This is a genomic window from Pseudomonas sp. LAMO17WK12:I10 (assembly GCF_900215185.1).
GTDB classification, from domain to species: Bacteria; Pseudomonadota; Gammaproteobacteria; order Pseudomonadales; family Pseudomonadaceae; genus Aquipseudomonas; species Aquipseudomonas chlororaphis.
Genome location: NZ_OBDX01000004.1, coordinates 57,267 through 114,329 on the forward strand (window position 1 = coordinate 57,267; position 57,063 = coordinate 114,329).

Here is a 57,063-nt window from a genome sequence, read left to right on the forward strand (position 1 = left end):
GCCACCGCGCTCTGCTGTTCGGCGGCGCTGGCGATCTGCAGGTTCATGTCGCTGATCACCGTGACCGCGTCGCTGATCTTGCCCAGGGCCTGCACCGCTTGCTGGATCTGCCCGGCGTTGCTCTGGGCCTGGGCCTGGCTCGAATGCATGGTCGCCACCACGCCCCGGGTGCCGCTCTGGATGCGCTCGATCACCAGGCGGATCTCTTCCACCGAGTCCTGGGTGCGCTTGGCCAGGTTGCGCACCTCGTCGGCGACCACGGCAAAGCCGCGGCCGCTTTCCCCGGCGCGCGCCGCTTCGATGGCGGCGTTGAGGGCCAGCAGGTTGGTCTGTTCGGCAATGCTGCGGATCACCTCCAGCACCGAACCGATCTGTTCGCTGTTGACCGCCAGGGCCTCGACCTCGACCACCGCCTTGCTCACCTCCTCGGCCAGGGTGCTGATGTCGCGGGTGCTGCGTTCGATGATGGTCATGCCGTCCCTGGCCGACTGGTCGGCGCCACGGGCGGCGTTGGCGGCGTTCGAGGCACTGTTGGCGACGTCGTGGGCGGTGGCGCTCATTTCGTTGGAGGCGGTGGCCACCTGGTCGATTTCGCGGAACTGCACCTGCATGCCTTCGCTGGTCTGGCGGGCGATCTCCGAGGACTGGTCGGCGGTGCCGCGGGCGTCGGTGATGCTCTGCTTGATCTGCGCGATGGTCGGTTGCAGCTTGTCGAGGAAGCGGTTGAACCAGCCCACGAGCTCGCCCAGTTCGTCTTGCTTGCCGTACTTCAGGCGCTGGGTCAGGTCGCCGTCGCCGCTGGCGATTTCCTTGAGCATCTGCGCCACGCTGTTGATCGGCCGGGTCACGCCGGAGGCCGTCAGCCAGATCAGCAACAGGCCGATCACGCCGGCGACCGCCGCCACCAGCAGCGACACCAGGGTGCCCTGGGCCTGGGCGTCGTCGAGCACGCCCTGGAGTTTCACGGTGTCGGCCAGCAGCACTTGCTCCGGCAGGTCGATCACCACGCCCCAGGGCCGGGCGTCGGCGATCGGGCTGACCGGGTACACGGCGCGGATCAGGTCGCCCTGCTTGAGGATTTTCGGGGTAGTGCCGGCCAGCAGTTGCAGCACATCCCTGCCTTCGGCGCCGAGGGTGTCGGCGATGCCTTTGCCGACCTTGGCCGCATCGTTGCTGTAGGCGGCGAGGATGCCGCTGCCGGCGACGATCAGCATGTGCCCGGCACCGTCGAACAGCCCGCGCTGGGAGTCGGCGGCCGCGGCCTGCAGGGCATCCAGGGCGATGTCCACGCCGACCACGCCTATGACTTTGCCGTCGACGATCAGCGGCAGGGAAATGGTGGTCATCAGCATCAGCTTGCCGCCCACGGTATCGGCGTACGGGTCGAGCAGGCAGGTGCGCTTGCTGTCGCGCGGGCAGGTGTACCAGCTGTTATAGGGGGTGCCGCTGACGCTCAGGGTGGTCTTGTTCATGTCCTCTTCGACCATCACCGTGTTCAGCCCGGTGCCGCCGGCACGGCTCCAGTAACTGGCGAAGCGCCCGGCTTCGTTGGAGGCGTGGCCGGCGTCGTTGGCGAACTCGCTGTCCTTGCCGTCGAGGGCGTTGGGCTCGTAGGCGAGCCAGATGCCCAGCACCTTGGTGTTGCGTTCGAAGGCGGTTTTCAGGCTGTGGTTGAGCTCTTCACGCAGCGCCGCGGCGTCCAGCGAACGCTTGCCGGCCATGGCCCGCAGGTCGTTGATCTGGTCGGCCAGGGTGGTGATCACCAGCAGGCTCTCGCCAAAGGTTTTCTGTACCCGCACCGCCTGCTCGGCGGCCCGGGCCTGCAGCAGGTTCTGCACGCTGTCGGTGAGCATTCGCGAGCTGGAGCTGCTGACCAACTGATCGTTCTGGTTGGTCTGGTAGATGTTCATCCCGACGATCAGGCCCACCACGCCGAGCAGGCAGAGTCCGGACAACAGCACGATTTTCAGGCGAATGGACAGAGAGTCGAACATGGGGCGATCTCGTGAATGGGTAGGGGGGAGCGGTGAGTCGGATGACTCCGGTCGCCAAGTCCATTCAGCGCCATGCCCGGAACATCGGCTTGGGCGGCATTTGTCTGAGAAAAAGCCGACGAGCGGTCATGTGTTTGACATAAACGAGGAGGAGGGAGATTTCGCTGGGGGGCATGTCGCGAGCAGCCGAACGTCGACCGGCTGCTCTTGCAGAGGAATCAAGAGGCCTGGGCCAGAGCCTCCGGGCGCGACCAGATCCACAGGTTGCCCAGGCCCATGCCGGCCAGCGCCAGGTACATAGTCCAGTGATGAGTGAGCAGGCTCAGCATCAGGCCGGCGCACAGCAACATGCTGACGGTGGCGCTGACCTTGGCCCGGCGGCTGACGATCCGGCCGTTGCGCCAGTTGCTCAGGATGGGGCCGAACAGGCGATGGTTTTCCATCCAGGCGCTCAGGCGTGGCGAGCTCTTGGTCGCGGCCCAGGCGGCGAGGAGCACGAACTCGGTGGTCGGCAGGCCGGGGATGACGATGGCGATCAGGCCGATGGCCAGGCTGATGTAAGCCAGGCAGCCGAAGAACAGGCGGGAGGCCTTGGACGGAGGTCGGGTTGGGCCGGTCATGGGTTCGATGATGAGGTGACGAGCATGGGGCTCAATCCACAAGGGGTGGGAATAACGGCTGGCGCCAGCGGGTTCGTTCCTGCAGCGGGCGTGAGTCTACGCCTTCAATACAGGAACGAGGGGGCCGGCGAAAAAATCAGGCCAGTTCAGGCGCCGTGTCGTAGGCCTTTTCCAGCAGCACGGTAAAGCGGTTGAAGGCATCCAGCGCGCCTTTTTCCGCCGCAGCTTCTTCTTCTGCACTGAACGCCAGGCCGTCGAGGGTGCGGGTGAAGGTTTTCCAGCCTTCGGCGCGACCGCCGGCCGGCTCGCCCAGGTGCCGGGCACCGAAGGTTTCGCCGAGGCCCAGGCCGACTGCGCGCTTGATCAGGAACGCCGCGCCGAGCTTGGAGCCCTCGGAGACGAACAGCCAGCCCAGGGCTTCGGCCTTGCTCGGGTTCTGCACCGCGCCCGCCACCGGGGCCGGGACTTCGGTCTCCAGGTCCGCCAGGTCGGCCTTGGCCGCTTCGGCGCGGCAACGTTCTGCCAGGTCCGGGACGATGGCGATCAGCGCCGGGTCGTTGTACAGGGCGACCAGTTCCGACTGGAACAGGTACTGGGCGACGACGAAACGGGCGAAGCTGCTGGCGCTTTCGAACGGCGCGTGGGCCTTGACCAGGGCGTCGAGCCTGGCATGGGGTTCGTGGGTGATCTGGTTCAGGCGCTGGGAGCGCAGGCTCGGGCGCTGTGGGGAATCCTGGGTGGTCATGACAATGTCCTTGGTCAATGGAAATGAGAGCTACTGAAAACGAGAGCGGCTTGAAATGAGAAGCACTTGCTAACTAGACGAACAAGAAGACGCGGCACAGTAAAAAATCCTCACTGCGCCCCCTCGAAAAGCGCAGTGAGGCAGACCGGATCAGATGTCCCAGATCAGGTTGACCGCGAAGTTGCGACCCGGCTGGGTCAGGCGGTCGAGGTTGGCCGGGCTGAGCACGGCGGCTTCGCCGACGCTGTCGTAGCCGCGCACGTCATCCCACAGCCAGTACTTCTTGTCGGCCAGGTTGTAGACGCCGGCACTGACGGTGACGTCGTCGCTGACCTTGTAGAAGCCGGTCAGGTCGAGCACGCCGTAGCCCGGGGTCTTGAACTGGCTGCTGGTGCCGTCCGGGGTCTTGAAGCTGCTGCTGTCGACGCGGTCTTTCTTCTTCACCAGGGTCCAGCTGAGCAGGGCGCCGTAGTTATCCTGGTCGTAGCCCAGGCCGAACACGCCGGTCAGCGGGTTGACCGCGTTCAAGGGTTCGCCGGTGTCGTTGTTGCGACCGTAGGCATAGGCCACCGAACCCTGGGTGTACAGGCCCTGCGGCGCGCCCAGGGCGTCGAGGTTGAGCCGGCCCTTGACTTCCACGCCCTTGATGGTGGCGTGCTTGATGTTGTTGCTCTGGAACGTCAGTTCGTCGTAGCCCGGGGTCACCGCGTCTTCGTTGATGAAGTCGCGGTACTTGTTATAGAACACCGCCACGTCGAAGTTGCCGGACTCGAAGTTGCCGCGCAGGCCGGTTTCGTAGCTCTGGCTTTTCTCCGGCTTGAGGTTCGAGTTCGGTGCCACGCTGTAGCCCGTGGTGGTGTTCTCGAAGCGGCCGTACAGCGCCTTGGCGCTCGGAGTGCGGAACCCTTCGGCGTACTGGCCATACCAGGTGTACTGGTCGCTCAGGGCGTAGGTCAGGCCGAACTTGGGCGATACCCGGTGCCAGGTCTTGTTCTGGTCGCTCACCTCACCATTGCCATCGGCGGCCACTGTGTTGAGGAACTCCTGGGTGATGTGCGGCTTGAGCTGGGTGTAGTCGTAGCGCAGGCCCGGCAGGAAGGTCCACTGGTTCCAGCTGATCTGGTCCTGGGCGAACAGGCTGTAGGTGTTGATGGTCGGGTCCGGGAAGTCGCTGGACTTCTTCAGCACGTCGGACGGGCTGATGGCGCCGACCGCCGTGCAACCGCGGCCGACCGCCAGGCAGGTGCCGCTGCCGCTGCGCGAGCCGGTGACCTTTTCCTGCTTGATCGTGGTGCCGTAGGTCAGCAGGTGCTCGGTTTCACCGATGGCGAAGGCCTTGTCGGCCTGGGCGTCGAAGACCCACTGCTTTTCCTGGTAGAGGGTTTCGCGGCTGCGCATGACGTTGCGGCTGAACGGGAAGTAGTTTTCCAGGGTGCTCTGGTCGGTCTTGGCGATCTGGTAGTTCAGGCTCCACTTCACGTGGTCGGCCAGCAGGCTGTCGAGGGCGAAGTTGTTGTCCAGGCCGAAGCGTTCACGGGTGATGGTGTCGTTACCGGTACGCGAGCGGTACATGCCCAGCGGCTGGCCGGCGTTGAACGGGCCGCCCACGGCGCTTTTCTGGTTGGTGTCGCGGTCGTCCTTGTACTTCTCGTAAGTCAGGCCCAGGCGCGCGTCGTCGGCATAGTTCCAGCCGGCCTTGGCCAGCACATTGCTGGTGCGCACGTCTTCCGGGTTGGCGGCGGTACGCGCCAGGCCGGTGCCGTTGTGGCTGCCATAGGAGTCGGTTTCGTGGCCGTCGCGCTGGCTGAAGTGCAGCAGGCCGTCGAACGGGCCGCTGCGCCCGGCCACGGTGGCCGACTTCAACCAGCTGTCGTCGGCCGAGCTGTAGCCGGTCTTCAGGCGAGCGCCGACGTCCTGGCCTGGCTTGATGATGTCGTCCGGGTCGAGGGTGAAGTAGCTGACCGCGCCGCCGATGGCGTTGCTGCCGTACAGCACCGAGGCCGGGCCACGGAGGATCTCCACGCGCTTGATGATTTCCGGGTCGACGTAATTGCGCTGGGTCTTGGCATAGGGGCCGTTGAAGAAGCCGTTGGGAATCTCCACGCCGTCGACCTGGGTCAGGATGCGGTCGCCGTCGATGCCGCGGATGTTGTAGCCGCTGATGCCGCCGCCGCGCTGGCCGGCGCCTCCGACCGAAACGCCCGGCTCGTAGCGCACCAGGTCCTTGATGGTGTTGACGTTGTTGCGGTCCAGGTCCTGGCGGTCATGCACGGTCACGGTGCTGGGCACGCTGCTGACGTCCTGTTCCTGGCGCGTGGCGCTGATGGTCACCTGTTGCAGGTTCAGGGCACCGCTGCTGGCGCGTTTTTCCAGGACGATGTTGTTGGCGCCCAGCTTGCGGTAGCTCAGGTTGGTGCCCATCAGCAGGCGGTCCAGGGCTTTTTCCGGTGGCAGCGAACCGCGCACGCCCGGGGAAGCGATGCCTTCGCCCAGTTCCGCCGGCAGGCCGACCTGCCAGCCGGTGACGGCGGTAAAGGCGTTCAGCGCCGACACCAGCGGCTGCTGGTCGATGGCGAAGCTGTAGTCGCCCATGTTGCGTGCTGGCGGGGCCTTGGCCCCGGCGGTGGCGGCCATGACTGGTGCGGCCCCGGCCAGCAGGATGGCGGCGGTCAGCAGGGACAGCGTGCAGTTCTGCAGGCGGGCCTGGCGGGAGGATGAAGAGGACCGGCTGTTGAGGCGAGAGGACATCGATAGCGCTCCGTGTCGCACGAATCTTTATAGGTGCTGACTCGCATGATTAATGCGAATCAATTGCATTGGCTATAACGAGACGAACGACCGACAGCGATCGCGTAAAAATAAATGCTGCTAGTTGAGAATCACCAGCGCAGGGAACTCCTGCAGCCGCGCCGAGGTGATGTGAGCCAGGGAACGCACCACGTCCAGCGGTTGGTCGAGGCGGTAATTGCCGGTGACCGCAACATCGGCCAGGCGCTCGTTGTTGTTGACGATCCAGCCCGGGTAATACCGACGCAATTCGGCCAGCACCTGGTTCAGCGGGCAGTTCTCCAACACCAGCCGGCCCTGGACCCAGGCCAGGTCCTTGTCGAGGTCGAGCTTGGCCGGGCGGTCGAAACCGTTGGGGCCGATGCGGATGCTTTCGCCGGCCGACAGGCGCACCCGGGCATCGTCGTGAGTGGCGCGCAGGTCGACATCGCCGCGCTGCACCCGCACCTGGGCCACGCCGTCCAGGTAACGCACGGCGAAGGCGGTGTCGCGCACGCTGGCGCGTACCGGGCCGGCGTCGAGTTCCAGCGGCTGGCCGCGGCTGGCGGGGATTTCGAAGAAGGCTTCGCCCTGGTACAGGCGGGCCACGCGCTGGCGCTCGTCGATGCTGCTGGAGAAGGCCGAGTTGGTGTTGAGCAGGACTTTCGAGCCGTCCTCCAGTTGCAGGCGCTGGCGCTCGCCGACCACGGTCAGGTGATCGGCCTGCAGGCGCAGGGGCAGGTTGCTGAAACTGAACAAACCGAGGATCAGCACCGCCGCGGTCGCCAGGGGCCGCCAGTGCGGACGCAGGCGCGACAGCACACTGAGCTTGGGTTTTTGCGTGTCCAGGTTTTGCGCGCAGCGCACCACCTGCGGGCCGTTCCAGATCGCCTGGGCCTTGTCGAAGGCTGCGCTGTGCAGGGGCGAGGCGTTCAGCCAGTCATGGAATTGCCGGGTCTGCTCGGGGCTCGGGTTCTCCAGCAGGATCAGCCAGTCCAGGGCCTGGTCCATGGCTTGATCCGCGGCGCAGGGGGTGGATGTTTCCTCGTCCTGGGCGGTCGGCTGGGTGCGGTGGATGTCCGTCACGGGTGTTCCTCGGCTGTGTCTGTGCACGGCTGTTTTTTAGATGGAGAGCGCAGGGCGGTCAAGGGTAGCAAAGGGCTGCGGTTGACGCCCGTCCGGCTGGGCCTCAATGACCGTTCAAGCGCTCGGCGACGCCGATGCAGATGGCCATGATCAGCTTCAGTTCCTTTTGCACGGTGCTCTGGGAGACCTCGAGCTTCTCGGCGATCTCCAGGTAGCTGTGGCCGTGCAGGCGGCTGAGGATGAAGATCCGCTGTTGGCGCGGGCTGAGTTGGGCAAGGCTCATGTTCAGGCGTTCCAGCAACTGTTCGGCATGGGCGGCATCCTCGGCGCTGCTCAGGGGCGCGGCCACGCTTTCGACCACGTCCACCGGCACGTCTTCGAGCAGGGTGCGGGCCTGGATGCGGCGCGCGCGCAGGTGGTCGAGCGCCAGGTTGCGGGCGGTCTGGAAGACGAAGGGTTCAAGGTGCTCGATGGCCCGTTCGCTCAGGGCCCGGGTCACCCGCAGGTAGGTTTCCTGCAGCAGGTCCTCGGCGGTGCTGTGGTTGTTGACCATCCGCTCCAGCGTGCGCAGCAGCGAAACGCGCTGGGTGAGAAAGACGTGATTGAAGCGGGATTGGCTCACAACAGGACCTGGCTGATTTTTTCAGCAGATGATAATGCTTATCATCTACGTCCAAGGTCAAGCCCTGAGTGAATCATCGACGCCCGGAGAGGTAGGTCGGGTAGTCCGGAATCCGGTAGTTGTGCGCCTGCTCCATCAGCGGGCTGCTGAGCAGGTAGTCGGCGCTGCATTCGTTGCAGGCCACGGGAATGTTCCAGACCGCCGCGACCCGTAGCAGGGCCTTGATGTCCGGATCGTGGGGCTGGGGTTCGAAGGGGTCCCAGAAGAACACCAGCATGTCCACCCGCTGCTCGGCGATCCGCGCGCCGAGTTGCTGGTCGCCGCCCAGGGGGCCGCTGATCATGCTTCCACCGGCAGGCCCAGGCGCTGGCGCAGCAACTGGCCGGTGGTGCCGGTGGCCAGCAGGTCGTGCTCGGCGAGCCGGTCTTTCTGCCGCTCGGCCCAGTCGAGGAGGAAACTCTTGCAATGGTCGTGGGCCACCAGGGCGATGCGCTTGCGCGCCGCCATGCCGGCCTGGGTGAAGCTGATACCGATCATCGGTGGTGGCTCCGGGAGGGAGAGAGTCTGCAGGAGCTGCCGAGGCTGCGATCTTTGCGCGCTTGAACCTCGAATGTGAAGATCAAAAGATCGCAGCCTGCGGCAGCTCCCGCGCCGCAGGCCGTGGGTTTACTCGGCGCTGCACAGGGCCAGGCAGTTATCCAGCATGCGGTTGGAGAAGCCCCACTCGTTGTCGTACCAGGCCAGGACCTTGAGCAGCTTGCCGCCGCTGACCTTGGTGTGATTGGCGTCGAAGATCGACGACAGCGGGTTGTGGTTGAAGTCGCTGGAGACCAGCGGCAGGCTGTTGTAGCCAAGGATCTTCGAGTGCTGGCTGGCGCTCTTGAGCAGGGCGTTGACCTCCTCGGCGGTGGTGTTGCGCTTGAGCTGCACGGTCAGGTCCACCAGCGATACGTTGATCACCGGGACGCGCACCGCCATGCCGGTCAGCTTGCCCGCCAGTTCCGGCAGCACCAGGCCCACGGCTTCGGCCGCGCCGGTCTTGCTCGGGATCATGTTCTGGGTGGCCGAACGGGCGCGGTACGGATCGCTGTGGTAGACGTCGGTCAGGTTCTGGTCGTTGGTGTAGGCGTGGATGGTGGTCATCAGCCCGCTTTCGATGCCCAGCTCGCGGTTCAGCACCTGGGCCACCGGCGCCAGGCAGTTGGTGGTGCACGAAGCGTTGGAAATGATCTGGTGCGACTGGCGCAGAATGTCGTGGTTCACGCCATACACCACGGTGGCGTCGGCGCCTTTGGCCGGGGCGGAAATAATCACTTTGCGGGCGCCGGCGCTGATATGGGCGGCGGCCTTGGCACGGTCGGTGAACAGACCGGTGCATTCGAATACCACGTCTATCTTCTCGGCGGCCCAGGGCAGTTCGGCCGGATTGCGGATGGCGCTGACGGCGATCCGGTCGCCGTTGACGGTCAGGCTTTCCTGATCGTGCTGCACCTCGGCATCGAAGGTGCCGTGAACGGTGTCGTATTTGAGCAGGTGGGCATTGATCGAACTATCACCCAGATCGTTGATGGCGACGATCTGCAGATCCTGACGATAGCCTTGGGTATAAAGTGCGCGCAGGACGTTGCGGCCGATACGGCCAAAACCATTGATTGCGATTCGTAGAGTCATTAGAAAAGCGCCTGCCGTAGTTTTGTTGTTGGAATTACAAGATTATTCGCAAAAAAATAGAAAACAAGCCTTTTTGGTGGCAATATTTTGTTTTATCTACAACGAGTGACCTGAATCAACTGGTCCAAATGGTCAAGAAACCCTCTGCCATCCCCTGTGCCGCGGGCGTTTTGACCAGCATAGACAAACAGGTCGCCACATCCGTTAGCCTGGAGTTCTACACATGCATCCCCGCGTTCTTGAGGTCACCGAACGGCTTGTCGCCCGCAGTCGCGCCACTCGCGAGGCTTACCTCGCCCTGATCCGCGGCGCCGCCAGCGATGGCCCGCAACGGGGCAAGCTGCAGTGTGCGAACTTCGCCCACGGCGTTGCCGGCTGCGGCTCGGAAGACAAGCACAGCCTGCGCATGATGAATGCCGCCAACGTGGCGATTGTTTCGTCATATAACGACATGCTCTCGGCGCACCAGCCGTACGAGCACTTTCCCGAACAGATCAAGAAGGCCCTGCGCGAGATGGGTTCGGTCGGCCAGTTCGCTGGCGGCACCCCTGCCATGTGCGATGGCGTGACCCAGGGCGAGGCCGGCATGGAACTGAGCCTGCCGAGCCGCGAGGTGATCGCGCTGTCCACCGCGGTGGCCTTGTCCCACAACATGTTCGACGCCGCGCTGATGCTCGGCATCTGCGACAAGATCGTCCCGGGCCTGATGATGGGCGCGTTGCGCTTCGGCCACCTGCCGACCATCTTCGTCCCGGGCGGGCCGATGCCGTCGGGCATTTCCAACAAGGAAAAGGCCGACGTGCGCCAGCGTTACGCCGAAGGCAAGGCGACCCGCGAAGAGCTGCTGGAATCGGAGATGAAGTCCTACCACAGCCCGGGCACCTGCACCTTCTACGGCACCGCCAACACCAACCAGCTGCTGATGGAAGTCATGGGCCTGCACTTGCCGGGCGCGTCCTTCGTCAACCCCTACACGCCACTGCGCGACGCCCTGACCCATGAGGCGGCGCAGCAGGTCACCCGCCTGACCAAGCAGAGCGGCAACTTCACGCCGATCGGCGAGATCGTCGACGAGCGTTCGCTGGTCAACTCCATCGTTGCCTTGCACGCCACCGGCGGTTCGACCAACCACACCCTGCACATGCCGGCGATTGCCCAGGCCGCGGGCATCCAGCTGACCTGGCAGGACATGGCCGACCTCTCCGAGGTGGTGCCGACCCTGTCCCACGTCTATCCGAACGGCAAGGCCGACATCAACCACTTCCAGGCCGCGGGCGGCATGGCGTTCCTGATCCGCGAACTGCTGGAAGCCGGCCTGCTCCACGAAGACGTCAACACCGTGGCCGGCCGTGGCCTGAGCCGCTACACCCAGGAACCCTTCCTGGACAACGGTAAGCTGGTGTGGCGCGACGGCCCGATCGAAAGCCTCGACGAAAACATCCTGCGCCCGGTGGCCCGCGCGTTCTCGCCGGAAGGCGGCCTGCGGGTGATGGAAGGCAACCTCGGTCGCGGGGTGATGAAAGTCTCCGCCGTGGCGCTGCAGCACCAGATCGTCGAAGCGCCGGCGGTGGTGTTCCAGGACCAGCAGGACCTGGCCGATGCGTTCAAGGCCGGCGAGCTGGAAAAAGACTTCGTGGCGGTGATGCGCTTCCAGGGCCCGCGTTCCAACGGCATGCCGGAACTGCACAAGATGACGCCGTTCCTCGGTGTGTTGCAGGACCGCGGCTTCAAGGTCGCGCTGGTCACCGACGGGCGCATGTCCGGGGCCTCGGGCAAGATCCCGGCGGCGATCCACGTCAGCCCGGAAGCCCAGGTCGGCGGCGCGCTGGCGCGAGTACGCGACGGAGACATCATTCGCGTGGATGGCGTAAAGGGCACGCTGGAGCTTAAGGTAGACGCCGATGAATTCGCCGCCCGCGAGCCGGCCAAGGGCCTGCTGGGCAACAACGTCGGCAGCGGCCGCGAATTGTTCGGTTTCATGCGCATGGCCTTCAGCTCGGCGGAGCAGGGCGCCAGCGCCTTTACCTCTGCCCTGGAGAACCTTAAGTGAAGTTAGCGCTGGTCGGTGACATTGGTGGAACCAATGCGCGTTTTGCGTTGTGGAAAGACCAGCGCCTGGAGTCGATCCAGGTGCTGGCGACGGCGGACCACGCCAGCCCGGAAGAAGCCATCGGCGTCTACCTGGGCGGCCTCGGCCTGGCGCCGGGTGCGATCGGCGCGGTGTGCCTGTCGGTGGCCGGCCCGGTCGGCGGCGACGAATTTCGTTTTACCAACAACCATTGGCGCCTGAGCCGCAAGGCCTTCTGCCAGACCTTGCAGGTCGACGAACTGCTGCTGGTCAATGACTTCTCGGCCATGGCCCTGGGCATGACCCGCCTGCAGCCCGGCGAGTTCCGGGTGGTTTGCGAAGGCACCGCCGAGCCGTTGCGCCCGGCGGTGGTGATCGGGCCGGGCACCGGCCTGGGCGTCGGCACCCTGCTGGATCTGGGCGAAGGCCGCTGGGCCGCCTTGCCGGGCGAGGGCGGGCATGTCGACCTGCCGTTGAGCAGCCCGCGGGAAACCCAGTTGTGGCAGCACATCTACAGCGAGATCGGCCACGTCAGCGCCGAGACCGCGCTCAGCGGCGGCGGCTTGCCCCGGGTGTACCGGGCGATCTGCGCGGTGGACGGGCACGAGCCGCTGCTTGACACCCCGGAAGCCATCACCGCCGCGGGTCTGGCCGGCGACCCCATCGCCCTGGAAGTGCTCGAGCAGTTCTGCTGCTGGCTGGGCCGGGTGGCGGGCAACAACGTGCTGACCACGGGTGGGCGCGGTGGCGTGTACATCGTCGGTGGGGTGATCCCGCGGTTCGCCGACTTTTTCGTCGAAAGCGGTTTTGCCCGTTGTTTTGCCGACAAGGGCTGCATGAGCGATTACTTCAAGGGCATCCCGGTGTGGCTGGTGACGGCGCCGTATTCGGGCCTGACCGGTGCCGGGGTGGCGCTGGAGCAGGCGTTCGCCTGATCCAGTTCTACCTCTGTAGCCGCTGCCGAGCCTGCGAGGCTGCGATAAGGCCGAAGGCCTTCAGCGATCTTTAAATCCCCGCGCCCGATTCGTCGGAATGCCGCCCAGGTCGATCGCAGCCTCGCGGGCTCGGCAGCGGCTACAGAGCCTTGGTATCTACGTTTCGTTGATCGGTAAGGCATAATCCGGCCCCATTCATAACAACAAAGGACGGCCCGCGTGAGTTCAGTCAGTAAGTCGATCTTGTTGGTTGATGACGATCAGGAAATACGCGAGCTGCTGGAGACCTACCTCAGTCGCGCCGGCTTCCAGGTCCGCAGCACGCCCGACGGCGCCGGTTTTCGCCAGGCGCTGAACGAGGCACCGAGCGACCTGGTGATTCTCGACGTGATGCTGCCGGACGAAGACGGCTTCAGCCTGTGCCGCTGGATTCGCCAGCATCCGCGGGTCGGCCAGGTGCCGATCATCATGCTCACGGCCAGCTCCGACGAAGCCGACCGGGTAATCGGCCTGGAGCTGGGTGCCGACGATTACCTGGGCAAGCCCTTCAGCCCCCGGGAATTGCAGGCGCGGATCAAGGCCCTGTTGCGCCGTGCGCAGTTCGGCCAGGAGCGCGCCGGCGGCGAGGTGCTGTGCTTCGACGAGTGGCGCCTGGACATGGTCAGCCACCGGCTGTTCCACAACGACGGCGAGGAAGTGATCCTCTCCGGCGCCGACTTCGCCCTGCTCAAGCTGTTCCTCGACCACCCCCAGGAAATCCTCGACCGCGACACCATCGGCAATGCCACCCGCGGCCGTGAGCTGATGCCCCTGGACCGCATCGTCGACATGGCGGTCAGCCGCCTGCGCCAACGCCTGCGCGACACCGAGAAGCCACCGCGGCTGATCCGCACCGTGCGCGGCAGCGGTTACCAGTTGGCAGCCAATGTGGTTGCCGGCAATGCTCACTGAGTGGCCGCGCAAGCTGCTGGCGCGGGTGCCGGTGCCGCGTTCGCTGCTGGGCCGGATGTTGCTGCTGACGCTGCTGGCGGTGTTGTTCGCGCAAACCTTGTCCAGCGTGATCTGGGTATCGCAATTGCGCGCCACCCAGCTCGAAGGCCTGGTGACCAGCGCCCGCAGCCTGGCCCACTCGATGACCGCCAGCGTCAGCTACTTTCGCTCGCTGCCGGTGGCGTACCGGCCGCTGGTGCTCGACCAGTTGCGCAGTATGGGCGGCACCCGTTTTGTCGTGACCCTCAACGACAAGCCGCTGGGCATGGAGGTGCTACCGATCACGCCACGCAAGCAGGCGGTGCTCAAGGCGGTGGACGAAGTGCTGCGCCAGTCCCTGGGCAACGATGCCTACATCTCGGTGACCTTCGTCAGTCCCGAGGACCTGCGGATTTTCAACGGCGGCCTGAAACTCGATGAGTTGCCGCGTTCCTGGGCCCACTACGCCCTGACCCTGGAGCCGGTGAACCCGCCGGTGCTGGTCACGCAGATCCAGATGGCGCCGGGGGAGTGGCTGTACATCGCCTCGCTGTTGCCCGAGCCCTACACCAGCCTCGAAGAACAGGGGCTGCCGGCGCAGCAGGTGTGGTTCATCGTGCTCACCAGCGGTTTCCTGCTGCTGTTCATCGGCCTGCTGGTGCATTGGCAGAGTCGGCCGCTCAAGCGCCTGGCGCGGGCCGCGCGGGACATGTCCCTGGGCGCCGATGTGCAGCCGGTGGCCGAAGGCGGCGGCAGCGAAGTGGTGGAAGTCGGCCGGGCCTTCAATGCCATGCGCGAGCGCATCAGCCGTTACCTGACCGAGCGCAGCCAGCTGTTCAGTGCGATTTCCCACGACCTGCGCACGCCCATCACCCGGCTGCGGCTGCGGGTCGAACTGCTGGAGGACGAGCAGTTGCAAACCAAGTTCGGCCGCGACCTGGATGAGCTGGAGTTGCTGGTCAAGGGCGCGCTGCAATGCGTCAAGGACACCGATATCCACGAGAACATCGAGCCGGTGGACCTCAACCAGGTGCTCGACTGCCTGGTGGAGCCTTACCTGGCGCCCAACGGCAACGGCCGCGTGACCCAGCAGGGGCGGGCGCTGGCGCCTTATCCGGGCAAGCCCCTGGCGCTCAAGCGCTGCATGGGCAACCTGATCGACAACGCGCTGAAGTATGGGCAGAACGCCCACCTGCACATCGACGACGATGCCAACGCGTTCATCCTGCATGTCGACGACGAAGGCCCGGGCGTGCCGGAGCAGCGCCTGGAGCAGGTGTTCGAACCGCATTTTCGCCTGTCCGGCCAGCAGCAGGGCTACGGCCTGGGCCTGGGCATCGCTCGCAACATCGCCCATAGCCATGGCGGCGAGGTCAGTCTGCAGAACCTGCGCGAAGGCGGTTTGCGCGTGACCCTGTACCTGCCGCGCTCCATGGATTGATGCCCTTGTAGCCGCTGGCGAAGCCTGCGCCCGGCCGCGTAGCGGTCGTAAAACGTTATGCCGCGCTAGGCTGTATGACCGAGGCGCCGGTTTTGCGCGCCCTGCGGTCTCGAGCGCAGCCTGCGGCAGCGGCTACAGGGATTTTTGTCACGGCTTGGTGACATATCCTGTGACCTTCGTTACCTGCCCACGCGAACCCGTTGTTTAGACTCAAGGCCCTGATAAGAACAACAACAGGTTCGCCATGAACACTATTCCACTGACGTTCAGCAGTTGGCTGAACGCTCCTGCCCATCATCAATGGCTGGCCGCCGAAGGCCAGCGCCTGCTGGGGTTCGCCCGCGCGGCACGGCTGCCCGAAGGCTTCGGCGACCTGGACGAGCGCGGGCGCCTGCCGAGCGATGCCCGGGCCGGCACCATGAACACCGCGCGCATGACCCACAGTTTCGCCATGGCCCATATCCAGGGCATTCCCGGTTACGCCGCGCTGGTGGACCACGGCATCGCCGCGCTCAACGGTGCGCTGCGCGATGGCCAGTACGGCGGCTGGTTCGCCAGCCCCGGACAGGCCGACGGCAACAGCGGCAAGGCCGCCTACCTGCATGCCTTTGTCGCCCTGGCGGCGAGTTCCGCGGCGGTGGCCGCACGCCCCGGCGCCGAGGCCTTGCTGGCGGAGGCGATCGGGGTCATCGAAACGCATTTCTGGAGCGAGGAGGAGGGCGCGATGCGCGAGTCCTTCAACCGCGACTGGAGCGGCGAGGAGGCCTATCGCGGCGCCAACAGCAACATGCACGCCACCGAGGCGTTCCTCGCCCTGGCCGATGTCACCCAGGACCCGCGCTGGCTCAACCGTGCCCTGCACATTGTCGAGCGGGTCATCCATGAGCATGCCGCCGCCGGCGATTACCGGGTCATCGAGCATTTCGACCGGCAGTGGCAGCCGCTGCCGGATTACAACCAGGAACATCCGGCCGACGGTTTCCGCCCCTATGGCACCACCCCCGGGCATGCCTTCGAGTGGGCCCGCCTGCTGCTGCACCTGGAAGCCGCGCGCTGCCAGGCCGGCATGCTCAGCCCCGGCTGGCTGCTGCTGGATGCCCAGAAACTCTTCGAGAATGCCTGCCGTGACGCCTGGGACGTCGATGGCGCGCCGGGCATCGTCTACACCCTGGACTGGCAGCAGCGCCCCGTGGTACGCCAGCGCCTGCACTGGACCCACGCCGAAGCCAGCGCGGCGGCCAGCGCCTTGCTGCAGCGCACCGGGGAGGCGCAGTACGAAACCTGGTATCGGCGCTTCTGGGAGTTCACTGCCGAGCATTTCATCGACCCGCTGCACGGCAGCTGGCATCACGAGCTGGACGGCAACAACAGGCCCAGCGCCGAGATCTGGGCCGGCAAGCCGGACCTGTATCACGCCTGGCAGGCGGTGCTGATTCCGCGCCTGCCCCTGGCACCGAGCATGGCGTCAGCCTTGGCCGAAGTGTCTAGACTGGGCATTGTGTAACCATGTGGTGACATTCGCGCATCCCTTCGTTACCTGCGCGGATGGGCCCCCTGTTTAGAATCCTATGCAGCGCAAGCACCAGACTTGCATGCATAACAACAAGAAAGGTACACCTCAGATGAATGCGATTTCTCGTCTAGCTGCTGTCATTTCCGTTGCCTCGTTGTTTCCCCTCAGTGCATTCCCTCTCGTTTCCGTTGCCGCCGATGCCAAAGGTTCCGTGGAAGTCGTCCATTGGTGGACTTCCGGCGGTGAAAAAGCGGCGGTCGATGTGCTCAAGGCCCAGGTCGAAAAAGACGGTTTCACCTGGAAAGACGGCGCAGTCGCCGGCGGTGGCGGTGCCACGGCCATGACCGTGCTGAAAAGCCGCGCCGTTTCCGGCAACCCGCCGGGCGTTGCCCAGATCAAGGGCCCGGACATCCAGGAGTGGGGTAGCACCGGCCTGCTCAGCACCGACGCGCTGAAAGACGTGGCCAAGTCGGAAAACTGGGACGGCCTGCTTTCCAAGAAAGTCTCCGACACCGTGAAGTACGAAGGTGACTATGTCGCCGTGCCGGTGAACATCCATCGCGTCAACTGGCTGTGGATCAACCCGGAAGTCTTCAAGAAGGCCGGGATCGACAAGGCCCCGACCACCCTCGAAGAATTCTATGCCGCCGGCGACAAGCTCAAGGCCGCCGGCTTCATCGCCCTGGCCCATGGCGGCCAGCCATGGCAGGACAGCACCGTGTTCGAAGACGTGGTGCTCTCGGTCATGGGCGCCGATGGCTACAAGAAAGCCCTGGTCGACCTGGACCAGAAAACCCTCGCCGGCCCGGAGATGACCAAGGCCTTCGCCGAGCTGAAGAAAGTCACCGGCTACATGGACCCGAACCGCGCCGGGCGTGACTGGAACATCGCCGCCGCCGACGTCATCAACGGCAAGGCCGGCATGCAGATGATGGGCGACTGGGCCAAGAGCGAGTGGACCGCGGCGAAGAAAGTCGCCGGCAAGGACTACCAGTGCGTGGCCTTCCCGGGCACCGACAAAGCCTTCACCTACAACATCGACTCCCTGGCGGTGTTCAAGCTCAAGGCCGATCGCAAAGGCGATATCGCCGCGCAGCAGGACCTGGCCAAGGTTGCCCTGGGCAAGGACTTCCAGAAGGTCTTCAGCATCAACAAGGGTTCGATCCCGGTGCGCACCGACATGCTCAACGACATGGCCGCGCAAGGCTTCGACTCCTGCGCCCAGGCGTCGGCCAAGGACTTCCTGGCCGACGACAAGACCGGCGGCCTGCAACCGAGCATGGCGCACAACATGGCCACCTCCCTGGCCGTGCAGGGCGCGATCTTCGATGTGGTGACCAACTTCATGAACGACAAGGACGCGGACCCGGCCAAGGCCAGTGCGCAGCTGGCGTCGGCGGTCAAGGCCGCCCAGTAAGGTCCGGTGCCGCAGGCTAGCCTGCGGCTGTTCCTGAGAGCGCTCTTCCCCTGTAGGAGCGAGGCTTGTCCGCGAAAGCGTCGTACCTGGCACGACGCGTGATCGTTCATCGCGAGCAAGCTTCACTCCTGCAGATACTCACTCCTTCAACTGGATTATCCCGATGAGCTCTGTGGCGGTTTTCAGCAAAGCCTCACCGTTCGACGCGCTGCAGCGCTGGCTCCCCAAGTTGGTCCTGGCGCCAAGCATGCTGATCGTCCTGGTCGGTTTTTACGGTTACATCATCTGGACGTTCATTCTGTCCTTCACCAATTCCAGCTTCATGCCGAGCTACAAGTGGGTCGGCCTGCAGCAATACATGCGCCTGATGGACAACGACCGCTGGTGGGTGGCGAGCAAGAACCTGGCGCTGTTCGGCGGCATGTTCATCGGCATCAGCCTGGTGCTTGGCGTGTTCCTGGCGGTGCTGCTGGACCAGCGCATCCGCAAGGAAGGCTTTATCCGCACCGTCTACCTGTACCCGATGGCGCTGTCGATGATCGTCACCGGTACCGCCTGGAAGTGGCTGCTCAACCCCGGCCTGGGCCTGGACAAGATGCTGCGTGACTGGGGCTGGGAAGGCTTTCGCCTGGACTGGCTGGTGGATCAGGATCGCGTGGTGTACTGCCTGGTGATCGCCGCCGTGTGGCAGGCCTCCGGCTTTGTCATGGCGATGTTCCTCGCCGGCTTGCGCGGCGTCGATCAGTCGATCATTCGCGCCGCCCAGGTCGATGGCGCGAGCCTGCCGACCATCTACCTGAAGATCGTCCTGCCGAGCCTGCGCCCGGTGTTTTTCAGCGCCTTCATGATCCTCGCGCACATCGCGATCAAGAGCTTCGACCTGGTGGCGGCGATGACCGCCGGCGGCCCTGGCTACTCGTCCGACCTGCCGGCGATGTTCATGTATTCCTTCACCTTCAGCCGTGGGCAGATGGGCATAGGTTCGGCCAGCGCCATGCTGATGCTGGGCGCGGTGCTGACCATCCTGGTGCCGTACCTGTACTCCGAACTGCGAGGCAAACGCCATGACTAACCAGCTCGGAAAACCTGCGCTGAACTTCAGCCGCATCGCCATCTACGCCACCCTGCTGCTGGCCGCGGCGGTGTACCTGGTGCCGCTGGTGGTGATGCTGCTCACCAGTTTCAAGACCCCGGAAGACATCCGCACCGGCAACCTGCTGAGCTGGCCGGCCGTGATCGACGGCATCGGCTGGATCAAGGCCTGGGACACCGTGGGTGGCTACTTCTGGAACTCGGTGAAGATCACCGTGCCGGCGGTGATCATCTCGACCTTCGTCGGTGCCATGAACGGCTACGTGCTGTCGATGTGGCGCTTTCGCGGTTCGCAGCTGTTCTTCGGCCTGCTGCTGTTCGGTTGCTTCCTGCCGTTCCAGACCGTGCTGCTGCCGGCGTCCTTCACCCTCGGCAAGTTCGGCCTGGCCAACACCACCAGCGGCCTGGTGCTGGTGCACGTGGTCTACGGGCTGGCGTTCACCACGTTGTTCTTCCGCAACTACTACGTGAGCATCCCGGACGCCCTGGTCAAGGCCGCGCGCCTGGACGGCGCGGGCTTCTTCACCATCTTCGGCAAGATCCTGCTGCCGATGTCGGTGCCGATCGTCATGGTCTGCCTGATCTGGCAGTTCACCCAGATCTGGAACGATTTCCTGTTCGGCGTGGTGTTCGCCAGCGGCGATGCGCAACCGATCACCGTGGCCTTGAACAACCTGGTCAACACCAGCACCGGGACCAAGGAATACAACGTTGATATGGCGGCGGCGATGATCGCCGGGCTGCCGACACTGCTGGTCTACATATTCGCTGGCAAGTATTTCCTGCGTGGGCTGACGTCCGGCGCGGTCAAGGGGTAAAAGATGGCAACTCTCGAATTACGCAACGTCAACAAGACCTACGGCAGCGGCTTGCCGGACACCCTGAAGAACATCGAACTGAAGATCGATGACGGTGAGTTCCTGATTCTCGTGGGGCCCTCGGGCTGCGGTAAGTCCACCCTGATGAACTGCATCGCCGGCCTGGAAAACATCAGCGGCGGGGCGATCCTGGTGGACGACGCCGACATCAGCGGCATGAGCCCGAAAGACCGCGACATCGCCATGGTGTTCCAGTCCTACGCGCTGTACCCGACCATGAGCGTGCGCGACAACATCGCCTTCGGCCTGAAGATCCGCAAGATGCCGGCCGCCGAGATCGACGAGGAAGTGGCGCGGGTGGCCAAGCTGCTGCAGATCGAACACCTGCTCAGCCGCAAGCCCGGCCAGCTGTCCGGCGGCCAGCAACAGCGCGTGGCCATGGGCCGGGCCCTGGCGCGGCGGCCGAAGATCTACCTGTTCGACGAACCGCTGTCCAACCTCGACGCCAAGCTGCGGGTCGAGATGCGCACCGAAATGAAACTGATGCACCAGCGCCTGAAAACCACCACGGTCTACGTCACCCACGACCAGATCGAAGCCATGACCCTGGGCGACAAGGTGGCGGTGATGAAGGACGGCATCATCCAGCAGTTCGGTACCCCGAAACAGATCTACAACGACCCGGCCAACCTGTTCGTGGCCAGCTTCATCGGATCGCCGCCGATGAACTTCATCCCCCTGCGCCTGCAGCGCAAGGACGGCCGCCTGCTGGCCCTGCTGGACAGCGGCCAGGCCCGTTGCGAGCTGCCTTTGGGCATGCAGGACGCCGGCCTGGAAGACCGTGAAGTGATCCTCGGCATCCGCCCGGAGCAGATCGGCCTGGCGAACGGCGAGGGCAACGGCCTGCCGACCCTGCGCGCCGAGGTCCAGGTCACCGAGCCGACCGGTCCCGACACCCTGGTGTTCGTCAACCTCAACGGCACCAAGGTCTGCTGCCGCCTGGCGCCGGATGTGGCGCCGCAGGTCGGCGAAACCCTGACCCTGCAGTTCGATCCGGCCAAGGTTCTGCTGTTCGATGCCAAGAGTGGCGAGCGCCTGGGTGTTGCGGCCCCTGCGCTGGTCGAAACCCACGCCAGCAACGTGGCGCAGTTCAAGGGGCGTTGAGGCCCGCGTTATTGGAGCAAGGACGTACCGAATGCGCGGCGGATGGCCTGTCATCCGTCGCATCAGGTGTAAACCGCGTTAGAGAAAAACAGTTAATAACAATAAAGACGAGGATGTAGGGATGAAAAACAAGAGCACCAATGCACGCTTGATCTGCCAGTTGTCAGCGATTGCGGCAATGACCCTGGCCGGTAGCGCGCACGCTGACGAAGCGTTCAGCGCTGATTCGAAATGGATGACCGGCGACTGGGGTGGCGAGCGGACCAAGCTGCTCGAGAAAGGGATCGACATCAAGGCCGATTACGTTGGCGAAATGGGCGCCAACCTGCACGGCGGCTACAACGACGACAAGACCGGACGCTACAGCGACCAGTTCGGCCTGGGCGTGGCCCTGGACCTGGAAAAACTCTGGGGCTGGGACAACACCCAGGCGAAGATCCAGCTGACCAACCGTAACGGCCAGAACATCTCCAACGACCGTATCGGCGACCCGCGTGCCGGCACCCTGAGCTCCTCCCAGGAAGTCTACGGCCGTGGCCACATGGTGCGTCTGACCCAACTGTGGATCCAGCACCAGTTCCTCGACGGCAAGCTCGACGTCAAGGCCGGTTACTTCGGCGAAGGCGAAGACTTCAACACCTTCCCCTGCGACTTCCAGAACCTGGCGTTCTGCGGCTCCCAGGTGGGCAACTGGGCAACCAATATCTGGTACAACTGGCCGGTCAGCCAGGCGGCACTGCGGGTGAAGTACCACATCACCCCTGAGCTGTACGCGCAGATCGGCGCATACAACCAGAACCCGTCGCAACTGGAACACGGCAACGGCTTCAAGCTCAGCGGCAGCGGTACCAAGGGCACCGTCCTGCCGGTCGAGCTGGTCTGGTCGCCGAAGGTCAACAACCTGCCGGGCGAGTACCGCGTCGGTTACTACAAGAGCACGGCCGATGCCAGCGACGTGCGTGAGGACGTCAATGGCCAGGACGCCGCGGTCACCCGCGACAGCTATCGCGTGCACAGCAGCAAGCACGGCTACTGGTTCGTCGGGCAGCAGCAGCTCACCACCCACAACGGCGATGCGACCCGCGGTCTGAACATCGCGGCCAACGCTACGTTCCACGACAAGGACACCAACTTCATCGACAACTACCAGTCGCTGATGTTCGTGTACAAGGGCCCGTTCGACGCACGTCCGAAGGATGACGTCGGCATTGGTTTCGCCCGTATCCATGTCAACGACGACGTAAAGAAAAACGCCCAGTTGCTCAATGACACCAACGGCGTCAGCAACTACGACGATCCGCTGTTCTCGCCGATCCGCGAGACTGAGTACAACTACGAAATCAACTACGGCTTCCATGTCACCAACTGGCTGACCGTGCGTCCCAACCTGCAGTACATCACCCATCCAGGCGGTGTGGATGAAGTCGACAACGCCCTGGTGGCCGGCCTGAAAATTCAGTCGGTGTTCTAACGCTGTTGCGATAAGCTCCTCCTCTATGTGCGCATTTTTGCGGATGGCCTTGGCTATCCGCTTTTTTTTGGGGACGAACCCGTTCCCTGTAGCCGCTGCCGCAGGCTGCGATCGGCCGGGACGGCCGTAGCGTCCTCAAGATCGCTAAAGGCCTGCGGCCTTATCGCGACCTGCGGCAGCGGCTACAGGGCTTTGCGCATCAATGATGAATATCGGTACAGCAATGATCTTCAGGACCGTGGCCCATGCATGAGCATCCGCTACAACGCTTTTTCAAATCCTTGCGCGAGCGCCCGACCTTCGCCTGGGAGCGCTATCAGATGCGCGATGTGCTGGTGATCGACCATCCGCTGTGCCAGGCGGTGTTCAGTCGCCAGGGCGCGCAACTCCTGCACTTCCAACCGACCGGGCAGAAGCCCTGGCTGTGGTGCGCGGCGAAGTGGCCGCAGGTCGGGGCGATCCGTGGCGGGGTGCCGGTGTGCTGGCCCTGGTACGGCCGTCACCCGAGCGAAAACGCCTGGCCGTCCCATGGCTGGGCCCGGCTGATCGACTGGAAGCTGCTCGACAGCCGCAGTGATGACGAGGGCGTGTACCTGCACTGGCAGTTGCAGCTGTGCGACTGGCAGGTCGACCTGCACGCGCACCTGGGCGAAAGCCTGGACCTGCGTCTGAGCACCGAGCACCAGGACAGCCTGCCGTGCCAGCTGAGCCAGGCTTTGCACGCCTACTGGCGTATTGGCGACGTCGGTGAGGTAGCGCTGTCTGGGCTCGACGGCGCCGAGGGTTACGACCAGTTGAGCCGCCAGGCGTGCCGGCAACAAGGCGAGCTGCGGGTCGATGGCGGCTGCCAGCGGGTGTTCCAGCACGAGGGCGAATTGCAGCTCAAGGACCATGCCTGGCAGCGCGAATTGCGCATCGACACCGGCGACAGGGCCGACACAGTGGTCTGGCATCCGGGCAGCCGGCCGCTGCTGGGGGTGAGCTGGAACGAGGTGTCCGGGTTCGTCTGCGTCGAGGCCGCGGCGGGCGGTACCGACAGCCTGTGCCTGGCGCCGGGGGAGCGGGCGCATCTGAGCCTGCAGGCGCGGGCGGGGGCGTAGTGGCGGGTTGGCGGTGTGGCTGCTGCCGTCATCGCGGGCAAGCCTCGCTCCTACAGAACACATTGAGCTGTAGGAGCGGCCGGTCGACGCTCGATTGCCCGCGATAAGGCCGGAGGGTCCGGCGCAGGGGGAGGGCGAGCCTCAGTTGTACTCGTCGCCCACCGGATAGCGGCTGGCGTTGAGGCTTTCCTTGATCTTGCGCAGGTGCGGCTGGAAGTCCACGCCGCGGCGCAGGGTCATGCCGGTGGCGAGGACGTCGAGCACGGTGAGCTGGATGATCCGCGAGGTCATCGGCATGTAGATGTCGGTGTCTTCCGGCAGCGGGATGTTCAGGCTCAGGGTGCTGGCCTTGGCCAGTGGCGAGCCGGCGGCGGTCAGGCCGAGCACCGAGGCGCCGTTTTCCCGAGCGATGCGCGCCACTTCCACCAGCTCGCGGGTGCGCCCGGTGTAGGAGATGATCACGAACAGCTCGCCGGTGTGCGCCACCGAGGCGATCATCCGCTGCATCAGCACATCGGCGTGGGCGGTCACCGCCAGGTTAAAGCGGAAGAACTTGTGCTGGGCATCGAGGGCCACCGGGGCCGAGGCGCCGAGGCCGAAGAAGTGGATCTGCCGGGCCTGGATCAGCAGGTCGACGGCGCGGCTGATCAGGTTCGGGTCCAGGGCCTGGCAAGCGCTGTCCAGGGAGGCGATGGCGCTGCCGAAGATTTTCTGGGTGTAGGCTTCGGGGTTGTCGTCGGCTTCCACCGCGCGGCTGACGTAGGCCGCGCCACTGGCCAGGCTCTGGGCCAGTTGCAGCTTGAGTTCGGGGTAACCGCTGACGCCGAACGAGCGGCAGAAACGGTTGACCGTCGGCTCGCTGACCGAAGCGGCCTGGGCGAGGGCGGCAATACTGAAGCGGGTCGCCTGCTGCGGGTTGAGCAGGATGACTTCGGCGACTTTACGTTCCGCCTTGTTCAATTCTTCAAGGCGATTCTGGATCTGTTCCAGAAGATTTCGCACGCGGTCCATTAGGGTTTTCCTGGTTCGGCAATGCAAAGGAAGCCGGTCTTAACCGGTCTTTGGCGGTGGCCTATCCTACTGATGGCTCCGACGGACCACCACTTCGAATCTGTATTTTGCTAAAATGTTGTGGTTATTACTACATTTTCCCTTGAGTGATGCCTTGAAAAAAGGTATTTGTAGCTTAACTTGATAAAAGAACAAACATCATGCCTTCGATAACGGTTGAACCGTGCACCTTTGCCTTGTTCGGCGCGCTGGGCGATCTGGCGCTTCGCAAATTGTTTCCTGCCCTCTACCAACTCGATGGCGCCGGCCTGCTGCATGACGACACGCGCATTCTGGCCCTGGCCCGCGAGCCGGGCAGCGAACAGCAGCACCTGTCTTTCATTGAAGCGCAATTGCGCAAGTATGTAGGTGCCAAGGAGATCGACGCGGCGGTGCTGGAGCGCTTCCTGGCGCGCCTGACCTACCTGCACGTGGACTTCCTCAAGGCCGAGGATTACCTGGCCCTGGCCGAGCTGGCCGGGCGCGAGCAACGCCTGATCGCCTATTTCGCCACGCCGGCGGCGGTGTACGGGGCGATCTGCGAGAACCTGTCGAAGGCCGGCCTGGCCGAAAACACCCGCGTGGTGCTGGAAAAGCCCATCGGTTCGGACCTGGAATCGTCGCGCAAGGTCAACGACGCGGTGGCGCAGTTCTTCCCGGAGAACCGCATCTATCGCATCGACCACTACCTGGGCAAGGAGACGGTGCAGAACCTGATCGCCCTGCGTTTCGCCAACAGCCTGTTCGAGACCCAGTGGAACCAGAACTACATCTCCCACGTGGAAATCACCGTGGCCGAGAAGGTCGGCATCGAAGGCCGCTGGGGCTACTTCGACAAGGCCGGCCAGCTGCGGGACATGATCCAGAACCACCTGCTGCAACTGCTCTGCCTGATCGCCATGGACCCGCCCGCCGACCTCTCGGCCGACAGCATCCGTGACGAGAAAGTCAAGGTGCTCAAGGCCCTGGCGCCGATCAGCCCGGAAGGCCTGACCACCCAGGTGGTGCGTGGCCAGTACATCGCCGGGCACAGCGAAGGCAAGGCCGTGCCGGGGTATCTGGAGGAAGAGAATTCCAACACCCAGAGCGACACCGAAACCTTCGTCGCCCTGCGGGCCGACATCCGCAACTGGCGCTGGGCCGGGGTGCCGTTCTACCTGCGTACCGGCAAGCGCATGCCGCAGAAGCTGTCGCAGATCGTCATCCACTTCAAGGAGCCGTCGCACTACATCTTCGCCCCCGAGCAGCGCCTGCAGATCAGCAACAAGCTGATCATCCGCCTACAGCCGGACGAAGGTATCTCCCTGCGGGTGATGACCAAGGAACAAGGCCTGGACAAGGGCATGCAACTGCGCAGCGGCCCGTTGCAGCTGAATTTTTCCGATACCTATCGCAGCGCGCGGATTCCCGATGCCTACGAGCGGTTGTTGCTGGAAGTGATGCGTGGCAACCAGAACCTGTTTGTCCGCAAAGATGAAATCGAAGCCGCGTGGAAGTGGTGTGACCAGCTGATCGCCGGGTGGAAGAAATCCGGCGATGCACCCAAGCCGTATGCGGCCGGGTCGTGGGGGCCGATGAGCTCCATCGCACTGATCACGCGGGACGGGAGGTCATGGTATGGCGATATCTAAATTGAAACTGCCCGCGGGCGTGCATGCCCACGAGTTCCACAGCCCGGCGCTGCTGGCCGAAGGCCTGGCGCTGAAGGTGGCCGGGCAACTGAGCCAGGCGATCCAGGTGCGCGGCGAAGCCACCCTGGTGGTGTCCGGCGGGCGCAGCCCGGTGGCGTTTTTCCAGCACCTGGCCAAGCAGCACCTGGACTGGTCCAAGGTGTTGATCACCCTGGCGGACGAGCGCTGGGTCCCGGTCGAACATGCCGACAGCAACGCCGGCCTGCTCAAGCGCTACCTGCTGCAAGGGCCGGCGGCCAAGGCGAAGTTCCTCAGCCTGTACAACGCCGCGGCGAACCTCGAACAGGCCGCGGAGCAGGCCGATCGTCTGCTGGCCGAGTTGTCGGCCATCGACGTGCTGATCCTGGGCATGGGCGACGACGGTCACACCGCCTCCCTGTTCCCCAACAGCCCGAACCTGACCGAAGCCCTGCGGGCCGACGGCCAGCGGCGCTGCTGGCCGATGCTGGCGCCGAGCGTGCCCCATCAGCGCCTGAGCATGAGCCGCGCCTTGCTGGCCTCGGCCACCTACAGCGTGCTGTCGATTTCCGGTCAATCCAAATTGACCACCCTGAGTGCCGCACTGGCCGGTGACGATGTCGCCGCGATGCCGATTCGTGCCTTCCTGCAACCTCCGTTAGAGATTTACTGGTGCCCATGAGCCAAGGATCAGCCGCTATGACAATCCCACAACCGACCGTTTCCATGGCGGACAAAGTTGCCCTGATCGACAGCCTCTGCGCCAAGGCGCGGATTCTGCCGGTGATCACCATCGCCCGCGAACAGGACGTGCTGCCCCTGGCCGACGCCCTGGCCGCTGGTGGCCTGACCGCGCTGGAAGTGACCTTGCGCTCGCAGTTCGGCCTCAAGGCCATCCAGATCCTGCGCGAGCAGCGTCCGGAGCTGGTGACCGGCGCCGGTACCGTGCTCGATCGCCAGATGCTGGCCGCCGCCGAAGCCGCCGGCTCGCAGTTCATCGTCACCCCGGGCATTACCCGCGACCTGCTGGAAGCCAGCGTCGCCAGCCCGATTCCGCTGTTGCCGGGGATCAGCAATGCCTCCGGGATCATGGAGGGTTACAGCCTGGGCTATCGCCGCTTCAAGCTGTTCCCGGCGGAAGTCAGCGGCGGCGTGGCCGCGATCAAGGCCCTGGGCGGTCCGTTCGGCGAGGTGAAGTTCTGCCCGACCGGCGGTGTCGGCCCGGCCAATATCAAGAGCTACATGGCGTTGAAGAACGTGATGTGCGTCGGCGGCAGCTGGATGCTCGATCCTGAGTGGATCAAGAACGGCGACTGGGCGCGGATCCAGGAGTGCACGGCCGAGGCCCTGGCTCTGCTGGACTGACAGCTTTCCTGCTTTTTTCAAAGATTCGTTGGTGTGTTCTACGGCTTTACGGTGCGCTTGGTCGGTGCACCGTTTTTTTTTGCCTGGAGAAAAGCTGCCTGGCGACGCCGGGTCTTCTGTAGGAGCGCAGCTTGCGCGCGATGACGCCGGGGCGGGCAACGCGATGGGATGCCCGTTACTGCCTGTAGCCGCTGCCGCAGGCTGCGATCGGCCGAAAGGCCGTAGCGTTCTCAGGATCGCAGAAGGTCCTTCTGACCTGTCGCAGCCTGCGGCAGCGGCTACAGGTTACTGGGCCGCCAGTTCGGTCAATGCCTCGACCAGCATCTGGATATCCGCGCTCGGCGTGGTAAAGCCCGGTGTCACCCGGATACAAGGCCCGCAACGCGAACCGCTGCGCGCCACGGTGAACAGGTTGTATTCCTGGAGCAGCCGCTCGGCCATCGCCTGCTGGTCCGGCTGGCGGGTGAAGCGAAACGAGGTGATGCCGCAATACAGCCGTGGATCGTCCGGGGTCATGACTTCAATGCCGGGCAGGTCGCGCACCTGGCTCACCCACAGGTCGCGCAGGTAATTCAGGCGTGCGCCCTTGAGGGCCGAGCCGCCCATGCCGCGGTGTTCCTCGAACACCCGGGGCAAGGTCAGCCAGGCCGGGATGTTCGGCGTGCCATACGGCGCCCGCGAGCGGATATCGTCCAAGGCATAACGTTGCTCGCCCATGTCCGGATCGATATCGGCCAGGCGTTGCGGGTCGATATAGACAAAACCCAGGCTCAGCGGCGCGCCAATCCACTTCTGCAGGTTATAGCCGGCGAACGCCACGCCCAGTTCACTGAGCTCGAAATCGACCTGGGCCAGGGCGTGGGCGCCGTCGAGAATGACGTCGATTCCCCGTTCGCGGGCATCCAGGGCAATGGCCTGAACCGGCAGCACCAGCCCGGTGCGGTGGGTGACGTGGGTCAGGGCCATCAGTCTCAGTCGCGGGTAGCGCTCGAAGGCCTCGCGATAACTGGCCCGCAGGCTGTCGAAGCTTGCCGGATGAGCATGTTCGATCTCGATGACCTCGACCCCGCGATGGCGCGCCAGCCAGCGCATGGCCCCCTTGACGCTGTCGTATTCCAGGTCGCTGAGCAGCACCTGATCGCCCGGCTGGAGGCGGTTGTAGTTGCGAATCAGCGATTGCAGCGCCTCTGAAGCGCTGCGGGTGAGGGCGATGGCCTGGCGGTCGACACCGACCAGTTCGGCCAATTGCTGTCGAATCTGCAAATTGCCGATCTGTTCGAAATGCTGGCGCACATGCACCGAGTTGCTGCGGTTCACGAAGTCGATCTGGCGCTGGTATTCCTCGACCACGGCGCGGCTCATGCGCCCGAAATAGCCGTTTTCCAGGTTGATCGGCCCGGGTTCGAGGTCATACCGCCGGGCAATCGCCCACCAATAGTCTTCGTCGCGAGCGAGTTGGGCATTGCTTGGCATGGCGGGCTCTGTTTAATGACGGGGTTTGGGTTTGCCGTGTTTGGCGCGCAGCGGGTCCAGTAGATCGGAGAGGCCGTTGTGATCGATTTCCTGCATCAAGGCCAGCAGGCCGCCCAGCTCGCCGTGGGGGAAACCTTCGCGGGCGAACCAGTTCAGGTAGGGGCCGGGCAGGTCGGCGAGGATGCGGCCCTTGTACTTGCCGTAGGGCATTTCGCGGGTGACCAGAAGTTCAAGTTTTTCGGGATTCATGGCGGCTGTCTGTTGAGGTGACGAACACCTTGGAAAATACAGGCATTCTGCATGCAGGCCAAATGACAGATCATGCAAATAACGCGGATACAGAAAGCGGCATAAAATTTAACTATTTGAAAAATAACAGGAAATTTTAATTCCAAGACTGGCATGCAGGGTGCAACACCTATGACAACTCCCTCAACCTGGAAGGAATGAAAAATGACTGACATCAACAAAGAAGCGATTTCGATCCTCAACGATCTGATCGAAACCAGTAAGGACGGTCAGGAGGGGTTCAAGACCTGCGCAGAAGACATCAAGCAGCCTGAGCTCAAAGCGCTGTTCGTCAAGCGCTCCGCCGATTGCGCCACCGCCGCGGCCGAATTGCAGGCCAGCGTGCGTTCGTTGGGCGGCGATCCGGAGACCTCCACCAGCGTCAGTGGCGACCTGCACCGCCGTTGGGTCGACCTCAAGTCCCTGCTGACCGGCAAGGACGAAGAAGCGGTGCTCAACGAAGCCGAGCGCGGTGAAGACCACGCCCTGAAGGCCTACAAGGATGCGCTGGAGAAAATCAGCAAACACAACCTGGTCGGCATTCGTGACCTGGTGGAGCGTCAGTACCATGGTGTACAGCGCAACCACGATCAGGTCAAAGCCCTGCGTAACCAGGCCCGCGCCCGTTCATAACGGGTCAAACCTGTCAAAAACGCCAGCCTGTCTGGCGTTTTTTTATGGCTTGAAATTAATACTGGACGACTGATAGTTAGCTAGCTAATAATTTGCGGGCATCATCTCTCGCTCCCGTGCATCTATCGTTGTTTTGTCCTTTCCAGGGTTCTTTTCGTGCGTATCACTTTGCAGGCGTTGTTCGCCCCCAATCTTGCGGCCGTGCAGTTCGCGATCAAGACCGTGCTCGGCGCCGGGCTGGCGTTGTGGCTGGCCATGCGCTGGGGCCTGCAGCAGCCTTCCTGGGCCCTGATGACAGCGATCATCGTCGCCCAGCCGCTGTCCGGGATGGTCCTGCAAAAGGGCATGGCGCGGCTGGTGGGGACTTTGGTGGGAACCTGCATGTCGGTGCTGTTCATGGGGCTGTTCGCCCAGACACCGTGGTTGTTCCTGCTGGCCCTGGCGCTGTGGCTGGGGCTGTGCACCGCCAGTTCGACCCTGCTGCGCAGCGCCTGGTCCTATTCCTTCGTACTGGCCGGCTACACCGTGGCGATCATCGCCTTGCCGGCGATCTCCCATCCGTTGTCGATCTTCGACCAGGCCGTGGCGCGCTGCACGGAAATTTCCCTGGGCATCATTTGCGCCACCGCCAGCAGTGCCTTGCTCTGGCCGATGCGGGTCGAGCGGCAGTTGACCGCCCAGGCACGCAGCGCCTGGCAAAGCGGGATGCAGGCGGCGCGGGCGACCCTGGCCGGCGATGCCCAGGCGCGCAAGGGCCTGCTGGAAATCCTCGGGCGCATCGTCGCCGTGGACTCCCAGCGCGAACATGCCTGGTTCGAAGGTCCATCGGGGCGGCAGCGGGCGCGGGCGATCAGCGGCCTGAGCCAGAAGCTGCTGATGCTGCTGCGGATCTCTCGTTCGGTACGCCGGCAATGGAAGCAATTGGACCAGGCCGAGGCGCAGCAGCTGGCGCCGTGGATGGAGCAAGTGCAGCACGCCCTGGCGGCCATGGACAAACCGACCTTGCAGGCGTTGCGACCGCAGTTGCTGGACGCTTCCCATGACTCGGCGATCAGCTCGGCGCAAAGCTATTGCCTGGCCCGTTTCACCCTGTTGCTGGATACCGCCCTGGCCGCCGGCGCGGCGCTGCGGGCGGTGGAGGAGGGCAAGGCGCCGGTGGAGCAGCCGGCGACCTTGAGCCCCCATCGCGATCTGTCGCTGGCGCTGCTGTTTGGCGCGCGCAGCGCCCTGGCTTTCCTCACCGTGGCCTGCTTCTGGCTGGCCACGGCCTGGCCGGCGGCCTCGGGGGCGATGCTGCTGACCTGCGTGGTGTGCGGCCTGTTCGCCAGTCGCGAAAACGGCGCGCAGATCGGCATGAGTTTCATGCGTGGCATCTTCCTGGCGATTCCGGCGGCCTTCATGGTCGGGCAGATCCTGCTGCCGCAGTGGAGCAGTTTCGCCCTGCTGGCGATGGCCATGGGCGTGCCGTTGTTTTTCGGCGCGCTGGGCATGGCCAAACCGCAGATCGGCGCCACGGCGACCTCGTTCTGCCTGCACTTCGTGGTGCTGATTTCACCGCAGAACCCGATGACGTTCGACGTGGCGAATTTCTTCAACAGCGCCCAGGCGATGGTGCTCGGCGTAGGCGCCGCGGTGTTGGCGTTTCACCTGCTGATCCTGCGCGACCCGGCCTGGCACGGGCGGCGCCTGCTGGCGGCGACCCTGCAGGACCTGGTGCGCTTGACCCGGCGCAACCTGCGTGGCGCGGAAAGCTGGTTCGGCGGGCGCATGGCCGATCGCCTGCTGCAATTGGCGCGGCATTACCCGGAATTGCCGGAGCAGGCGCGCAGCCGCTGGGACGATGGCCTGCTGGGCCTGGATATCGGCGATGAACTGATGCATCTGCGGTTGAGCCTGGCGGTGGCCCAGGTGTCCGCGGATGCTTCGCAGCGACGTTATTTCGAGCATCTGGAACAGGTGCTGGAACAAGGGCCGGCCGCCGGTCGCGGCGATGCGCTGGCCGATGCCAGCACGGCCTTGCTCGAGGCCCTGGGCAGCCAACCGCCGAGCGACGCGTTGAAGCTGGCCCAGGGCGCGGTGGTGCAGTTGCAGAAGAGCTGGCGCACCTGGTGCCGGCAGCAGGAGGAAAACCATGGGGCTGCGTGAGTGGTCGCTGGGCGGAGTGTTGCTCAGCCCGTTTCTGATTTATGTGGTGCTGGCGCTGGTGCTGACCGGGGTGTTGCGCATGCTGTTGCGCGCAACGCCACTGGGGCGCTGGATCTGGCACGAAGCACTGTTCGATGTGGCCTTGTACGTCTGTGTCCTGACGTTGGTCACTGTCGTACTCGGACCTTTATAAGGAGTTGTTCATGCGTGCCTCCGTGCGTATCGCTTTTACTTTGTGCCTGGTGGCTGCGGCGCTGTTTGCCGGCTTTCATCTGTGGCAGTACTACATGCTCACGCCCTGGACCCGGGATGCGCGGATTCGCGCCGACGTGGTGATAGTCGCCCCCGATGTGTCGGGCTGGGTGCGTGAACTCAAGGCCTATGACAACCAGGCGGTGAAGGCCGGCGACCTGTTGCTGAGCATCGACCGCGACCGCTTCGAGGCGGCGCTGGAAAAGGCCCAGGCGGTGGTACAGACCCGCCAGCAGCAACTCAGCCTGAAAGAGCACGAAGCCAGCCGCCGGGCCAGCTTAGGCCCGCAGGCGATCAGCGCCGAGCTGCGGGAGAACGCGCAGATCAATGCCGGGGTGGCCCGTGGCGAGCTGCGCCAGGCCCAGGCCGACGCCAAGGTCGCCGAACTCAACCTGGCGCGCAGCCAGGTCCGCGCGCCGCGTAGCGGGCACATCACCAACCTGCGCCTGGCCGAAGGCAACTATGTGAACGCCGGGCAATCGGTGATGGCCCTGATCGACGATTCGACTTTCTACGTGCAGGCCTATTTCGAGGAAACCAAACTGCCGCGGATCAAGGTCGGCGACCCGGTCAAGGTGTGGCTGATGAGCGCTGGAGAAGCCTTGCAGGGGCATGTGGAAAGCATCAGCCGCGGCATCACCGACCGCAACACCACGCCGGACGGGCAACTGCTGGCGGAGGTGGAGCCGACCTTCAACTGGGTGCGCCTGGCGCAGCGGATTCCGGTGCGCATCAGGTTCGACAAGGTGCCCGAAGGCGTCAACCTGAGCGCCGGGATGACGGCGAGCGTGCAGGTGGAGGAGGGGAGTCGCTAATCCCGCCTGTAGCCGCTGCCGAGCCTGCGAGGCTGCGCCAGCGGCTACAGGGCGGCTCAGCCGATATTGATGGCCGGCAAGGTCGGCAGGGTGACGGTCTGCTGTTTGCGCGGGGCGAGGATTTCGGCTTCGCCGTCCACCACCAGCTCATCGCGCTGGTTGAACACGCGGGTGGCGATACGCACGCGGAACTTCGGCAGTTTTTCGAGGATTTCCAGGCGCACGGTCAGGGTGTCGCCGATCTTCACCGGCTTCTGGAAGCTCATCTGCTGGCCGATATAAATGGTGCCCGGCCCAGGCAGCTCGCAGGCCACCGCGGCGCTGATCAGCGCACCGCTGAACATGCCGTGGGCGATACGCTCCTTGAACATGCTGGCGGCGGCGAATTCGGCGTCCAGGTGCACCGGGTTGTGGTCGCCGGACATGGCGGCGAACAGCTGGATGTCACGCTCTTCCACATGCTTGCTGTAGCTGGCGGTCTGGCCGACTTCGAGGGCTTCGTACGGGGTGTTGGTAACCTGGGTCATCTCTCTCAAGTCCTGTGCTGAGCGTTGATTGGCATATTGGTTTGAAGCAGGGTCATTCAGTCTTCGGCGGTCGGCGATGCCGCAGGGCCTGGTCGAGCCAGGCCAGTACATCGGCAGTCACTTCGTCGCGGTTGCTTTCATTGAACAATTCGTGCCGCGCCTGCGGGTAGATAGTGAGCTGCAGGCACTGGCTGCCGGCCTCGCGCAGAGCACCGGCCAGATCCTTGAGACGTATGCCATTGCTCACCGGATCACATTCTCCGCCGATCACCAGCAATGGCAGGCCCGGATCGATCTGGGCCAGGTTGGAGGCCTTGCTGATTTGCTGCAGGCCACCCAGCAGGTCGACCCACAGCTGGTTGCTGCAGCGAAAGCCGCAGAGCGGGTCGTGGGCGTATTTGTCGACTTCGTCGGGGTCGCGGCTGAGCCAGTCGAAGGCGGTGCGGTTGGGTTTGAAGGTTTTGTTGAACGAGCCGAAGGACAGCCATTCGATCAACGCGCTGCGTCCCAGGGGGCCCTGGCGCCAGCGTTCGAAGCGGGCGATCTGGCGGGCCGCGCGGTACAGCGCCACCGGCTGGAAATTCGAGCCGCTGAGGATCGCCCCGTCGAGGCTGGCGCTGTGGTGCAGCAGGTAGGCCTGGGCGATGTAGCTGCCCATGCTGTGGCCCAGCAGCACGATCGGGATTCCCGGGTGCTGCTGGCCAATGTGCTGGTTGAGGCTGGCCAGGTCGCCAACCACCTTGCACCAGCCGTCATCGTCGGCGAAGTGCCCGAGTACCCCGTGCTCGGCGGTCTTGCCGTGGCCGCGCAGGTCCAGCGCATAGACCCCGTAGCCTTCATTGCACAGTGCCTGTGCCAGCCTGGCGTAGCGCCCGCTGTGTTCGGCCATGCCGTGGACCAGCAGGATCACGGCCTTGAGCGGGGCCGCCGGGAGCCACTGGTTGACGTAGAGCTGGCTGTGGTCGCTCGCGGTCAGCCAGAAAGAGTGGTGGATCATGGCGATTCCTTTGCACGGGGTCGTTGCATTGTATAGCTCATCGTCGCGGCCCCGTCCGATCCGCGCGCGCCATGGCGGCAAGATTCACGTTATCAATGACGCACCCGGCCTTATTTGCCCTATCCCTCATAGCTGCTAACGTCCGCAGAGCCCCGCCTTTCGTAGCGTGAGAGAAGCGGCCCGGACAACTCAGGTAACGAGGACAAGAACAATGCAGCCTGATTTCTGGAATGACAAACGCCCGGCCGGAGTGCCCACCGATATCGATCTGGGGGCCTACAAGTCGGTGATCGAGGTGTTCGAGCGTTCCTGCAAGAAATTCGCCGACCGCCCGGCCTTCAGCAACATGGGCGTGACCATGACCTACGCCGAGCTGGAGCGCTACAGCGCGGCCTTTGCCGGTTATCTGCAGAGCAGCACCGACCTGGTGCCGGGCGATCGTATCGCGGTGCAGATGCCCAATGTCCTGCATTACCCGATCGCCGTGTTCGGCGCCTTGCGCGCCGGGCTGATCGTGGTCAACACCAACCCGCTGTACACCACCCGGGAAATGCGCCACCAGTTCAAGGATTCCGGAGCGCGAGCCCTGGTGTACATGAACCTGTTCGGGCAGAAGGTCGAGCAAGTGCTGCCCGAGACCGATATCCAGTTCCTGATCGAGGCGAAGATGGGCGACCTGATGCCGTCCGCCAAGGGCTGGCTGGTCAATACCCTGGTCGACAAGGTCAAGAAAATGGTGCCGGCCTATCGCTTGCCCCAGGCCGTTTCCTTCAAGAGCGCGCTGCGCCTGGGCCGTGGCCAGCCGATCAAGCCTTTGAACGCCCGCCTGGACGACGTCGCCGTGCTGCAATACACCGGCGGCACCACCGGGCTGGCCAAGGGTGCGATGCTGACCCACGGCAACCTGGTGGCCAACATGCAACAGGTCCGTGCCTGCCTCGAGCAACGGGGCCCGGATGGCCATCCGCTGCTGCACGAAGGCCAGGAGGTGATGATCGCGCCGTTGCCGCTGTACCACATCTATGCCTTCACCGCGAACTGCATGTGCATGATGGTCACCGGCAACCACAACGTGCTGATCACCAACCCGCGGGACATCGGCGGTTTCATCAAGGAGCTGAAGCAGTGGCGCTTCTCGGCGCTGCTGGGGCTGAACACGCTGTTCACCGCGCTGATGGATCATCCCGAGTTCAAGACCCTCGACTTCTCCAATCTCAAGTTCACCAACTCCGGGGGCACGGCGTTGGTCAAGGCCACCGCCGAGCGTTGGGCGCAGGTGACGGGCTGTCGTATCACCGAAGGCTACGGCCTGACCGAAACCTCGCCCGTGGCCTGCACCAACCCTTACGGCGACCAGTCGCGCCTGGGCTCGGTGGGCTTGCCGGTGCCGGGCACGACCCTCAAGGTCATCGACGATGAGGGCGTCGAGCAGCCGCTGGGCGAGCGCGGCGAACTGTGCATCAAGGGGCCGCAGATCATGAAAGGCTACTGGCAGAAACCGGAGGCCACCGAGGAGGTGCTGGATGCCGAGGGCTGGTTCAAGTCCGGCGATATCGCGGTGATCGATCCGGATGGCTTCGTGCGTATCGTCGATCGCAAGAAGGACATGATTATCGTCTCGGGTTTCAACGTGTACCCCAATGAAATCGAGGACGTGGTAATGGCCCACCCGAAAGTCGCCAACTGCGCGGTGATCGGCGTGCCGGACGAGCGTTCGGGGGAGGCGGTGAAGCTGTTCGTGGTGGCCCGCGAGTCAGGGGTCAGCCTCGAAGAGCTGAAGGCCTACTGCAAGGAAAACTTCACTGGCTACAAGGTGCCGAAACACATCGTGTTGCGTGAGTCGTTACCGATGACGCCGGTAGGCAAGATCCTGCGCCGGGAGTTGCGCGACATCGCCTGATGTTTCACCGCATGTAACAGTCCCGCGCTATAGCGCGGCTATCGCGAGCAAGCTCGCCCCTACAGGGAACCGTACATTTCCTGTAGGGGCGAGCTTGCTCGCGATGCTTTTGAAGGGTCGAAAAGCCCATTCCAGAGCCTTGCACGGCTGGATAGAATTTTTACTCTAAAAGTGACTATTAAATATTCTTGAGTCACAAAAGTGACTGTTTTGGCCGATTTTGGCTCTAGGCGGCCTTTGGCAAAGCTGCTACTCTCGGCGCGCTTTGTGACTTCTCGGCCTATGTAGACAGCCAGACTCACCAACAATAGACATCAATAAAAAACACACACAAATAATAATCGCATCAAATGCGCTGACGAATTCGCGTTGCTGAGGAGTGGGCTTCCATGATCCAAGACTTTTGGAAGGATAAGTACCCAGCTGGGATTGCTGCCGATATCAATCCAGACGAGTATCCGAATATTCAGGCGGTGTTGAAGCAGTCCTGCCAACGTTTTGCCAACAAACCGGCCTTTAGCAACCTCGGCAAGACACTCACCTACGGTGAGCTGTACGAACTGTCCGGTGCTTTTGCCGCGTACCTGCAACAGCATACCGATTTGCAACCCGGCGATCGAATCGCCGTGCAACTGCCCAACGTCCTGCAGTACCCGGTCGCGGTATTCGGCGCCATCCGCGCCGGCCTGATCGTGGTCAACACCAACCCGCTGTACACCGCGCGGGAAATGGAACACCAGTTCAACGACTCCGGCGCCAAGGCCCTGGTCTGCCTGGCCAACATGGCGCACCTGGCCGAAGCCGTGGTGCCCAAGACCGGCGTCAAGCATGTGATCGTCACTGAAGTGGCGGACCTGCTGCCACCGCTCAAGCGCCTGCTGATCAACAGTGTCATCAAGTACGTGAAGAAGATGGTGCCGGCCTATCACCTGCCCAAGGCCGTCAAGTTCAACGACGTGCTGAGCCAGGGCCACGGCCAGCCGGTCAAGGACGCCAACCCGGCCAGCAGCGATGTCGCCGTGCTGCAATACACCGGCGGCACCACCGGCGTGGCCAAGGGCGCGATGCTGACCCATCGCAACCTGGTGGCGAACATGCTGCAGTGCAAGGCGCTGATGGGCTCCAACCTCAATGAGGGTTGCGAGATCCTGATCACCCCGCTGCCGCTGTACCACATCTATGCCTTCACCTTTCATTGCATGGCGATGATGCTGATCGGCAACCACAACATCCTGATCAGCAACCCGCGCGACCTGCCGGCGATGGTCAAGGAACTGTCGAAGTGGAAGTTCAGCGGTTTTGTCGGCCTCAACACCCTGTTCGTCGCCCTGTGCAACAACGAAGCCTTCCGCAAGCTGGATTTCTCGGCGCTGAAAGTCACCCTGTCCGGCGGCATGGCGCTGCAACTGGCGGCGGCCGAGCGTTGGAAAGACGTGACCGGTTGCCCGATCTGCGAAGGTTACGGCATGACCGAAACCAGCCCGGTGGCCACCGTCAACCCGATCCAGAACATCCAGATCGGCACCATCGGCATCCCGGTGCCGTCGACCCTGTGCCGGATCATCGACGACGCTGGCACCGAGCTGCCCCTGGGCGAAATCGGCGAGCTGTGCGTCAAGGGCCCGCAGGTCATGAAGGGCTACTGGCAGCGCCAGGACGCCACCGACGAGGTGATGAGCGACGGCTGGCTGAAGACCGGTGATATCGCGCTGATCCAGCCTGATGGCTACATCCGCATTGTCGATCGCAAGAAAGACATGATCCTGGTCTCCGGTTTCAACGTTTATCCGAACGAGCTGGAAGACGTGCTGGCGGGCCTGCCGGGCGTGTTGCAGTGCGCGGCGATCGGCGTGCCGGACGAGAAGTCGGGCGAGTCGATCAAGATCTTCATCGTCGCCAAGCCAGGCGTGACCCTGACCAAGGAGCAAGTGATGGAGCACATGCGCGCCAACGTCACCGGCTACAAGGTGCCCAAGGCCGTCGAGTTCCGCGATGCGCTGCCGACCACCAACGTCGGCAAAATCCTGCGTCGCGAATTGCGCGACGAAGAGCTGAAAAAGCTGGGCGTGAAGAAGTAACACGCTAGGCAAACAAAAAGCCCCGCATCCGCGGGGCTTTTTATTGGGTGTTTGTGTAGCCGCTGCCGAAGGCTGCGATCGACCTCGCAGAGGGCGCTGTTCTTGCCGGCGCAGGAGCTCCTGCGGACCTTGCGCAGCCTGCGGCAGCGGCTACAGGTGGATCACTGCTGGAACTGCGCGAAGTTCACGCCGGTGCCGGCGGGGCGCACGTCCTTCAGGAACGAGTCCTTGTCGGCGCTCAGTTCCAGGCTCAGGGCCGCCTTGCGCTTGCCAGCGTTGCGTACCACCAGGCCTTCGAGCTTTTCCCGCAGGAACAGGGTCGGCACTTTCAGGTGCAGCAACTGGTCGGTGCCCGGGGTGTACAGCAGCAGGTGGACCCATTCGTACTGCCCGATGGCCAGGCGGCCGACCGGCAGATCGAACCACCAGATATTGCGGCTGCGGCTCAGTTCCGCGAAGTGGCAGTTGTTGACGCCCAGCACCGCACCGCCCAGTTCCTGGTTCCGGCGGGCGATGGCCAGCTTTTTATCGAGTTTCATAACATTCCTACGGATTGGATCTTCAGCGCAGTGCCTGAATACGTTGCGCATTCTCGTGGGTTGGTCGCCAAACATAAAGCGCAACCTGCGTGCGGCGGGCAAATAAGGCGATGAAAGGCCCCGCTGAAAATAATTGAAACTCCGCGCAACGGCCTTGGGTCAACCTCAGGGCAGGACCCCAAACCCTCGATTGTTCTACGGATCTATGGATCTACGGAGAAACACCATGGGCAGCACAGCAGACAAGGCAAAAGGCCTGGCCAATGAGGCCGTTGGCAATATCAAGCAAGGAGTCGGCAAAGCGACTGATAACGATCGGTTGGAAACCGAAGGCAAGATTCAGGAAAAGAAAGGTGAAGCGCAGCAAACCCTCGGCAAGGCCAAGGATGCGGTGAAAAAGACCATCGACAAGGCCTGATTCACTGGCTCGCACTGCGACACGACGGCCATCCTCGGATGGCCGTTTTTACATCGGCCATGGCACCCAAACAGGACGAAACGGTTCAAAATCGCCAAACTAGGCTAGTTTGTTGTACAAAACGGCCCCTGAGTCGCCACCGACCCTGAATTCTTGCGGCGAAAGGAGACGCTATGTTCTTGCCGAATTTGAAAGGCCTGCCCCTGCATCGTGTGCTGGTGCGCACGGTCACTGAGTTCATCGACGATGAAATGTCGACCTACGCCTCGGCACTGGCCTATCAGATGCTGTTTTCGTTGTTCCCCTTCATTCTGTTCCTGATCGCCTTGATCGGTTTCCTGCACCTGCCGGACTTCTTCTCCTGGTTGCGCCTGCAATCGGAACTGGTGTTGCCGCCCCAGGCGCTGGAGCAGGTCAACCCGGTGATCGACCAGTTGCAGCAATCCAAGGGCGGCCTGCTGTCGGTGGGTATCGTGATTGCCCTGTATACCGCCTCGGCCGGCGTGCGGCTGATGATGAGCGCGATGAACGCCGCTTATGACGTGGTGGAAAAACGCCCGTTGTGGAAACGTTTTCCGCTGTCGATTTTCTACACCATCGGCATCGCCGGCATGCTCCTGGCGGCCGCGGCCTTGATGGTGCTCGGCCCGCAGGTGATGGGCTGGATCGCCGCGCAGGTCGGCCTGGAGGACTTTATCGTCACGGTCTGGACCATCCTGCGCTGGCCGGTGATCGTGATCCTGATGATGGTCGCCGTGGCGCTGATCTACTACGTGATGCCCGACGTGAAGCAGGAGTTCCGCTTCATCACCCCGGGCTCGGTGCTGGCGGTGGTGGTGTGGATCATCGCCTCGTTGGGCTTCGCCTTCTATGTGAAGACCTTTGCCAACTACAACGCCATGTATGGCAGTATCGGAGCGATCATCGTCCTGCTGCTGTACTTCTATATTTCCTCGGCGGTGCTGTTGCTGGGGGCCGAGATGAATGCGGCGATCGAGCACATGTCGTCCGACGGCAAGAACCCTGGAGAAAGGGTGCCCGGCGAGCACGACGAACCCAAACAACACGTATCGGGACTGGGCCGGGACCACTCGCTCAAGCCGACCACTGACGAAGTCTGATCATGATCCGTGAAATCCTCAAAATGGGCGACGAGCGCCTGCTGCGCATTGCGCCACCGGTGCCGCCCGAGATGTTCGACAGCCCCGAGCTGTGGCAACTGATCGACGACATGTTCCAGACCATGGAAAGCGTCGGCGGGGTCGGCCTGGCCGCGCCGCAGATCGGCGTCGACCTGCAACTGGTGATCTTCGGTTTCGAGCACAGTGAGCGTTACCCGCAAGCCGAGGCCGTGCCGCAGACCATCCTGATCAATCCGCTGATCACGCCCTTGAGCCCGGTGCTGGAAGAAGGCTGGGAAGGCTGCCTGTCGGTGCCGGGGCTGCGCGGCGCGGTCGAGCGTTATCAGCACATTCGCTACGAAGGCGTCGACCCCAGGGGCGAACCGATCGTGCGCCTGGCCTCGGGTTTCCACGCACGGGTGGTGCAGCACGAATGCGATCACCTGATCGGACGCCTGTACCCGTCGCGGATCCGCGACTTCAGCAAGTTCGGTTTTACCGAAGTAATGTTCCCCGACCTCGATCCCCACGCCGACGATTGAAACAGACAGCCAGAAACGTCGGTTTCATGGACCTGCCGGAGGCCGGTTTGCCGCCGAGGTGGGTCCGCGCTCCAGGGCCCGTGATCACACCCTGTCGCGGGTCGAGCTGACCAAAGGATCGATGCCCATGGCGATCAGGCTCTTGCTCCTGCGATAACGCTCCAGGCGATCCGCCAGGGCCTGGGGCAGGGCGGGGGCGGTGGCAAAGCCCATGCGTTCGTACAGGGCTTGCAGGTCCGGATGACAGAACAGCCACAGCGGCCCCGGCAGCTGCGCGCGTGCCCGTTCGACCAGCATCGCGGCAATGCCCTGGCCGCGATGGGCCGGGTCGACGAACAGCCCGGTCAGCCAGTGGCCCTGGGCGATGGGCGTGAGGTTCAGCCCGGCAATGATCGCTCCCCGTTTCGCCACCCAGGATTGCCCTTCGCCGGCCGCGCGCATTGGCGAGTTATGGGCGCGATAGAACTTGTTCAGCAGCGGTCGCAGGGTGTCGGCAAGCAGCAGGTATTGGGTGTCGGGCATGGGTTTTCGCAGGGTGGGCCTGGGCGGTGATTATAAAAGTACGAAGTGCGCGGGATAGGTGTATACCAGATGAACGATCCCCTGCGAGTGGAGTGTGCATCATGTCCAAAGGTATGAATGCCAAAAAGACGGCGAAGAAAAAACCCAGCCGGACCGCCGATGAAAAGCGCGCGGACAAGAAAGCCAAGAAGACCGAGCACAATATTTTCGGTCATTGATCCCCTACGAAGCCCGCCCCGCGGGCTTCCTTGTTTTTGCTTCTAGCTTCTAAGTAAATAACCCATCGATCTGCAAGTTTTCCCCTTCTCGTTGCACAGAACAGCAAGACGCCGAAGGTTCGCCCCTCGGCCAGCCCCTGTCCTGAGTAGCGCCATGGCCCATTACTTTGATCCGCTGCACCGCGAACAAATCGACACCCTGCGCCAGAGCTTCACCGCCCGCACCGAATGGCCCACCTGGCTGTTGCTGATCGGCACCAGCGCCAGCTGGTTCGCCGTGCTGCTGGCCAGCCCGCTGCTGGGGCTGTGGCCCAGTACCTTGTTGCTGATTCCGCTCCTGGTGCTGTGGCTGTCGGTGCAGCATGAGCTGCTGCACGGCCATCCCACGCGTTGGCTGTGGCTCAACAAGCTGCTGGGTTATGCGCCGTTTGCCGTCTGGTACCCCTATACCCTGTACCGCGACAGCCACCTGCAGCATCACCGTGACGAAGACCTGACCCTGCCCGGTCGCGACCCGGAGAGCCGTTACCTGGGCCAGCGGCAATGGCACAGCCGTTCGCTGTTCGAGCAGGGCCTGCACTGGTTGAACAAGACCCTGCTGGGGCGGCTGCTGCTCGGCGCGCCCCTGGCCTTGCTGGCGCTGGCGCGGGAGGAAGGGGCTCGCCTGCGCCAGGGGCAACGCCAGGCCTGGCTGATGTGGCTGACCCATGGTGCGCTGACCCTGCTGATGCTGGCCTTCATTACCCGCTACAGTGTGTTGCCGGCCTGGCATTACCTGCTGCTGGTGAGCGTGCCGGCGCTGTCGGTGGCGATGGTCCGTTCCTACTACGAACACCGCCCCCATGCCCGGGTGGAGCAGCGCACGGTGCTCAACGAAGCAGCATGGCCCTGGAGCTGGCTGTTCCTGCACCTCAACCTGCACCTGGTGCACCATGATTTGCCCGGGCTGCCGTGGTATTGCCTGCCACGGGCCTATCGGCAGCGCCGCGAACAATGGCAGGCGCGCAGCGGCGGCTTTGTGGTGCAGGGGTATGGCGAGCTGTTGCGGCGCCATGCCCTCACGCCGATCGACAGCCCGGAACATCCCTTCGCCCTGTAGTCGTGCCCGAAGAGCCTGAACCATGACCGCTTGTTATGCCGAACTTCTGATGTACGTCGCCCCCGAGCCGGTGCGCCAGGCCAATGAGCAGTGGCTGGCGGCGATCCTGCGGCGCCTCGACGGTGACCGGCTCGATGCCCGGGAACTGGACCTGATGCAGCTGTGGCTGTCGCCGCGCCTGCTGCTGACCCAGACCTGCGGTTACCCGCTGATGACCGCCCTGCGCGGCCAGGTCCGGGTGATCGGCCGGCCGCGTTACGAACTGCCGGACAGCACCGCCGGCAATCATTGCAGCCTGCTGCTCGGTCGCGATGACGACCCGCGCCGGACCTTGCAGGCCCTGCAAGGCAGTCGCGGGGTGATCAATGGCGAAGACTCCAACAGCGGCATGAACCTGCTGCGCCAGCGCCTCGCGCCGCTGCAGCGCGACGGCCGGTTTTTCGCCAGTGTCGGCATCAGCGGCAGCCACCGGGAAAGCCTGCGCTGGCTGCGCGAAGGGCGGGCCGACCTGGCCGCCATCGACAGCGTGACCTTCGCCTACCTGGCGCGTTATGCCGAGGAGGAGGTGGCCGGCCTGCGGGTGATCGCGCGCAGCGCTTTCAGCCCGACCCTGCCTTATATCGGTGTGGCCGGCCTTGGCGAGGAACAGGCCGAAGGCATTCGCGCGGCGATGAACCAGGCGCTGCTGGCACTGCCCGCAGTGGCCGAAACCCTCGGCCTGCGCGAGGTGCTGCCGGCCACTGAGGCGGACTACCAGATCCTGCTCGACTATCAGCGCGAAGCCGAAGAACTGGGTTACGCACGGCTACGTTGATGCCTTCGACCCTATCGCGAGCAGGCTCGCTCCTGCGGTCTGTGCATACCCTGTAGGAGCGAGCTTGCCCGCGAAAAAAACCATCGGGCGCTATTTTTTTAATTCCTTAAAATTCTATAAAAATGAAATTTAAATATTATTAAAGAATAAGCCTTCCTTGTTAGGATCGCCGCACCGGAACACCGGACATACCGCGCAACCTTCTTCATTGGAGCCACTATGTCCGGCGCCGACACGACCCACAGCGACTATGTGGGCGCTCTGTTCCGCAGTCATTACGACTGGCTGTGCAGCCGCCTGCGTTACCACCTGCATCACTCCCTGGATGCCAGCGCGAGCGCCGAAGACATTGCCGCCGATACCTTCGTCCAGCTGTTGAGCAGGCCCGAAGTGCTGCCGATTCGTCAGCCACGGGCCCTGCTGACCACCATTTCGCAACGCCTGGTGTATCAGCTGTGGCGCCGCCGCGACCTGGAGCGGGCCTACCTCGACGCCGTGCAGCATGACGACGAAGCCGTGCAGCCCTCGCCCCAGGACCTGGCGCAGATGCTCGAGGCGCTGGAAGTCATCGACCGCCTGCTCGACGGCCTGCCGGCCAAGGTCAAGGCGACCTTCCTGCTGTCCCAGGTCAACGGCCTGACCTACCCGCAGATCGCCGAGCAACTGGGCATTTCGCAACGTTCGGTCAGCGACTACATGACCCGGGCCGCCCAGCGTTGTCTGCGCCTGAGCCTGGAATGACATGAGCCGCGAACCGAGTCGGGAACAGCTGATCGACGATGCCACCCGCTGGTGGGTGCTGATGAATTCGGGGCAGGCCAGCGAGGCCGAGCGTCGTGCCTACCAGCGCTGGCGCGACGCGGACCCGCGGCACGAGCAACTGTGTCGCCAGCTGGAAACCCGCCTTGGGGTGTTCCAGGTGCCGATTGCCCAGGGCGTCGATGGCGAGCTGTTGCAGCGGGCGCTGAACGCGCCGAGCAGTCGGCGCAAGGTGCTGCAGCGGGCCTTGCTCGGCGCCGGGGTGGTACTGGGCGCCGGTGCGCTGGTCAGCCAGCGTGGCCTGCCTTTGGCCGAGCTGACCGCGGACCTGCACACCGGCACCGGCCAGCGCCAGTCGCTGATCCTGCCGGACGGCAGCGAGTTGCGCCTGAATGCCCGGAGCGCGGCGAACATTGATTTCGATCGCCAGCGTCGGGTGGTGCATTTGCTGGACGGTGAGGTGTTGCTGAACCTGGCCAGCGATCCGGCCCGACCGTTTTTCATCCACACCGCGCAAGCACGGATCCAGGCCACGGGCAGCCGCCTGCTGGTGCGCGAACGCGATGGCCAGGGGCATGCCACGGCCCTCAACGGCCCCTTGGACATCGCCGCGGGCGGTGGCGAGCGCCTGCAATTGCCCGGTGGCCATGAGGTGGCCTACGACGCCTTGCATTTCGGTCCGGTGCGCCCGAGCCGTGGCAGTGCCACGGCCTGGGTCGATGGTTTGCTGGAGCTGCGCGACACGCCGCTGTCGGAGGTGGTCGAGGCACTGCGCCCGTATCGACGCGGGGTGTTGCGCCTGGATCCGGCCATCGCCGGGTTGCGGGTCAGTGGCCTGTTCCGCCTGGACAACCCGCAACAGATCCTCGACAGCCTGGCCCGTACCTTGCCGATCCGCGTCACCCGCCATACCGAGCTGTGGGTGACCCTGAGTGCCGCCTGAAACCCGCTTCTGTAGGCGCGAGGCTTGCCCGCAATGGCGGTTTCCTTGGTCCACCGCATTGGCGGCATCGCGCGCGCTCCTGCAGAAGCATTGGCCTGCGCCGCGTGCGGTGGTTCTAAGACCATAACCAAACGATCTGCAAGTTTTCCCCCGGCCGTTGCACATCACTCCCGTAAACGCTGCGGGGAGCAGCGTTGTTGGATGTCTTTGGGGGGAGTCATGTTACCTATATCCACAACCGTGCAGCGTCGTTCGCGCCTGGCCTTGGCCATCGGCCCCTTGGCCGCGGTGTTTTTCACGGGCGCCCAGGGGGCCGAAGCCGCCCGGCAGCAATATCACCTGGCACCCGGTCCGCTGGACGAGGTGCTGCTGAGCATCAGCCGGCAAAGCGGCCAGGTGATTTCCTTTACCCCGCAGCTGGGCAATTACTCGTCGGCCACGGTCGACGGTTCGTTGTCCGCCGAGCAGGCGGTGGCGGCCGCCTTGCGCGGCACTGGCCTGCAACTGCAAGTCAGCCCGGATGGCGCGTTCATCATCAAGGAAGGCCCGCAACCGGCGAGCTCGGCTGGCAGCAGGGCCAAGGCCCAGGCCCAGACCAGCGAAGCCGCGGCGCCGACCCTCGACCGGGTGGTGGCCATCGGCACCCGGCGCAGCGACGCCACGGCCCTGACCAGCGCGGCGCCGGTGGACGTGATCAACAGCGAAGAGCTGGTGCAGACCGGCGCCACCAGCCTCAACCAGGCGCTGTTCCAACTGCTGCCGTCGTTCAACTTTCCGCAGAACCAGAGCGCCACCCGCGGGCAGAACCCCAAGGGCGCTTCCCTGCGCGGGCTGTCGCCGGACCAGACCCTGGTACTGATCAACGGCAAGCGCCGGCATGCCTCGGCGGTGGTCAACATCTCCGGCGGCGTGCCGTTCATTGGCGCGCAGCCGGTGGACCTGGACATGATCCCCATCAGCGCCATCGACCATGTCGAAGTGCTGCGTGACGGCGCCTCGGCGCAGTACGGTTCCGACGCGGTGGCCGGGGTGGTCAATATCGTGCTCAAGGAACGCGACAGCGGCGGCCAGCTCAACACCCAGCTGGGCCAATACGCCCAGGGCGACGGCTTCAGCAAGAGCGCCGACGGCTGGTATGGCCTGGGCCTGCCGGGGGATGGTTTCCTGACCCTGAGCTTCAACGGGCTGAACAACAAACCCACCGACATCGGCGACAAATATGAAGCCGGCGGCCAGTTGCAGGACCCGCGCTGGGGCGGCGCCAGTCGCGACAAATACAACCTGGCGGCCAACGCCGAAGTCGGCCTCAGCGATCAATGGCGGCTCTACAGCTTTGCCACCTTCGGCCAGGACAAGTCGGTCAATAACACGCCGCCGCTGCTGGCCAGCAACCCTAACAACGTCGCCTCGATCTACCCCAACGGCACCATTCCCAAGTACCGCTACCGCTATGAGGATGGCGCGCTGACCGTGGGCAGCCGCTACGAGGATGAGCGCATCGGGCGCTTTGACCTCAGCGCCACCTACGGCCGCGACAAGCATGACGAACTGGCCTTCAACACGGTCAACCCGAGTTACGGCGCCAACAGCCCGACCAAGTTCGACGTGGCGACGCTGGTCAACGAACAGACCAACCTGACCCTGGATTACGCCAAGGACCTGGACGTCGTCTGGTCGGAGCATCCGCTCACCGTCTCGGCGGGGGTGGCCTATCGCGACGAGCAGTACCGGCTGGAGGAGGGCGACTATGCCTCCTATTCCTTCGGCGGCATCGACGGCGTGCAGGTTGGCGCGGTGCAGGCGTCCGGCCTGACCCCGGACGATGCCGGGACCTACAAGCGGCATGTCGGCGGGGTGTATTTCGGCCTGGAAAACCAGGTCACCGACAAGTTCCAGCTCGGCCTTGCCGGGCGCACCGAGCACTATTCCGACTTCGGCTCGGCCACCACCGGCAAGCTCTCGGCGCGCTACGACTTCACCCCGCAGGTAGGCCTGCGGGCCACGGTCAACAACGCCTATCGCGCGCCGACCCTGGGGCAGATCGGCACTTCCTGGACCACCACTACCAACGTCGATATCAACGGCAACCCGGTGCTGACCCGCATGCTCCCGGCCGACCACCCGGCAGCCCGCGCCCTGGGCGCGCAGTCGCTGAAGCCGGAGAAGTCCACCAACTATTCCCTGGGCCTGGTGCTGCGGCCGAGCGAGCAGGCGTCGCTGACCATCGACGCCTACCAGATCTCCATCCGCGACCGCCTGCTCTACAGCGGCGGGATTTCCGGGCCGGACGCCGAGCGGATTCTCAGCGAGGCCGGGTTCGGCCAGTACACCTGGGCGCAGTTCATGACCAACGCCGCCGACACCCGCACCCGCGGCGTCGACATCGTCGGCAAGTACAACCTCGACCTGCAACGCTACGGCGCCCTGAGCCTGTCGGCCGGCTACACCAAGGCGCGCACCACCATCGAGAAGATCCATTCCAACCCGTTCGGCTTCGACGTGCTGACCCGCGAAGCCCAGGGCTTCCTCGAACATGGCTACCCCGAAGACAAGCTGGTGCTGGGGGCGATCCATCGCTACGGCCCCTGGACCATCGCGCTGTCCGAGACCCGCTACGGCGAGTACCGCAAATACGCGGCGTCGGCGCCCAACGCGCAGTACGACCAGACCTTCTCCGCGCAGTGGAACACCGACCTGGACGTCAACTACGCCTTCACCCGGCAACTGCGCCTGTCGGTGGGCGCCAACAACCTGTTCGACAGTAAGCCCGACGACTTCAACAGCCGCCTGCGCCAGACCCCGGGGCAGCAGTACAGTTACCTGTCGCCGTCGGCGCCGGAGGGGGCGTTCTACTACACCAAGCTCAGCTACGACTTTTAACCCTGTAGCCGCTGCCGAAGGCTGCGCCAAGGTCCGCAGGACCTTCCCGGCGGTCTTGAAACCCACGAACAACCAGCAAGAGGCTCACCATGAAGATCATCAAACACCTGCTCGGCACCTCGCTGCTGACCTTCAGCCTGCTGGCCCAGCAGGCACCGGCGGCGGACCGGGTGGCGCCGATCCACTTCGGCGACATCACCTGGGAAAGCGGCAGCCTGATCACCGAGGTGCTGCGGCTGATCGTCGAGAAGGGCTACGGCTATCCAACCGAGACCCTGCCCGGCAGCACCGTCAGCCTCGAAGCGGCGCTGGCCAAGAACGATATCCAGGTGATCGGCGAAGAGTGGGCCGGGCGCAGTCCGGCCTGGGTCAAGGCCGAAGCCGAGGGCAAGGTGTTCGGCCTGGGCGATACGGTCAAAGGCGCCACCGAAGGCTGGTGGGTGCCGGAATACGTGATCAAGGGCGACGCCGCGCGCGGCATCAAGCCGCTGGCGCCGGAGCTGAAATCGGTGGCCGACCTGGCGCGCTACAAGGAGGTGTTCCGCGATCCGGAAGACCCGGGCCGTGGGCGCTTTCTCAACAGCCCCACCGGCTGGACCTCGGAAATCGTCAACAGCCAGAAACTCAAGGCCTATGGGCTGAGCGACAGCTTCGTGAACTTCCGCACCGGTTCCGGCGCGGCCCTGGATACCGAGGTCAGCTCGTCGATCCGCCGTGGCAAACCGGTGCTGTTCTACTACTGGTCGCCGACGCCGCTGCTGGGCAAGTTCAAGCTGGTGAAGCTCGAAGAACCGGCCTTCGATGCCGAGGCCTGGAAGACCCTGGCCGATGCCAACAACCCCCATCCGCGGGGTACCCGCTCGATGCCGGCGCACCTGGCCATCGGCGTGTCCGCGCCGTTCAAGGCGCAGTACCCGGAACTGGTGAGTTTCTTTGAAAAGGTCGACCTGCCGATCGACCTGCTGAACCGCACCCTGGGCCGGATGAGCGAAACCCGCCAGCCACCGCGCCAGGTCGCCGAGGCCTTCCTGCGCGAGCAACCGCAGGTCTGGCAAGGCTGGGTGCCGAGCGAAGTCGCCAGCCGCGTCAGCGCCGCGCTGTAAGCCGATCCCGCTGTTGCTCCTGCATTGGCCGGTGGCATTTCTGGCTTCTGTAGGAGCCAGGCTTGCTGGCGATGCGGCCACCACGCAGTGCCAGGGAGAGCGCTTTCGCGAGCAAGCTCGCTCCTACAGGGGGCTGTGTTTTTAATTGGTTTGGGAGTCACCGATGTTCAAAGGTTTTATCGTCACCCTGTGTCTCACGCTCTGCGCTTCGCTGGCCCTGGCCGCCAAGCCTGGGCAATTGCGTATCGGCTATCAGAAAAGTTCGGTGAGCATGGTCCTGGCCCGCGAGCACCAGTTGCTGGAGAAAGCCTTGCCGGGCACCCAGGTGCAATGGATCGAATTCCCCGGCGGCCCGCAGCTGATCGAGGCGCTGAACGGCGGCAGCGTCGATGTGGGCAATATCGGCGACATCCCGCCGATCTTCGCCCAGGCCGCGGGGATCGACCTGCAGTACATCGGCGTCGAGCCCAGCGACGGCAAGACCGAAGCCATCCTGCTACCCAGGAACAGCCAGGCGCAGAGCCTGGCCGACCTCAAGGGCAAGCGGGTGGCGTTGCTCAAGGGCTCCAGCGCGCACAATTTTTTCCTCAAGAGCCTGCAGCGCGCCGGGCTGAAACTCAGTGACCTGAACCTGGTGTACCTGTCGCCGGCCGACGCCCGCGCGGCGTTCGAGCAGGGCAAGCTGGACGCCTGGGTGATCTGGGACCCTTACTATTCGGCGGCCCTGCTCGACGGCAGCGCACGCCTGCTCAGTGATGGCCAGGGCCTGGATTCCGGCGGCAGCTTCTACATCGCCAGCGGTGCCTTCGTGCGCCAGCACGGCGCTGCCGTCGCCCCCATCCTCAAGGCCTTCGGCGCGGCCCAGCAGCTGTCCTTCGACCAGCGCGACGCCAGCATCGACAGCATGGCGCGCATCCTCGGCCTGCAACGGCCGGTGGTGGAAAGCTACTTCAGCCATCGTTCGCGCTCGCCGCTGCAGGGCATCGATGCCCGGGTCGTGGCCAGCCAGCAGCGCACCGCCGACCTGTTCCTCGCCAACCACTTGATCCCCAAGGCCGTGCGGATCGAGCAGATCGTGTTCAAGAGCGAGTGAGGCCCATGCAACCCATCTATATCGATTTTCTCAACGGCCTGGACATCGCCGAGCTGGCCCTGAGCAACGACGAAATCCTCGCCGCCATCGAAGCCGGCCTGGCGCTCCAGGGCCGTGGCGAGGCGGTGATCGAACCGCGCACCCACCTGATTCCCGGGGGTGCAATCAACGGCCATTTCAACGTGCTGCGCGGGGTGCTGGGGGGCGACATCGGTCACGCCGGGGTCAAGGTGGTGGGCGACTTCGTCGACAACTACCGCCAGGGTCTGCCCTCGGAACTGGCGATCCTCAACCTGCTGGACCCGGCCACCGGCGTGCCCCAGGCGATCCTCGACGCCTCGGCGATCACCGATATGCGCACCGGCGCGATCACCGCCATCGGCGCCAAGTACCTGGCGCGCCCGGACAGCAAGGTGCTGGCGCATATCGGCGCCCGCGGCACGGCGTACTGGAACGTGCGGCTGCTGGACCACCTGTTCGACTTCGAGGAAATCCGCGTGCACTCGCGTCGCGAAGACAGTCGCGAGGCCTTTGCCGAACGCCTGCGCCGCGACCTGGGCAAGCCGGTGATCGTCACCCACGACTGGGAGAGCGCGGTGCGCGGCGCGGATATCGTGGTCGAGGCCTCGCGGCTGAACCAGCCCGAACCTTTGCTGCGCACCGAATGGATCAAGCCCGGCGCCTTTGTCGTGCCCTACGGCACCATGAGCGCGGTGGAGCTGTCGCTGACCGACATCATGGACAAGCTGGTGGTGGACGATTGGGGCCAGTGCAAGGGCGGCCTGTTCGGTTCGCTGCGGGCCCATGTCGAGGCCGGCAAACTCAGTGAGCAGACCCTGCACGCCGAGCTTGGGCAGATAGTCGCGGGCCAGCGCAGCGGCCGGCAACACGCCGAGGAAAACATCCTGTTCTGGCACCGCGGCCTGAGCCTCAGCGATATCGCCCTGGGCCACGCCCTGCTGCAAAAAGCCCGGCGCCTGGGCATCGGCCAGCGGCTGCGATTCGCATGATCGGCCTGGGCCCGGAAGGCCTGGCGCTGACCGACCTGCTGCGCGTTGCCCGCGAGGAGGCGGCGCTGCAATTGACCCTGGCCGCCCGGCAACGGATCGCCGCCGGCCATGGACTGTTGCGGGAACGGATGGCCGCGGGCGACTCGATCTACGGCGTGACCACGGGCCTGGGCGCGGCGGTGGATGTGACCCTGACCCAGCCGGATGACGACCTGCAACGGCGCATTCCCCTGGGCCGGGCCGTGGGCCTCGGGCGCCTGGCCACGCGGCCTGAACTGCGGGCGATGATTGCCGCGCGCCTGGCCGGGCTGGTCCAGGGCCGCTCGGGTATTTCCCTGGCCAGCGCCGACAGCCTGCTGGCCTTGCTCAACGCCGGGATCGAACCCGAGGTGCCGTTGCTTGGCTCCCTTGGGGAAAGCGACCTGGCGCCATTGGCGCACCTGAGCCTGGCGCTGATCGGCGAAGGTTGGGTGCGCTGGCGCGGCGAGCGGCTGCCGGCGCGGCAAGCCTTGCAGCGCAGTGGCCTGCAACCGGCTTGGCTGGTGGGCAAGGACGGTCTGGCGCTGGTCTCGGCGAATGCCGCGAGCATTGGTCTGGGGGCCTTGTTGCTGGCCGAAGCCGACCAGGCCCTGGACAGTGTGCTGGCGGCGCTGGCGTTGTCCTGCGAAGGCTATCGGGCCAACCTCAGCCCCTTCCAGCCCTGGGCGTCGCGCTTGCGGCCGGCGGCGGGCCAGGCCGAGCAATCGGCGGCGTTGCTGGAGTTGCTGGAGGGCGGCCAGTTGCGCCAGCCCGGCAGCGCCCGGCGCTTGCAGGATCCCTTGAGCTTTCGCTGTGCCGGCGTGGTGCAGGGCGCGGCGCGACAGGCCTGGACGCAACTGCGCGAACATCTGCAACTGGAACTGGCCAGCGGCGCCGACAACCCGGCATTGATCGACGAGCAGCGCCAGGTCCTGGCTACCGCCAATTTCGACAGCACGCACCTGGCGCTCGCCGGGGAAGGCCTGGGGTTGGCTCTGAGCCGGGTCGCGGCCTGTTGCGCGGAGCGTATCGCCAAGCTGCTGTCACCGGCGTCCAGCGAGCTGCCGCGCTTTCTCATCGAGCGGCCCGGGCATGTCGGCATGGCCGCCTTGCAACGCAGTGCCGCGGCGCTGCTGGCGGAGATCGGCCATCTGGCCAATCCGCTGCCGGCGGTCTGCGTGCCGGTGGCCGATCGGGTCGAAGACTACGCCGGCCAGGCCCTGGCGGTGATCGAGAAAACCCGGCAACTGACCCTGCGCCTGGCCTGGCTGGCGAGCATCGAGCTGATAGTCGCGGCCCAGGCCATCGACCTGCGCGGGCCCTTGCAACTGGGTGTCGGCAGCGCCCGCATCCACCGCGCGGTGCGCAGCCAGGTAGCGTTTCTCGATCAGGATCGGCCGGGCTCGGTGGATGTGCTGGCCCTGACTGAATTTATTCAACGGGGAGGGCTGGGCTGAGCAGGCGAGCGGCTGCTGTAGGAGCCCAGCTTGCTGGCGATGCAGGCGGCGCGGTGTGTGCTAGCGCCGGCAATCGAGCTACACGGCTGCTTCGGCCGCCAGTGCCGCTTGCACCGCTTCGCGCTGGGCGATTCGCGCCTGGAAACCTGCCAGCGCCGGCCATTGTTCCAGGTCGATGGCGAAGCCGGCGGTCCAGCGCAGCACGGTGAACAGGTAGGCGTCGGCGACGCCGAAGGATTCGCCCAGCAGGTAACTCTGCTGCTCCAGCGTGCGATCCAGCAGCGCCAGGCGCTTGAACAGTTTCTGTCGGATCAGCGCCTGGGTCGCTTCGGGAAACTCAGGGTTGAACAGCCAGCCGAGGCCGCCATGGATCTCGCTGGAGACGAAGTTGAGCATCTCCTGCAAACGCACCCGTTGCCAGCTGCCATTGGCCGGCGCCAGGCCCGCCTGCGGCTTGAGGTCGGCGAGGTATTGCAGGATCGCCGGGCCTTCGGTCAGCACCTGGCCGTCCTCCAGTTCCAGCGCCGCCACATAACCCTTGGGGTTGATCGCCAGGAAGTCTCCGCCGTCGGCCGTGGTCTTGTTGCGGTTGTCGACCCGGACCAGGGTGAACGGCAGGGCCAGTTCGCGCAGCACGATATGCGGGGCCAGCGAGCAGGCGTTGGGCGAGAAATACAGGTTCATCGAGGGCTCTCCAGAGGGGGGAGATCAGTGTCATAGTCCGCACTGTTCTCAGTAAAATTAATCTTTCAGAAGAATCCCATAAGGACAGCTACTGCCATGATGAACCTGATGCACTGGCGCATGCTGGTGGCCGTGGCGGATACCGGCAACATCACCCGCGCCGCCGAGCGGGTCGGCATGACCCAGTCTGGCGCCAGCCAGGCCCTGGCGCTGCTCGAAGACAACCTGGGCGTGCAGCTGTTCACCCGGGAGAACCGCCAGACCCTGCCCACCGCCATTGGCGAACAGGTGGTGGAACAGGCGCGGCTGATGCTCGCGGCGTTGCAGAACATCCGCGACACCGCGGACGCCTGCCGGGACATTCAGCGCGGCACCATTCGCCTGGCGAGTTTCCCCATGGTGCTGGCGACTTTCCTGCCGCCGCTGCTACGGCGCTTCAAGCAGCTGTATCCGGGCATCCAGGTGGTGGCGCTGGAGGTCAGCGACGACGAGGTCGAGGCCTTGCTCGAGGCGCGCTTGATCGATGTCGGGGTGCTGCTCAACCCTGCGCCCGAGCGCAGGGTCGGCCTGCTGGGACGCGATGCCTGGGTGGCGGTGCTGCCGGCGGGGCATACCCTGGCGCGCCGCGCTCAGGAGCAGGGCGTGACCTTGCAGGAACTGGTGAGCCAACCCTTCGTGCTGGCCACCGGCGGCTGTTCGGTGAATGCCCGCAGCCTGGCGGTGGATGTCGGCCTGGAGCTGGCGGACGTGCGGGTCGAGGTGCGGGAGTGGAGCAGCGCCTTCACCCTGGTTCGCGAGCAAGTGGGGGTGACCCTGGTGCCGCAGATGACCTTGCCGGAGCAACGCCAGGGCCTGTGCGTGCTGCCGTTGAGCGTGCCGATCCAGCGCACCTTCGCCCTGGTGCTGGCCGAGGGCAGCGAACCGTCGCCGGCGCTGCGGGCCTTGCTCGATATGCTGGCCCAGGGCTGAGCGCAGCCGCTCAAGCCGCCCCATGAAACAGGGTTGCCGTGGGGAACCCTGTTTCGACTAGCCGATTAAAGCGCCGCGAGGAACTTGTCGGCGACTTGTTTCTCGACGCCGTTGGCGTCCTTCTCGACTTGCGCCAGCTTCAGCTTGTCCTGGACCCGCTGGGCGATTTCCTGAGCCACCGCCTGCTGTTTCTCCGGCGGCAGGTTTTTCAGGTCTTCCTCGGTAATGCCCATCTCTTCGAGGATGCGGTCGCGCATACGCTGTTCAGGGGACTTGCTCATGTAGTCCTTGAACTCATCCAGGGCCGGGCCCTGGGTGGCGCTGTTGGCTTGCGCGATGCTGGCGGTCGGCGGGGTGGCCTGCAGCAGCACGCGGGTCTTGGCGAAGGCCGCCGCGACATTGTCGTTGACCGTGTTGCCGGCCTGCTGCACGGCCTGGGACGCTTGCAGGGTCGCGGTGTTCTGCACGTTCTGCATCAAACCGCTGTACAGCGCGCTGGCGGCCGCGGTGCTCGGGTCCATGTCGGACCGCTGGGTGGGCTGGATCGCCGAGGTTTTCTGGGCACTGACCAACATGATTGGGTACCTGTGTGTAAGGGCTATCGAAGGCTGCGCAGCAATTTGCATGCCGCCACCCTGCAGCGCCCCCGGGACGGGGCTCTTTGCCAGGGATTTGCGCCGATTGCCCGGCAAGGCTGGCGGCGCGCGGCGGACAAGCCTTGCCGCTTGCGGCCAGCGGCGACCGGTCAACGCTGGGCGATATTCTCCAGGGCCAGGTTGCGGGTACGCGGGCCAAAACGGCCGATGGTGAACATCACGATCAGCATGCTGCCGACAATGAATGCCAGGACCCCGGGTGTACCGAAGTGATCGAGGAAAAAGCCGATCAGCAGGCTGCTGAACACCGTCGACAGGCGGCTGAACGAGTAGCAGAAACCCATCGCCCGGGCGCGGATATTGGTGGGGAACAGCTCGCTTTGATAGGAGTGGTAACTGAAGCTCAGCCAGGCGTTGCAGAAGGTGATCATCACCCCGCAGACGATCAGCCCCAGGGCCGTGCTCTGCCAGGCGAACAGGGTGCCGAAGGTCATGGCGCCGAGGGCCGAGCCGACGATCTGCCACTTGTTCTCGAAGCGGTTGGCGAACTTGACGAACAGCAGCGGCCCCAGCGGATAGGCGAGGGTGATGATAAAGGCGTACATCAGGCTGTGGGTGACGCTCACGCCCTGGCCCGAGAGCAGCGCCGGCAGCCAGTTGCCGAAGCCGAAGAAACCGATGGCCTGGAACACATGGAACACGATCAGCATCAGTGCCCGGCGTCGATAGGGCGGTTGCCAGATATCGGCGAAACGCCCCGAGCCCTGGACGCCGAGGGCCTCGGGTTGCGGAGTGTCCAGCGGCTTGCCGTGGTCCTTGGCGCAGCGCGCCTCGATGCTGTCCATGATCCGCTCGGCCTCGGCGAAGCGCCCATGCTGGGCCAGCCAGCGCGGCGACTCGGGCAGGCGTGAACGCAACCACCAGATAAACAGCGCGAACACCGCGCTGGCCAACACCACCCAGCGCCAGCCGGCGATGCCGAACGGGTCCTGCGGCACCAGCCACCAGGACATCAGCGCCACCGCCGGCACCGAGAGAAACTGCACGAAAAAGGCAAAGGCGAAGGCCGAGCTGCGCATGTGCTTGGGCACCAGCTCGGAGAGGTAGGCGTCGATGGTCACCAGTTCGATGCCCAGGCCGATGCCCACCAGGAAACGCATGTCGATGATCCCCAGGGCCGAGGTCTGTATGCCCATCAGCACTGTGGCCACGGTGTACCAGATCAGGGCGAAGGTGAAGATCGCCCGGCGCCCGAAGCGGTCGGCGATCGGGCTCAGCAGGCTGGCGCCGAGGAACAGGCCGAGAAAGGTCGCCGAGGCGAAGGCCGCCTGGTCGGAAAAACCGAACACGCCCTGGCTGCCGGTGGCGAAGATTCCGTCGCGGATCAGGCCGGGGCTGATATAGGCGGTCTGGAACAGGTCATACAGCTCGAAGAAACCGCCAATCGACAGCAGCGCCACCAGGCGCCAGACCGTGGCAACGGCGGGCAAGCGATCGATGCGGGCGGAGATATCGGCGGCGCGGACCGGGTCGAGGCCGTCGGTAGCGACAGTAGGGGCGAGGGACGACATGGGCGGGATTCCAGGTTTCGGTGAAGAGGAATCTTAGCTGGCT

At 64.4% G+C, this 57,063-nt stretch carries 50 protein-coding genes and 1 pseudogene (1 of these 51 cut by a window edge); 33 read left to right on the forward strand and 18 right to left on the reverse strand.

Features of this window, described 5'->3' with window-relative positions; translation table 11 throughout:
- The 8 genes and pseudogenes from CRO75_RS06330 to gap all read right to left on the reverse strand — a co-directional run.
- On the reverse strand, positions 1-1,994 hold the 5' portion of the coding sequence (locus tag CRO75_RS06330) for a methyl-accepting chemotaxis protein (RefSeq protein ID WP_097134765.1). Its footprint begins 145 nt before the window's first position; the window shows 1,994 of its 2,139 coding nt (coding positions 1-1,994); its start codon is at positions 1,992-1,994; its stop codon lies beyond the left edge, outside the window.
- A 218-nt stretch (positions 1,995-2,212) separates the two neighbouring features.
- Positions 2,213-2,614 carry a YbaN family protein gene (locus CRO75_RS06335; RefSeq protein WP_097134766.1) on the reverse strand — a complete coding sequence of 134 codons (402 nt, stop codon included), beginning with the start codon at positions 2,612-2,614 and terminating at the stop codon, positions 2,213-2,215.
- 136 nt (positions 2,615-2,750) lie between these two features.
- On the reverse strand, positions 2,751-3,359 hold the full coding sequence (locus CRO75_RS06340; RefSeq protein WP_097134767.1) for a biliverdin-producing heme oxygenase: 609 nt from the start codon (positions 3,357-3,359) through the stop codon (positions 2,751-2,753).
- A gap of 150 nt (positions 3,360-3,509) precedes the next feature.
- Positions 3,510-6,107 (reverse strand): TonB-dependent receptor, encoded by a 2,598-nt coding sequence (locus CRO75_RS06345; protein WP_097134768.1) that lies wholly within the window; start codon positions 6,105-6,107, stop codon positions 3,510-3,512.
- Between the two features lie 120 nt (positions 6,108-6,227).
- Positions 6,228-7,211, reverse strand: a complete 984-nt coding sequence (locus tag CRO75_RS06350; protein ID WP_097134769.1) for a FecR domain-containing protein — start codon at positions 7,209-7,211, stop codon at positions 6,228-6,230.
- Positions 7,212-7,314: 103 nt separating this feature from the next.
- Positions 7,315-7,833 carry a sigma-70 family RNA polymerase sigma factor gene (locus tag CRO75_RS06355; RefSeq protein ID WP_009045237.1) on the reverse strand — a complete coding sequence of 173 codons (519 nt, stop codon included), beginning with the start codon at positions 7,831-7,833 and terminating at the stop codon, positions 7,315-7,317.
- A gap of 73 nt (positions 7,834-7,906) precedes the next feature.
- Positions 7,907-8,370: pseudogene (locus CRO75_RS06360) on the reverse strand (methylglyoxal synthase).
- Positions 8,371-8,499: 129 nt separating this feature from the next.
- Positions 8,500-9,504 (reverse strand): type I glyceraldehyde-3-phosphate dehydrogenase, encoded by a 1,005-nt coding sequence (gene gap / locus CRO75_RS06365; RefSeq protein ID WP_025805853.1) that lies wholly within the window; start codon positions 9,502-9,504, stop codon positions 8,500-8,502.
- Between the two features lie 223 nt (positions 9,505-9,727).
- On the opposite strand from gap, the gene edd reads away from it, so the two are divergent.
- The 11 genes from edd (at position 9,728) to CRO75_RS06420 (ending at position 23,492) form a co-directional block, all read left to right on the forward strand.
- Complete coding sequence (edd, locus tag CRO75_RS06370) at positions 9,728-11,554, forward strand: phosphogluconate dehydratase (RefSeq protein ID WP_009045235.1); 1,827 nt, start codon at positions 9,728-9,730, stop codon at positions 11,552-11,554.
- Complete coding sequence (locus tag CRO75_RS06375; RefSeq protein ID WP_009045234.1) at positions 11,551-12,507, forward strand: glucokinase; 957 nt, start codon at positions 11,551-11,553, stop codon at positions 12,505-12,507. The genes edd and CRO75_RS06375 overlap by 4 nt, the downstream gene beginning before the upstream one ends.
- Positions 12,508-12,726: 219 nt before the next feature.
- Positions 12,727-13,458 carry a response regulator transcription factor gene (locus tag CRO75_RS06380; RefSeq protein WP_085532040.1) on the forward strand — a complete coding sequence of 244 codons (732 nt, stop codon included), beginning with the start codon at positions 12,727-12,729 and terminating at the stop codon, positions 13,456-13,458.
- Positions 13,448-14,917: an ATP-binding protein gene (locus tag CRO75_RS06385; RefSeq protein WP_009045233.1), complete on the forward strand. Its 1,470-nt coding sequence runs from the start codon at positions 13,448-13,450 to the stop codon at positions 14,915-14,917. The genes CRO75_RS06380 and CRO75_RS06385 overlap by 11 nt, the downstream gene beginning before the upstream one ends.
- A gap of 244 nt (positions 14,918-15,161) precedes the next feature.
- On the forward strand, positions 15,162-16,421 hold the full coding sequence (locus tag CRO75_RS06390) for an AGE family epimerase/isomerase (protein WP_097134770.1): 1,260 nt from the start codon (positions 15,162-15,164) through the stop codon (positions 16,419-16,421).
- A 118-nt stretch (positions 16,422-16,539) separates the two neighbouring features.
- On the forward strand, positions 16,540-17,847 hold the full coding sequence (locus CRO75_RS06395) for an ABC transporter substrate-binding protein (protein WP_097134771.1): 1,308 nt from the start codon (positions 16,540-16,542) through the stop codon (positions 17,845-17,847).
- Positions 17,848-18,010: 163 nt separating this feature from the next.
- Positions 18,011-18,919, forward strand: a complete 909-nt coding sequence (locus CRO75_RS06400; RefSeq protein WP_008032969.1) for a sugar ABC transporter permease — start codon at positions 18,011-18,013, stop codon at positions 18,917-18,919.
- Positions 18,912-19,757, forward strand: a complete 846-nt coding sequence (locus CRO75_RS06405) for a carbohydrate ABC transporter permease (protein ID WP_007926331.1) — start codon at positions 18,912-18,914, stop codon at positions 19,755-19,757. Before CRO75_RS06400 ends, CRO75_RS06405 begins: the two co-directional genes overlap by 8 nt.
- Before the next feature lie 3 nt (positions 19,758-19,760).
- Positions 19,761-20,921 carry an ABC transporter ATP-binding protein gene (locus CRO75_RS06410; protein WP_097134772.1) on the forward strand — a complete coding sequence of 387 codons (1,161 nt, stop codon included), beginning with the start codon at positions 19,761-19,763 and terminating at the stop codon, positions 20,919-20,921.
- A gap of 121 nt (positions 20,922-21,042) precedes the next feature.
- Positions 21,043-22,392, forward strand: a complete 1,350-nt coding sequence (locus CRO75_RS06415) for a carbohydrate porin (protein ID WP_009045229.1) — start codon at positions 21,043-21,045, stop codon at positions 22,390-22,392.
- Between the two features lie 245 nt (positions 22,393-22,637).
- Positions 22,638-23,492 (forward strand): D-hexose-6-phosphate mutarotase, encoded by an 855-nt coding sequence (locus CRO75_RS06420; protein WP_097134773.1) that lies wholly within the window; start codon positions 22,638-22,640, stop codon positions 23,490-23,492.
- Between the two features lie 141 nt (positions 23,493-23,633).
- Here the strand turns inward: CRO75_RS06420 and CRO75_RS06425 are convergent, their stop codons facing one another.
- Positions 23,634-24,494, reverse strand: a complete 861-nt coding sequence (locus tag CRO75_RS06425) for a MurR/RpiR family transcriptional regulator (RefSeq protein ID WP_169914959.1) — start codon at positions 24,492-24,494, stop codon at positions 23,634-23,636.
- Between the two features lie 209 nt (positions 24,495-24,703).
- Between CRO75_RS06425 and zwf the strand changes: the two genes are divergently transcribed.
- From zwf to CRO75_RS06440, 3 genes are read left to right on the forward strand one after another with little or no spacing between them, the layout of a single operon-like run.
- Positions 24,704-26,173: a glucose-6-phosphate dehydrogenase gene (gene zwf / locus CRO75_RS06430; protein ID WP_062824901.1), complete on the forward strand. Its 1,470-nt coding sequence runs from the start codon at positions 24,704-24,706 to the stop codon at positions 26,171-26,173.
- Entirely contained in the window at positions 26,160-26,873 is a 714-nt protein-coding gene (gene pgl / locus CRO75_RS06435; protein WP_097134774.1) for a 6-phosphogluconolactonase, read from the forward strand. The genes zwf and pgl overlap by 14 nt, the downstream gene beginning before the upstream one ends.
- Before the next feature lie 17 nt (positions 26,874-26,890).
- Entirely contained in the window at positions 26,891-27,556 is a 666-nt protein-coding gene (locus tag CRO75_RS06440; protein ID WP_007921959.1) for a bifunctional 4-hydroxy-2-oxoglutarate aldolase/2-dehydro-3-deoxy-phosphogluconate aldolase, read from the forward strand.
- Positions 27,557-27,841: 285 nt separating this feature from the next.
- On the opposite strand, the gene CRO75_RS06445 is transcribed toward CRO75_RS06440, so the two are convergent.
- Together CRO75_RS06445 and CRO75_RS06450 are read right to left on the reverse strand one after the other, a co-directional pair.
- The gene (locus tag CRO75_RS06445; RefSeq protein ID WP_097134775.1) at positions 27,842-29,029 is read right to left on the reverse strand and encodes an aminotransferase class V-fold PLP-dependent enzyme; all 1,188 of its coding nucleotides are present in this window, start codon (positions 29,027-29,029) and stop codon (positions 27,842-27,844) included.
- A gap of 12 nt (positions 29,030-29,041) precedes the next feature.
- Entirely contained in the window at positions 29,042-29,278 is a 237-nt protein-coding gene (locus CRO75_RS06450) for a DUF3820 family protein (RefSeq protein WP_007925076.1), read from the reverse strand.
- 204 nt (positions 29,279-29,482) lie between these two features.
- Between CRO75_RS06450 and CRO75_RS06455 the strand changes: the two genes are divergently transcribed.
- The 4 genes from CRO75_RS06455 (at position 29,483) to CRO75_RS06470 (ending at position 33,162) form a co-directional block, all read left to right on the forward strand.
- Positions 29,483-29,950, forward strand: coding sequence for a PA2169 family four-helix-bundle protein (locus tag CRO75_RS06455; protein WP_062824905.1), 468 nt, complete (start codon positions 29,483-29,485; stop codon positions 29,948-29,950).
- A 156-nt stretch (positions 29,951-30,106) separates the two neighbouring features.
- On the forward strand, positions 30,107-32,095 hold the full coding sequence (locus CRO75_RS06460) for an FUSC family protein (protein WP_085532026.1): 1,989 nt from the start codon (positions 30,107-30,109) through the stop codon (positions 32,093-32,095).
- Positions 32,082-32,288: a DUF1656 domain-containing protein gene (locus tag CRO75_RS06465; RefSeq protein WP_007925079.1), complete on the forward strand. Its 207-nt coding sequence runs from the start codon at positions 32,082-32,084 to the stop codon at positions 32,286-32,288. The genes CRO75_RS06460 and CRO75_RS06465 overlap by 14 nt, the downstream gene beginning before the upstream one ends.
- A gap of 10 nt (positions 32,289-32,298) precedes the next feature.
- Positions 32,299-33,162, forward strand: a complete 864-nt coding sequence (locus tag CRO75_RS06470) for an HlyD family secretion protein (protein WP_062824907.1) — start codon at positions 32,299-32,301, stop codon at positions 33,160-33,162.
- A 56-nt stretch (positions 33,163-33,218) separates the two neighbouring features.
- On the opposite strand, the gene CRO75_RS06475 is transcribed toward CRO75_RS06470, so the two are convergent.
- A complete protein-coding gene (locus CRO75_RS06475) occupies positions 33,219-33,689 on the reverse strand; it encodes a MaoC family dehydratase (protein ID WP_007925083.1) in 471 nt (156 codons plus the stop codon).
- 52 nt (positions 33,690-33,741) lie between these two features.
- Entirely contained in the window at positions 33,742-34,686 is a 945-nt protein-coding gene (locus CRO75_RS06480) for an alpha/beta hydrolase (protein WP_097134776.1), read from the reverse strand.
- A 211-nt stretch (positions 34,687-34,897) separates the two neighbouring features.
- Here CRO75_RS06480 and fadD2 point away from each other — a divergent pair, with 211 nt between their 5' ends.
- Positions 34,898-36,586, forward strand: coding sequence for a long-chain-fatty-acid--CoA ligase FadD2 (gene fadD2, locus CRO75_RS06485; protein WP_097134777.1), 1,689 nt, complete (start codon positions 34,898-34,900; stop codon positions 36,584-36,586).
- A 389-nt stretch (positions 36,587-36,975) separates the two neighbouring features.
- On the forward strand, positions 36,976-38,664 hold the full coding sequence (fadD1, locus tag CRO75_RS06490; protein WP_097134778.1) for a long-chain-fatty-acid--CoA ligase FadD1: 1,689 nt from the start codon (positions 36,976-36,978) through the stop codon (positions 38,662-38,664).
- Between the two features lie 161 nt (positions 38,665-38,825).
- On the opposite strand, the gene CRO75_RS06495 is transcribed toward fadD1, so the two are convergent.
- Entirely contained in the window at positions 38,826-39,203 is a 378-nt protein-coding gene (locus CRO75_RS06495; protein ID WP_062824911.1) for a hypothetical protein, read from the reverse strand.
- 226 nt (positions 39,204-39,429) lie between these two features.
- Here CRO75_RS06495 and CRO75_RS06500 point away from each other — a divergent pair, with 226 nt between their 5' ends.
- The 3 genes from CRO75_RS06500 to def all read left to right on the forward strand — a co-directional run bounded on the left by CRO75_RS06500 (position 39,430) and on the right by def (position 41,284).
- Complete coding sequence (locus CRO75_RS06500) at positions 39,430-39,621, forward strand: CsbD family protein (protein ID WP_097134779.1); 192 nt, start codon at positions 39,430-39,432, stop codon at positions 39,619-39,621.
- A gap of 173 nt (positions 39,622-39,794) precedes the next feature.
- Complete coding sequence (locus tag CRO75_RS06505) at positions 39,795-40,742, forward strand: YihY/virulence factor BrkB family protein (protein WP_007925094.1); 948 nt, start codon at positions 39,795-39,797, stop codon at positions 40,740-40,742.
- Positions 40,743-40,744: 2 nt separating this feature from the next.
- A complete protein-coding gene (def, locus tag CRO75_RS06510; protein WP_009045216.1) occupies positions 40,745-41,284 on the forward strand; it encodes a peptide deformylase in 540 nt (179 codons plus the stop codon).
- 84 nt (positions 41,285-41,368) lie between these two features.
- On the opposite strand, the gene CRO75_RS06515 is transcribed toward def, so the two are convergent.
- Entirely contained in the window at positions 41,369-41,806 is a 438-nt protein-coding gene (locus CRO75_RS06515; RefSeq protein WP_007925097.1) for a GNAT family N-acetyltransferase, read from the reverse strand.
- Positions 41,807-42,178: 372 nt separating this feature from the next.
- Between CRO75_RS06515 and CRO75_RS06520 the strand changes: the two genes are divergently transcribed.
- From CRO75_RS06520 to CRO75_RS06560, 9 genes are all read left to right on the forward strand, one after another.
- The gene (locus tag CRO75_RS06520; protein WP_097134780.1) at positions 42,179-43,123 is read left to right on the forward strand and encodes a fatty acid desaturase; all 945 of its coding nucleotides are present in this window, start codon (positions 42,179-42,181) and stop codon (positions 43,121-43,123) included.
- Positions 43,124-43,145: 22 nt separating this feature from the next.
- Positions 43,146-43,937 (forward strand): PhnD/SsuA/transferrin family substrate-binding protein, encoded by a 792-nt coding sequence (locus CRO75_RS06525; RefSeq protein WP_097134781.1) that lies wholly within the window; start codon positions 43,146-43,148, stop codon positions 43,935-43,937.
- Positions 43,938-44,156: 219 nt separating this feature from the next.
- Positions 44,157-44,678, forward strand: a complete 522-nt coding sequence (locus CRO75_RS06530) for a sigma-70 family RNA polymerase sigma factor (protein ID WP_097134782.1) — start codon at positions 44,157-44,159, stop codon at positions 44,676-44,678.
- A gap of 1 nt (position 44,679) precedes the next feature.
- The gene (locus CRO75_RS06535) at positions 44,680-45,639 is read left to right on the forward strand and encodes a FecR family protein (protein WP_097134783.1); all 960 of its coding nucleotides are present in this window, start codon (positions 44,680-44,682) and stop codon (positions 45,637-45,639) included.
- 219 nt (positions 45,640-45,858) lie between these two features.
- Positions 45,859-48,519: a TonB-dependent receptor gene (locus tag CRO75_RS06540; RefSeq protein ID WP_097134784.1), complete on the forward strand. Its 2,661-nt coding sequence runs from the start codon at positions 45,859-45,861 to the stop codon at positions 48,517-48,519.
- A gap of 89 nt (positions 48,520-48,608) precedes the next feature.
- A complete protein-coding gene (locus tag CRO75_RS06545) occupies positions 48,609-49,622 on the forward strand; it encodes an ABC transporter substrate-binding protein (protein WP_097134785.1) in 1,014 nt (337 codons plus the stop codon).
- 163 nt (positions 49,623-49,785) lie between these two features.
- Complete coding sequence (locus CRO75_RS06550; protein WP_097134786.1) at positions 49,786-50,715, forward strand: aliphatic sulfonate ABC transporter substrate-binding protein; 930 nt, start codon at positions 49,786-49,788, stop codon at positions 50,713-50,715.
- Between the two features lie 5 nt (positions 50,716-50,720).
- A complete protein-coding gene (locus CRO75_RS06555) occupies positions 50,721-51,725 on the forward strand; it encodes an ornithine cyclodeaminase family protein (protein WP_097134787.1) in 1,005 nt (334 codons plus the stop codon).
- Positions 51,722-53,200 (forward strand): aromatic amino acid ammonia-lyase, encoded by a 1,479-nt coding sequence (locus tag CRO75_RS06560; protein ID WP_097134788.1) that lies wholly within the window; start codon positions 51,722-51,724, stop codon positions 53,198-53,200. Before CRO75_RS06555 ends, CRO75_RS06560 begins: the two co-directional genes overlap by 4 nt.
- A 78-nt stretch (positions 53,201-53,278) precedes the next feature.
- On the opposite strand, the gene gstA is transcribed toward CRO75_RS06560, so the two are convergent.
- A complete protein-coding gene (gene gstA / locus CRO75_RS06565; RefSeq protein WP_097134789.1) occupies positions 53,279-53,884 on the reverse strand; it encodes a glutathione transferase GstA in 606 nt (201 codons plus the stop codon).
- A 96-nt stretch (positions 53,885-53,980) separates the two neighbouring features.
- Between gstA and CRO75_RS06570 the strand changes: the two genes are divergently transcribed.
- Complete coding sequence (locus CRO75_RS06570) at positions 53,981-54,853, forward strand: LysR family transcriptional regulator (RefSeq protein WP_097134790.1); 873 nt, start codon at positions 53,981-53,983, stop codon at positions 54,851-54,853.
- Positions 54,854-54,918: 65 nt separating this feature from the next.
- Here the strand turns inward: CRO75_RS06570 and CRO75_RS06575 are convergent, their stop codons facing one another.
- Together CRO75_RS06575 and CRO75_RS06580 are read right to left on the reverse strand one after the other, a co-directional pair.
- The gene (locus tag CRO75_RS06575) at positions 54,919-55,428 is read right to left on the reverse strand and encodes a hypothetical protein (RefSeq protein ID WP_097134791.1); all 510 of its coding nucleotides are present in this window, start codon (positions 55,426-55,428) and stop codon (positions 54,919-54,921) included.
- A gap of 170 nt (positions 55,429-55,598) precedes the next feature.
- The gene (locus CRO75_RS06580) at positions 55,599-57,020 is read right to left on the reverse strand and encodes an MFS transporter (RefSeq protein ID WP_097134792.1); all 1,422 of its coding nucleotides are present in this window, start codon (positions 57,018-57,020) and stop codon (positions 55,599-55,601) included.
- Positions 57,021-57,063: the final 43 nt, after the last annotated feature.

Bases quoted from the DNA above. Each gene is read 5' to 3' on its own strand.
- CRO75_RS06335 (WP_097134766.1), bottom strand. From the start codon at position 2,614: ATGACCGGCCCAACCCGACCTCCGTCCAAGGCCTCCCGCCTGTTCTTC.
- CRO75_RS06340 (WP_097134767.1), bottom strand. From the start codon at position 3,359: ATGACCACCCAGGATTCCCCACAGCGCCCGAGCCTGCGCTCCCAGCGC.
- CRO75_RS06345 (WP_097134768.1), bottom strand. From the start codon at position 6,107: ATGTCCTCTCGCCTCAACAGCCGGTCCTCTTCATCCTCCCGCCAGGCC.
- gap (WP_025805853.1), bottom strand. From the start codon at position 9,504: ATGACTCTACGAATCGCAATCAATGGTTTTGGCCGTATCGGCCGCAAC.
- edd (WP_009045235.1), top strand. From the start codon at position 9,728: ATGCATCCCCGCGTTCTTGAGGTCACCGAACGGCTTGTCGCCCGCAGT.
- CRO75_RS06385 (WP_009045233.1), top strand. From the start codon at position 13,448: ATGCTCACTGAGTGGCCGCGCAAGCTGCTGGCGCGGGTGCCGGTGCCG.
- CRO75_RS06390 (WP_097134770.1), top strand. From the start codon at position 15,162: ATGAACACTATTCCACTGACGTTCAGCAGTTGGCTGAACGCTCCTGCC.
- CRO75_RS06395 (WP_097134771.1), top strand. From the start codon at position 16,540: ATGAATGCGATTTCTCGTCTAGCTGCTGTCATTTCCGTTGCCTCGTTG.
- CRO75_RS06400 (WP_008032969.1), top strand. From the start codon at position 18,011: ATGAGCTCTGTGGCGGTTTTCAGCAAAGCCTCACCGTTCGACGCGCTG.
- CRO75_RS06405 (WP_007926331.1), top strand. From the start codon at position 18,912: ATGACTAACCAGCTCGGAAAACCTGCGCTGAACTTCAGCCGCATCGCC.
- CRO75_RS06410 (WP_097134772.1), top strand. From the start codon at position 19,761: ATGGCAACTCTCGAATTACGCAACGTCAACAAGACCTACGGCAGCGGC.
- CRO75_RS06415 (WP_009045229.1), top strand. From the start codon at position 21,043: ATGAAAAACAAGAGCACCAATGCACGCTTGATCTGCCAGTTGTCAGCG.
- CRO75_RS06420 (WP_097134773.1), top strand. From the start codon at position 22,638: ATGCATGAGCATCCGCTACAACGCTTTTTCAAATCCTTGCGCGAGCGC.
- zwf (WP_062824901.1), top strand. From the start codon at position 24,704: ATGCCTTCGATAACGGTTGAACCGTGCACCTTTGCCTTGTTCGGCGCG.
- pgl (WP_097134774.1), top strand. From the start codon at position 26,160: ATGGCGATATCTAAATTGAAACTGCCCGCGGGCGTGCATGCCCACGAG.
- CRO75_RS06440 (WP_007921959.1), top strand. From the start codon at position 26,891: ATGACAATCCCACAACCGACCGTTTCCATGGCGGACAAAGTTGCCCTG.
- CRO75_RS06445 (WP_097134775.1), bottom strand. From the start codon at position 29,029: ATGCCAAGCAATGCCCAACTCGCTCGCGACGAAGACTATTGGTGGGCG.
- CRO75_RS06450 (WP_007925076.1), bottom strand. From the start codon at position 29,278: ATGAATCCCGAAAAACTTGAACTTCTGGTCACCCGCGAAATGCCCTAC.
- CRO75_RS06455 (WP_062824905.1), top strand. From the start codon at position 29,483: ATGACTGACATCAACAAAGAAGCGATTTCGATCCTCAACGATCTGATC.
- CRO75_RS06465 (WP_007925079.1), top strand. From the start codon at position 32,082: ATGGGGCTGCGTGAGTGGTCGCTGGGCGGAGTGTTGCTCAGCCCGTTT.
- CRO75_RS06470 (WP_062824907.1), top strand. From the start codon at position 32,299: ATGCGTGCCTCCGTGCGTATCGCTTTTACTTTGTGCCTGGTGGCTGCG.
- CRO75_RS06475 (WP_007925083.1), bottom strand. From the start codon at position 33,689: ATGACCCAGGTTACCAACACCCCGTACGAAGCCCTCGAAGTCGGCCAG.
- CRO75_RS06480 (WP_097134776.1), bottom strand. From the start codon at position 34,686: ATGATCCACCACTCTTTCTGGCTGACCGCGAGCGACCACAGCCAGCTC.
- fadD2 (WP_097134777.1), top strand. From the start codon at position 34,898: ATGCAGCCTGATTTCTGGAATGACAAACGCCCGGCCGGAGTGCCCACC.
- fadD1 (WP_097134778.1), top strand. From the start codon at position 36,976: ATGATCCAAGACTTTTGGAAGGATAAGTACCCAGCTGGGATTGCTGCC.
- CRO75_RS06495 (WP_062824911.1), bottom strand. From the start codon at position 39,203: ATGAAACTCGATAAAAAGCTGGCCATCGCCCGCCGGAACCAGGAACTG.
- CRO75_RS06500 (WP_097134779.1), top strand. From the start codon at position 39,430: ATGGGCAGCACAGCAGACAAGGCAAAAGGCCTGGCCAATGAGGCCGTT.
- CRO75_RS06505 (WP_007925094.1), top strand. From the start codon at position 39,795: ATGTTCTTGCCGAATTTGAAAGGCCTGCCCCTGCATCGTGTGCTGGTG.
- def (WP_009045216.1), top strand. From the start codon at position 40,745: ATGATCCGTGAAATCCTCAAAATGGGCGACGAGCGCCTGCTGCGCATT.
- CRO75_RS06515 (WP_007925097.1), bottom strand. From the start codon at position 41,806: ATGCCCGACACCCAATACCTGCTGCTTGCCGACACCCTGCGACCGCTG.
- CRO75_RS06520 (WP_097134780.1), top strand. From the start codon at position 42,179: ATGGCCCATTACTTTGATCCGCTGCACCGCGAACAAATCGACACCCTG.
- CRO75_RS06525 (WP_097134781.1), top strand. From the start codon at position 43,146: ATGACCGCTTGTTATGCCGAACTTCTGATGTACGTCGCCCCCGAGCCG.
- CRO75_RS06530 (WP_097134782.1), top strand. From the start codon at position 44,157: ATGTCCGGCGCCGACACGACCCACAGCGACTATGTGGGCGCTCTGTTC.
- CRO75_RS06535 (WP_097134783.1), top strand. From the start codon at position 44,680: ATGAGCCGCGAACCGAGTCGGGAACAGCTGATCGACGATGCCACCCGC.
- CRO75_RS06540 (WP_097134784.1), top strand. From the start codon at position 45,859: ATGTTACCTATATCCACAACCGTGCAGCGTCGTTCGCGCCTGGCCTTG.
- CRO75_RS06545 (WP_097134785.1), top strand. From the start codon at position 48,609: ATGAAGATCATCAAACACCTGCTCGGCACCTCGCTGCTGACCTTCAGC.
- CRO75_RS06550 (WP_097134786.1), top strand. From the start codon at position 49,786: ATGTTCAAAGGTTTTATCGTCACCCTGTGTCTCACGCTCTGCGCTTCG.
- CRO75_RS06555 (WP_097134787.1), top strand. From the start codon at position 50,721: ATGCAACCCATCTATATCGATTTTCTCAACGGCCTGGACATCGCCGAG.
- CRO75_RS06560 (WP_097134788.1), top strand. From the start codon at position 51,722: ATGATCGGCCTGGGCCCGGAAGGCCTGGCGCTGACCGACCTGCTGCGC.
- gstA (WP_097134789.1), bottom strand. From the start codon at position 53,884: ATGAACCTGTATTTCTCGCCCAACGCCTGCTCGCTGGCCCCGCATATC.
- CRO75_RS06570 (WP_097134790.1), top strand. From the start codon at position 53,981: ATGATGAACCTGATGCACTGGCGCATGCTGGTGGCCGTGGCGGATACC.
- CRO75_RS06575 (WP_097134791.1), bottom strand. From the start codon at position 55,428: ATGTTGGTCAGTGCCCAGAAAACCTCGGCGATCCAGCCCACCCAGCGG.
- CRO75_RS06580 (WP_097134792.1), bottom strand. From the start codon at position 57,020: ATGTCGTCCCTCGCCCCTACTGTCGCTACCGACGGCCTCGACCCGGTC.